We start from the raw sequence: 56,042 nt of genomic DNA, 5'->3' as shown, positions 1-56,042 counted from the left end.
AGGCCCTGGACGAGGCCACCGCGCTCGGGTACGCCGAGGCCGACCCGACCGCCGACGTCGAGGGCTTCGACGCCGCCGCCAAGGCCGCCATCCTCGCCGGCATCGCCTTCCACACGCGGGTGCGCCTGGACGACGTGCACCGCGAGGGGATGACCGAGGTCACCGCCGCCGACTTCCGCTCGGCCAGGCAGATGGGCTGCACCATCAAGCTGCTCGCCATCTGCGAGCGGGCGGCGGACGGCGCGTCCGTCACGGCGCGCGTGCACCCCGCCATGATTCCGCTGAGCCATCCCCTCGCCTCCGTGCGCGGCGCGTACAACGCCGTCTTCGTGGAGAGCGACGCGGCCGGCCAGCTGATGTTCTACGGCCCCGGCGCCGGCGGTTCCCCGACCGCCTCCGCCGTGCTCGGCGACCTCGTCGCCGTCTGCCGCAACAAGCTCAACGGCACCACGGGGCCCGGCGAGTCGGCGTACGCCGCGCTGCCGGTCTCCCCGATGGGCGATGTCGTCACGCGGTACCACATCAGCCTGGACGTGGCCGACAAACCGGGTGTCCTCGCCCAGGTCGCCACGGTCTTCGCCGAGCACGGGGTGTCCATCGACACCGTTCGGCAGTCGGGCAAGGACGGCGAGGCGTCCCTCGTCGTCGTCACCCACCGAGCCCTGGACGCGGCCCTGACCGGCACCGTCGAGGCGCTGCGCAAGCTCGACACCGTGCGGGGTGTCGCCAGCATCATGCGGGTTGAAGGAGAGTAACGAGCAATGACCCACCAGTGGCGCGGAATCATCGAGGAGTACCGGGACCGGCTGCCGGTTTCCGACACCACGCCGGTCGTGACGCTCCGAGAGGGCGGCACGCCCCTCGTGCCCGCGCAGGTGCTCTCCGAGCGCACCGGCTGCGAGGTCCACCTCAAGGTGGAGGGCGCGAACCCGACCGGGTCCTTCAAGGACCGCGGCATGACGATGGCCATCTCCAAGGCGAAGGAGGAGGGGGCCAAGGCCGTCATCTGCGCGTCCACCGGCAACACCTCCGCCTCCGCCGCGGCGTACGCCGTGCGCGCCGGCATGGTCTCGGCCGTGCTCGTGCCGCGGGGCAAGATCGCGCTCGGCAAGATGGGCCAGGCCCTGGTGCACGGCGCGAAGATCCTCCAGGTCGACGGGAACTTCGACGACTGCCTCACCCTCGCCCGCTCGCTGAGCGAGAACTACCCGGTGGCGCTGGTCAATTCGGTCAACCCGGTGCGGATCGAGGGCCAGAAGACGGCCGCCTTCGAGATCGTGGACATGCTCGGCGACGCGCCCGACATCCACGTCCTGCCGGTCGGCAACGCGGGCAACATCACGGCGTACTGGAAGGGCTACCAGGAGTACGCCGCCGACAGGCTCGCCACCCGCACGCCCCGCATGTGGGGGTTCCAGGCGTCCGGCAGCGCCCCGATCGTGCGCGGCGAGGTCGTCAAGGACCCCTCGACCATCGCCACCGCCATCCGCATCGGCAACCCGGCCTCCTGGCAGTACGCGCTGGCCGCCCGGGACGAGTCCGGCGGCGCCATCGACGAGGTGACGGACCGTGAAATCCTGCGCGCCTACCGGCTGTTGGCCGCGCAGGAGGGCGTCTTCGTGGAGCCCGCCTCCGCCGCCTCCGTGGCCGGTCTGCTCAAGGCCGCCGAGCAGGGCAAGGTCGACCCGGGCCAGCGCATCGTCTGCACCGTCACCGGCAACGGTCTGAAGGACCCCGACTGGGCCGTCGCCGGCGCGCCGCAGCCGGTCACCGTCCCGGTCGACGCGGCCACCGCGGCCGAGCGCCTCGGCCTCGCCTGAGGCGCTGTGGCACCGGGCCACTGAGGCACCGGAATGCCGGGCCACTGAGGCACCGGAACGCCGGGGCACTGAGCGCCGGAACGCCGGGGCACCGGTTGCGCCGAGGCACACCGGAGCCTTCCCCGACAGGGCGCCTGACAGGGTCTTTCCCATTCCTGTCAGGCCCTGTCAGGGTGCACAAGGGGCTTACGACACGCATCGTGCGCCTCCTGTGCGCCCTATGTCGCTACTGAACCTTCCTTCGATACGCTGTACCGAACCCGCTCGTTGCATATGCACTGCGCATAGGGGCAACGCCGCGCCGTCTGCGCGGCCGAGGGTCTCCACGTACGTATCGAATGTCTTTGACAGTCACGCAGCTCAAGGAGAGTCTTCGAGCGATGGCCGGTCCAGCCTTCCGTGCCGCCGCCGTCCGGGTGCGCACCCCTGCCACCAGCGCCAATCTCGGTCCGGGCTTCGACGCCCTGGGCCTCGCGCTGGGGCTCTACGACGACGTCGTCGTCCGGGTGGCCGACTCCGGGCTGCACATCGACATCGCGGGTGAGGGCAGCGAGAACCTGCCGCGCGACGAGCGCCACCTCCTCGTCCGCTCCCTGCGCACCGCCTTCGACCTGCTGGGCGGCCAGCCCCGCGGCCTGGAGATCGTCTGCGCCAACCGCATCCCCCACGGCCGGGGCCTCGGCTCCTCCTCCGCCGCCATCTGCGCCGGCATCGTGGCCGCCCGCGCCGTGACCATAGGCGGCGAGGCCCGTCTGGACGACGCGGCCCTGCTGGCGCTGGCCACCGAGATCGAGGGCCACCCCGACAATGTCGCCGCCTGTCTGCTCGGCGGATTCACCCTCTCCTGGATGGAATCCGGCGCCGCCCGCGCGATCAGAATGGACCCCGACGATTCCATCGTTCCGGTGGTTTTCGTGCCCGGAAAGCCGGTCCTGACGGAAACCGCCCGCGGACTGCTGCCGCGCACCGTGCCGCATGTCGACGCCGCGGCCAACGCGGGCCGCGCCGCCCTGCTCGTCGAGGCCCTCACCCGGCGCCCCGAACTGCTGCTGCCCGCCACCGAGGACCGCCTCCACCAGGAGTACCGCGCCCCGGCCATGCCGGAGAGCGCCGCGCTGGTGGAGCGGCTGCGGGCGGACGGGATCCCGGCCGTCATCTCCGGTGCCGGACCCACCGTCATGGCCCTGACCGACGCCGGCACCGCCGACAAGGTCTCCCACCTCGCGGGTGAGGGCTGGGCCGCCAACCGGCTGGACCTGGACATGCGGGGAGCGAGCGTGCTTCCGCTTGCGCCCTGACACACGGTTGCCGGATTTGGAGAGGGGGAATGTTTGTTGGATCCGGTAGTGTTAATCTCAAGTCTGCACCCGACCCCACCACGGCGAGGTGCCACGTGTCCCCGTCCGGGACAGACATTCTTCCGGGAGCCCCCCACGCCACTCCGTGTTCCGCGCGCCGTACCTGGGCAGTACGTCGTAGGCGAGCACTGAGCCGGCCGCAGGGCATGCTCCGGAGCAGGTGCTTCCACGCCACGTGACACCGGGTGTCACGGCTCGCGGAAGCGCCGTCACCGCACATTTCTCTTCCGCCGCGTTCGTTGGCGGACCACCGCCCCGGCACGGTTCACCGAAGACAGGACCGTAGCCGGACAGCACAACCGGTCGCCGAGCCAGACAGGCCGACGTCCGCTCCAGGGAAGGACCCTTCGTGAGCGACACCACCGATCTGATGGGCGCACGTGTCGAGGAGACCGCTGCCGCGCCCGCCACGGACGCCTCCGCGCCTGCCACCGGTGCCGGCTCCCGGCGGCGCCGGGGTACCGGCCTTGAGGGCATGGTGCTGGCCGAGCTGCAGCAGGTCGCCTCGGGCCTCGGCATCAGGGGCACCGCGCGGATGCGCAAGAGCCAGCTGATCGAGGTCATCAAGGAGGCGCAGGCCCAGGGCAGTGCCCCCAAGGCCGAGGCCGCCGCCGAGACCAAGCCGAAGCGCCGGGCCACCTCCAAGGCCCGCACCGGCGAGAGCGCGGACGGCGCGCAGAAGGCGGCCAAGTCCGAGGCGCCCGCCGAGAAGGCCCAGCAGCAGATCGAGATTCCCGGTCAGCCCGCCGCCGGGGACGAGGCGCCGACCGAGCGCCGTCGCCGTCGTGCCACCGCCGAGGCCGGCAGCCCCGCCGCGGGCGGCGCCGAGCCGGCCGCCGCCGAGGCGAAGACCGAGGCCCGCGTCGACGCGAAGAGCGACTCCAAGGCCGACGCCCAGCAGCCGCAGCAGCAGGGCGAGTCCGCGAAGAACGACGCCGGTGACGGCGAGGGCCGCGGCCGCCGCGACCGCCGTGAGCGCGGCCGTGACCGCGGTGAGCGTGGGGACCGCGGCGAGCGCGGTGACCGCGGTGACCGCCGCGGCAAGGGCGACGACCAGCAGGGCGGCCAGCGTCAGCAGCAGGGCCAGCAGGGCGGCCGCCAGGACCGGCAGCAGCAGGACGACGACGACTTCGAGGGCGGCCGCCGCGGCCGGCGCGGCCGCTACCGCGACCGCCGGGGCCGTCGTGGCCGCGACGAGATCGTCGAGCCGCAGGTCACCGAGGACGACGTCCTGATCCCCGTCGCGGGCATCCTGGACATCCTCGACAACTACGCCTTCATCCGGACCTCCGGCTACCTGCCGGGCCCGAACGACGTGTACGTCTCCCTCGCCCAGGTCCGCAAGAACGGTCTGCGCAAGGGTGACCACCTCACCGGCGCGGTCCGCCAGCCGAAGGACGGGGAGCGCCGCGAGAAGTTCAACGCGCTGGTCCGCCTCGACTCCGTCAACGGCATGGCGCCCGAACACGGCCGCGGCCGCCCGGAGTTCAACAAGCTGACGCCGCTGTACCCGCAGGACCGCCTCCGCCTGGAGACGGACCCGGGCGTGCTGACGACCCGGATCATCGACCTCGTGTCGCCGATCGGCAAGGGCCAGCGCGGTCTGATCGTGGCCCCGCCGAAGACCGGCAAGACCATGATCATGCAGGCGATCGCCAACGCGATCACGCACAACAACCCCGAGTGCCACCTGATGGTCGTCCTGGTCGACGAGCGTCCGGAAGAGGTCACCGACATGCAGCGGTCGGTCAAGGGCGAGGTCATCTCCTCGACCTTCGACCGCCCGGCCGAGGACCACACCACGGTCGCCGAACTGGCCATCGAGCGCGCCAAGCGCCTGGTGGAGCTGGGCCACGACGTGGTCGTGCTGCTGGACTCCATCACGCGTCTGGGCCGTGCCTACAACCTCGCGGCGCCCGCCTCCGGCCGCATCCTGTCCGGTGGTGTCGACTCGACCGCGCTGTACCCGCCGAAGCGCTTCTTCGGTGCCGCGCGCAACATCGAGGACGGCGGCTCGCTCACCATCCTGGCGACGGCGCTCGTGGACACCGGCTCCCGCATGGACGAGGTGATCTTCGAGGAGTTCAAGGGCACCGGCAACATGGAGCTCAAGCTCGACCGCAAGCTCGCCGACAAGCGCATCTTCCCGGCGGTGGACGTGGACGCGTCCGGCACCCGTAAGGAAGAGATCCTGCTGGGCTCCGAGGAGCTGGGCATCGTCTGGAAGCTGCGCCGGGTGCTCCACGCCCTGGACCAGCAGCAGGCGATCGAGCTGCTGCTGGACAAGATGAAGCAGACCAAGTCGAACGTCGAGTTCCTGATGCAGATCCAGAAGACGACGCCGACCCCCGGCAACGGCGACTAGCGGTCACCGGATCCGTTCGACAGAGGCCGTCCCCCAGGGGGCGGCCTCCGTCGTGTCCGAAGCGAGACCTTTGCCACAAGGGTCACGTTCCGCACCCGGTCGGAAACATACGACAACCAGCGACAAAGCCGCAGGTGAGCGCCGTACACCCGATGCCGCCGACTACACACAGTGCCCATCGCCCCACGCGGTGGGCACTCTGCGTCGTGCAACGCTGTCCCGAGTTTCTCCGTCCTACCGCACGGGGGGACGATGGAGCGGTGACGACCGCGCCCGACCCTGACCGCAGGGGGTAACCGATCGACGAGACCTAGGAGTGCCGTGTCCGCCGAGAGCATGCCGGAACCGATACCCCAGCCCGGCGCCCGGGAGCCCGGCCGAAAGGGCCGGGGACGACGCCGCAAGCCCCGCAGCACCGGCCGCAAGGCCCTGCTCGCGACGGCCTGGACGGCCGCGGGCGTGCTGGTGCTCGGCGGCGCCGGAGCCGGATACCTGTACTTCAAGCTCAACGGCAACCTGCACAGCGTCGACATCAACCAGGTCCTCGGCAAGGACCGGCCGACGAAGGTCGACAACGGCTCCGAGAACATCCTGGTCCTCGGCTCCGACACCCGCGCCGGCTCCAACAAGAAGCTCGGCGGCGGCACGGACGACGGCAGCGCCCGCTCCGACACCGCGATGATCGTGCACGTCTACGAGGGCCACAAGAAGGCCGGCGTGGTCTCCATACCCCGGGACACCCTGGTGGACCGCCCCGCGTGCACCGACACCAAGGGCACCACGCACCCCGCCGCGAGCGCCGTGATGTTCAACGAGGCGTACTCCACCGGGGGCGCGGCCTGCGCCGTGAAGTCCGTCGAGTCCCTCACCGGCATCCGCATGGACCACTACCTGGAGGTCGACTTCGCGGGCTTCCAGAAGCTCATCGACGACCTCGGCGGCGTCCCGGTGACCACGACCAAGGCCATCGCCGACCCGCAGAGCCACCTGGACCTCAAGGCCGGCACGCACACCCTCGACGGGCAGCAGGCCCTCGGCCTGGTCCGCACCCGGCACGGCGTCGGCGACGGCTCCGACCTCGGCCGCATCCAGCTCCAGCAGGCCTTCGTCAAGGCGCTGCTCGGCCAGGTCAGAAGCGTCGGCGTCTTCAGCGACCCCAAGAAGCTGTACGACCTCGCCGACACCGCCACCAAGGCCGTCACCACCGACTCCGACCTCGGCTCGGTCAACTCCCTGATCGACTTCGCCGACGGCCTCAAGGGCATCGACTCCCGGGACATGACGATGGTCACCATGCCCGTCCAGTACGACCCGGCGAACCCCAACCGCGTCCTGCTGGAGAAGTCGAAGGCCCGGCTGGTGTGGGACGCCCTGAAGAACGACCGCCCGATCCCGAAGGCGGCCACCGAGGGCACGGCCACGGGCGAGGCCAAGGGCGTGGTGAGCGGCTGACGTACGGCCGCCGGACCGCTGCCGGACCGCTGCCGGACGGCCCCGGACCGCCCTGGGAATAGAACAGGCGCACCCCCGGTTTTGGGGGATGGCCCCAGTCCTGGCAGACTGGTACGTCGGCCCCGGTTCACGTCCCCGCAGCCCGCGGCGGCGACCCGGCGCCCTCCCGAAACCTAGGAGAAACCTTGAAGCGCGACATCCACCCCGAGTACGTCGAGACGCAGGTCAGCTGCACCTGTGGCGCGTCGTTCACCACTCGCAGCACCATCGACTCCGGCACCATCCGTGCCGAGGTCTGCTCCGAGTGCCACCCGTTCTACACGGGCAAGCAGAAGATCCTCGACACCGGTGGCCGTGTGGCCCGCTTCGAGGCCCGCTTCGGCAAGGCCGCCGGCTCCAAGAAGTAGCGAGCCCCCATTCGCCGGTCCACGGCCGTACGCCCGAGCGGGCGTGCGTCCGGGACCGGCGTTTTTGGTCGCCCGCCCCTTCCCTTCACCGCAGTACAGGAGCCGAAAGATGTTCGAGGCAGTCGAGGAACTCGTCGCCGAGCACGCCGACCTCGAGACGAAGCTCGCCGACCCGTCGGTCCACGCCGACCAGGCGAACGCGCGCAAGCTGAACAAGCGCTATGCCGAGCTGACGCCCATCGTCGGCACGTACGGCTCCTGGAAGCAGGCCGGCGACGACATCGAGACCGCGCGCGAACTGGCCGCCGACGACCCCGACTTCGCCGCCGAGGTCAAGGACCTGGAGCGGCAGCGCGAGGAACTGACCGAGAAGCTGCGCCTCCTGCTGGTCCCGCGTGACCCGAGTGACGACAAGGACGTCATCCTGGAGATCAAGGCGGGCGCGGGCGGCGACGAGTCGGCGCTGTTCGCCGGCGACCTGCTGCGCATGTACCTGCGCTACGCGGAGCGCGTCGGCTGGAAGACCGAGATCATCGACGCCACCGAGTCCGAGCTGGGCGGCTACAAGGACGTCCAGGTCGCGGTGAAGACCCGCGGGCAGACCGAGCCCGGCCAGGGCGTGTGGGCGCGGCTGAAGTACGAGGGCGGCGTGCACCGCGTGCAGCGCGTGCCGGCCACCGAGTCCCAGGGCCGTATCCACACCTCCGCCGCCGGTGTCCTCGTCACCCCCGAGGCCGAGGAGGTGGACGTGGAGATCAACCCGAACGACCTCCGCATCGACGTCTACCGCTCCTCCGGTCCCGGCGGCCAGTCCGTCAACACCACGGACTCCGCGGTGCGCATCACCCACTTGCCCACGGGTGTCGTCGCCTCCTGCCAGAACGAGAAGAGCCAGCTCCAGAACAAGGAGCAGGCCCTGCGTATCCTGCGCTCCAGGCTGCTCGCCGCGGCCCAGGAAGAGGCGGAGCGGGAGGCCGCGGACGCCCGCCGCAGCCAGGTCCGCACCGTCGACCGCTCCGAGAAGATCCGTACGTACAACTTCCCGGAGAACCGCATCTCCGACCACCGTGTCGGCTTCAAGGCGTACAACCTGGACCAGGTCCTGGACGGCGAGCTCGACGCGGTCATCCAGGCCTGTGTCGACGCCGACTCCGCGGCGAAGCTCGCGGCCGCGTAAGGAACCACGAGGATTTGCTGACTTCCGGAGGACTCGCGTGAACCTGCTGCTATCGGAGGTGGCCCAGGCCACCCAGCGGCTGGCCGACGCCGGCGTGCCCTCGCCGCGTACCGACGCGGAGGAGCTCGCCGCGTTCGTGCACGGCGTCAAGCGCGGCGAACTGCACTCCGTGAAGGACGCGGACTTCGACGCCCGGTACTGGGAGGTCATCGCCCGGCGCGAGCAGCGCGAGCCGCTCCAGCACATCACCGGGCGGGCCTACTTCCGCTACCTGGAACTCCAGGTCGGGCCCGGCGTGTTCGTGCCCCGGCCGGAGACCGAGTCGGTGGTCGGCTGGGCCATAGACGCGGTGCGCGCCATGGACGTGGTCGAGCCGTGCATCGTCGATCTGTGCACCGGCTCCGGGGCCATCGCGCTCGCCCTCGCCCAGGAGGTGCCGCGCTCCCGGGTGCACGCCGTGGAGCTGTCCGAGGACGCGCTGCGCTGGACCCGCAAGAACGTCGAGGGCTCCAGGGTCGACCTGCGCCAGGGCGACGCCCTGACCGCGTTCCCCGACCTGGACGGCCAGGTCGACCTGGTCGTCTCCAACCCGCCGTACATCCCGCTCACCGAATGGGAGTACGTCGCCCCCGAAGCCCGCGACTACGATCCCGAACTCGCGTTGTTCTCGGGGGAGGACGGGCTCGACCTGATCCGCGGCATCGAGCGCACCGCGCACCGGCTGCTGCGGCCCGGCGGGGTCGTCGTCATCGAGCATGCCGACACCCAGGGCGGACAGGTGCCGTGGATCTTCACCGAGGAGCGGGGCTGGGCCGACGCGGCCGATCACCCGGACCTCAACAACCGGCCGCGGTTCGCCACCGCCCGCAAGGCGCTGCCGTGAGCAGCACCGAGACGTCAACCCCGCAGTTTGTGTACGAGGAGGCCCGTTAAATGGCACGGCGATACGACACCAACGACGCGACCGACCGCGCGACGGGTCTGCGCGAAGCCGCGTCCGCCGTCCGCCGGGGCGAGCTGGTGGTGCTGCCGACCGACACGGTCTACGGCATCGGCGCCGACGCGTTCTCCTCCGAGGCCGTCGCCGATCTGCTCGCCGCCAAGGGCCGGGGCCGCAACATGCCCACCCCCGTGCTCATCGGCTCCCCGAACACCCTGCACGGCCTCGTCACGAACTTCTCCGAGATGGCCTGGGAACTGGTCGACGCGTTCTGGCCGGGCGCCCTGACGCTGGTCGCCAAGCACCAGCCGTCCCTCCAGTGGGACCTCGGCGACACCCGGGGCACGGTCGCCGTGCGCATGCCGCTGCACCCGGTCGCCATCGAGCTGCTCACCGAGGTCGGCCCGATGGCCGTGTCCTCCGCCAACCTCACCGGGCACCTGTCGCCGGAGACCTGCGACGCCGCCCAGGACATGCTCGGCGACTCCGTCTCCGTCTACCTCGACGGCGGCCCGACCCCGGGCAACGTGCCCTCGTCCATCGTGGACGTCTCCCGCGACGTGCCGGTGCTGCTGCGCGAGGGCGCCATCTCGGCGGACGAGCTGCGCAAGGTCGTACCCGACCTCGAGGTGGCGAATTGACGGCCCCTGAAGCGGGGCGTGGCATAGGCATCGGGGAGCGCCTCGCGGAGGAGACGACGACGTTCGGGTTTCCGCGCGACAGCTTCCGCATCCTCCACGTCAGTACCGGCAACGTGTGCCGCTCGCCCATCACCGAGCGGCTGACCCGGCATTTCGTCGCCGAGCGCCTCGGTGTGCTCGGCGGCGGGCTGATCGTGGAGAGCGCGGGCACCTGGGGCCACGAGGGCGCGCCCATGGAGGCCAACGCGGAGACCGTGCTGGCCGAGTTCGGCGCGGACGCCTCCGGCTTCATGGGCCGGGAACTGCTCGACGAGCACGTCATCCGGGCCGACCTGGTCCTGACCGCGACCCGCGACCACCGCGCCCAGGTCATCTCCATGGGCCATTCGGCGGGCCTGCGCACCTTCACCCTCAAGGAGTTCACGCGGCTGGTCCGCGCGATCGACCCCGTGACGCTGCCGCCCCTGGAGGACGGCCTCGTCATGCGCGCCCGCGCCCTGGTCCGTGCCGCCGCCGCCCTGCGCGGCTGGCTCCTGGCCCCCACGGCCGAGGCCGACGAGGTCTACGACCCCTACGGCGCCCCCCTGCCGTTCTTCCGCTCCATCGGCGACGAGATACGGGACGCGCTGGACCCGGTGGTGACGGCGCTGACGGGTGTCCCGGCGCGGATGTAGTGCCGGGCGCCGGCCCGGCGCCGCACACCGCGCCGCCTGACGGACCCCGGCCTACATTGGGGATACGTCACCGTCGACCGCCCGGAGCCCGCCATGTCGGTCAGCACCCTGCACCAGGCCGATGTCCTGCGGGAACAGGACCCGGAGGTGGCCGAGATCCTGATGGGGGAGCTGCGCCGGCAGTCCACGTCGCTCCAGCTGATCGCGGCGGAGAACTTCACCTCCCGCGCCGTGCTCGCCACCCTCGGCTCGCCGCTGGCGAACAAGTACGCCGAGGGCTACCCCGGCGCCCGCCACCACGGCGGCTGCGAGATCGTGGACATGGCCGAGCGGCTCGCCGTGGAGCGGGCCTGCGCGCTCTTCGGGGCCCGGCACGCGAACGTACAGGCGCACTCCGGCTCCTCCGCCGTCCTCGCGGCGTACGCCGCCCTGCTGCGCCCCGGTGACACCGTCCTCGCCCTCGGCCTGCCCCACGGCGGACACCTCACCCATGGCTCCCCGGCCAACTTCTCCGGCCGCTGGTTCGACTTCGTCGGCTACGGCGTCGACGCGGAGACCGGGCTGATCGACCACGACCAGGTACGCCACCTGGCCCGCAACCACCGCCCCAAGGCGATCGTGTGCGGCTCCATCGCCTACCCCCGGCACATCGACCACGCCTTCTTCCGCGAGGTCGCCGACGAGGTCGGCGCCTATCTGATCGCGGACGCCGCCCACCCCATCGGCCTCGTCGCGGGCGGCGCCGCCCCGAACCCGGTGCCGTACGCCGACATCGTCTGCGCGACCACGCACAAGGTGCTGCGCGGCCCCCGCGGCGGCATGATCCTGTGCGGCGCCGAACTGGCCGAGCGGGTGGACCGGGCGGTGTTCCCGTTCACCCAGGGCGGGGCGCAGATGCACACCGTCGCCGCCAAGGCCGTCGCGTTCGGCGAGGCCGCGACCCCGCGGTTCGCCACGTACGCGCACCAGGTGGTCGCCAACGCCCGCACCCTGGCCGGCCACCTCGCCGAGGAGGGGCTCATCGTCACCACCGGCGGCACGGACACGCACCTGATCACCGCCGACGCGGCACCGCTCGGCGTGGACGGCCGTACCGCCCGCGGCCGGCTCGCCGCCGCCGGGATCGTCCTGGACTGCTGCGCGCTGCCGCACGGCGACGGCCGGGGCCTGCGGCTGGGAACGGCCGCGGTGACCACGCAGGGCATGGGCGAACCGGAGATGGAGCGGATCGCGAAGCTGCTCGCCGCGGTGGTGCGCGGGCACCCGGAACCGGCCGGGGCGCGGGCCGAGGTGCGCGAGCTGACCGGCGCGTTCCCGCCGTATCCGGACTGAACGGGGGCAGCCGCACCAACAGGGCACAGTCCGGACACAGCGAGGGTCACAGCGAGGTCTGCAACCATCCTGGCTACCCGTAAGTCCTCATCCGTATACGCCCGCCGCTAGGCTGTGGGGCTGTGATGGCCAGCGAGACCTGTGGGGAAGCCCGTGCGTGAATACCTGCTGACGCTCTGCATCACGGCCGCGGTGACGTACCTGCTGACAGGGCCGGTGCGGAAGTTCGCGATCGTGGCGGGGGCGATGCCGGAGATCCGGGCCCGGGACGTGCACCGGGAGCCCACTCCGCGCCTCGGCGGGATCGCGATGTTCTTCGGACTGTGCGCGGGCCTGCTGGTCGCCGACCACCTGAGCAGCCTCAACTGGGTGTTCGAGAAGTCCAACGAGCCGCGCGCCCTGCTCTCCGGCGCCGCCCTGATCTGGCTGATCGGCGTCCTGGACGACAAGTTCGAGATCGACGCCCTGATCAAGCTCGGCGGCCAGATGATCGCCGCCGGCGTCATGGTCATGCAGGGTCTGACGATCCTGTGGCTGCCCATCCCCGGCGTCGGCAATGTGGCGCTGACCCAGTGGCAGGGCACCCTGCTGACCGTGGCGCTCGTCGTCATCACCATCAACGCCGTGAACTTCGTGGACGGCCTCGACGGCCTCGCGGCCGGCATGGTGTGCATCGCGACGGTGGCGTTCTTCCTGTACGCGTATCGCGTCTGGGTGTCGTACGGCATCGAGGCCGCCGCCCCCGCCACCCTTTTCGCGTCGATCCTGATGGGCATGTGCCTGGGCTTCCTGCCGCACAACATGCACCCGGCGCGCATCTTCATGGGCGACTCCGGCTCCATGCTGATCGGCCTGGTGCTGGCCGCGGGCGCCATCTCGATCACGGGTCAGGTGGACCCGGACGTGATGAACCTGTTCTCCGGTTCCGAGCGCGCCACCGTGCACCAGATGGTGCCGGTCTACATCCCGCTGCTGATGCCGCTGACGATCATCGCGATCCCCGCCGCCGACCTGGTGCTGGCCATCGTGCGCCGCACCTGGCGCGGCCAGTCGCCGTTCGCCGCGGACCGCGGGCATCTGCACCACCGGCTGCTGGAGATCGGCCACTCGCACAGCCGCGCGGTGCTGATCATGTACTTCTGGTCGGCGCTGATCGCCTTCGGCGCGCTGGCCTACTCGGTCAACTCGGCGTCGATGTGGATCGTGCTCGGCGTCGTCTTCCTCAGCGCCGTGGGCCTCGTCCTGCTGCTCCTGCCGCGCTTCACGCCGCGGGTGCCCGTGTGGGCCCAGCGCTTCGTGCCGCCGCGCTACCGGCGCCGGCGCGCGGTGGCCGCGGAAGCGGAACCCGCCGTGGAGTCAGCCGCGGAGGACGGCGCGGACGAACCGGAGACCGAGGAGCGCGCGCCCGTCCCGGCCGGTGTGTCCGGCGTCAACGGGGCGACCGCAATCGGCACTCGTGGGCGTTTTCCTGACCGTTCCTGAAGCGGGCAAGGTAAGAATCTGACTAGAGCATTGCCAAGTCGTGGGGGAGCAAAGATCCCTAATACCAGACAAAGCGGCTTGGTTTCTGATCAGACGTGCAGAGTCACTCTCATGTGTGACAGCAAGCACACCTACCAGGTAAAGACCTCATCAAATAGTTTGTGATACTGTTCACGAGAACCCCGGATAGAGCCGACGGACCGTAGTGCGACGGTCCTTTGGTGTGAGATCTCGTTCACTCAGCCCGGGACTACGCTCGTCCATGACGACACCTGCCCCCTGTGAAAGCGGAGTTGCCGCCATGCCGTCTTCTGACGCCCGGATCCTTGCCCAGGCCGCCGTACCCACGGCTGTCGTCGGCGCGCTCGCCGCCGTCGTCAGTGGTGTGGTCGCGGGTGGCAAGGGAGCGATCGGGGCAGTCGTCGGGACGCTGGTCGTGATCGTGTTCATGGGGCTCGGTCTGTACGTGCTCCAGCGCACCGCCAAGTCTTTTCCGCAGCTGTTCCAGATGATGGGCCTGATGCTCTACGCGGCCCAGCTGCTGCTGATGGTCATCTTCGTCGCACTGTTCAAGAACACCACGCTCTTCAACCCGCGCGCCTTCGCCATCACGCTTGTGCTCGCCACCCTTACGTGGATCGGCGCACAGACGCGTGCGCACATGAAGGCCAAGACCCTCTACGTCGAACCGGACGCCTCGTCCTCGGGTGACAAGCCCGAAAAGACAGGGCGTTCGTCGTGAGAGGTAGGGCCGGGATAAAGGCGCAGCACGCATGCTGCTATCGTCCGGTGCCAACTGCGGCATCGCGGGCGCGGGCATCTGAGCTGACGCCTGTCCGATCGCGAGGCGAGATGCCCCCCAGCCGCCCCCACATCCGTCACACCAGTCCCGTGCCGACCCGCGGCCGCACGCCGCGCCGACACAACGAGGTTGCCGTACCTATGCGCCACGATGAAGGAGCCCGCGGTGAGTGCTGATCCGACGCAGACGCTCGCTTTCGACTCGAGCTGCCACCTGTTCAGCGGGTGCGGCTTCGGGACCGTCGCTCCGGGCCTGCATTCGTTCCTCTTCGAGCCGATCTGGGGGGACACGAACGGCCTGTACTTCAACAAGCCGATGCTCCTCGCCCTGCTCGGCTCCATCATCGTCGTGGGCTTCTTCTGGTCCGCCTTCGGCAAGGCCAAGGTCGTTCCGGGCAAGCTCCAGATGGTCGGCGAGGCCGGCTACGACTTCGTGCGCCGCGGTGTCGTCTACGAGACCATCGGCAAGAAGGAAGGAGAGAAGTACGTACCTCTGATCGTCTCTCTCTTCTTCTTCGTCTGGATGATGAACATCTGGTCGATCATCCCGGTCGCCCAGTTCCCGGTGACGGCGATCATCGCCTACCCGGCAGCGCTGGCCGCGATCGTCTACGTCCTCTGGGTCTCGCTCACCTTCAAGCGGCACGGTTTCGTCGGCGCCTTCAAGAACTTCACGGGCTACGACAAGTCGCTCGGCGCGGTGCTGCCGCTGGCCATGGTCATCGAGCTGTTCTCGAACCTGCTGGTCCGCCCCTTCACCCACGCCGTCCGACTCTTCGCGAACATGTTCGCCGGCCACACGCTGATCGTGCTCTTCACGATCGCGAGCTGGTACATGCTGAACGGCATCGGTATCGCCTACGCCGGCGTCTCGTTCGTGATGACGATCGTCATGACCGCCTTCGAGCTGTTCATCCAGGCCGTCCAGGCGTACGTCTTCGTCCTGCTGACCTGCTCCTACATCCAGGGCGCGCTCGCCGAGCACCACTGAGCCACTCCGCCCCGAAACCCCTGGTCGTCCGGTGGCCAACCCCCCACCGGTCCGTAAAGAAAAGGAAGAACTGGCATGTCCCAGACCCTTGCCGCTGTCACTGGTTCGCTCAGCTCCGTCGGTTACGGCCTTTCGGCCATCGGCCCCGGCGTCGGCGTCGGCATCATCTTCGGTAACGGCACGCAGGCTCTCGCGCGTCAGCCCGAGGCGGCGGGCCTGATCCGCTCCAACCAGATCCTCGGCTTCGCGTTCTGTGAGGCGCTGGCCCTCATCGGCCTCGTCATGCCGTTCGTCTACTCCTGAGTCGAACGACAGCGACAGCCCATTCGACGAAAGGCACTGAGATGACCCACTCATGGGTTCAGTTTGCGGCGGAGAAGGAGAACCCTCTCATTCCGCCGTGGCCGGAGCTCGTCATCGGCCTGATCGCCTTCGTCATCGTCTTCGGCTTCCTCGCCAAGAAGCTCCTCCCGAACATCAACAAGGTTCTGGAAGAGCGTCGCGAGGCCATCGAGGGCGGTATCGAAAAGGCCGAGGCCGCGCAGACCGAGGCCCAGAGCGTCCTTGAGCAGTACAAGGCCCAGCTCGCCGAGGCACGGCACGAGGCCGCGCGACTGCGTCAGGAGGCGCAGGAGCAGGGTGCCACGCTCATCGCCGAGATGCGGGCCGAGGGCCAGCGGCAGCGCGAGGAGATCGTCGCCGCCGGTCACGCCCAGATCGAGGCCGACCGCAAGGCCGCCGCGTCCACGCTGCGCCAGGACGTCGGCAAGCTCGCCACCGACCTGGCCGGCAAGCTCGTCGGCGAGTCCCTCGAGGACCACGCCCGGCAGAGCCGTGTGATCGACCGCTTCCTCGACGAACTCGAGGAGAAGGCCGAGGCCGCGCGATGAACGGAGCGAGCCGCGAGGCCCTGGCAGCCGCACGGGAGCGTCTCGACGCGCTGACGGACTCCACGTCCGTGGACGCGGCCACGCTCGCCGACGAGCTGGCGGCCGTCACCGCGCTGCTCGACCGCGAGGCCGGCCTGCGCCGGGTTCTCACCGACCCGGCGCAGTCCGGAGAGGCCAAGGCGGAACTGGTCCAGCGCCTGCTCGGCGCCCAGGTCAGCGGCGTGACCGTCGACCTGGTGGCTGGATTGGCCCGCGCCCGCTGGTCGCAGCCCCGCGACCTGGTGTACGCGACGGAGCAGCTGGCGGACATCGCCGACCTCACCGCCGCGGAGAAGCGTGGCAACCTCGACGAGGTCGAGGACGAGCTGTTCCGGTTCGGCCGGATCGTCTCCTCCAGCACCGAGCTGCGCGCCGCCCTGACCGACCGCACCGCGGGCGCCGGGGCCAAGACCGAGCTGCTCCACCGGCTGCTGGGCGGACGGGCCAAGCCCGCCACCGAGCGACTGGTCGTGCGCCTCGTGGCCGCGCCGCGTGGTCGTAGCCTGGAAGCGGGACTGGAGTCCCTGTCCAAGCTGGCCGCGGAGCGCCGGGACCGTCTGGTCGCCGTCGTCACCTCGGCGGTACCGCTGAGCGACACCCAGAAGCAGCGCCTCGGCGCCGCCCTCGGCAAGCTCTACGGCCGCCGGATCCACCTCAACCTGGACGTGGACCCCGACGTCGTCGGCGGTATGCGGGTACAGGTCGGTGACGAGGTCATCAACGGTTCGCTCGCGGACCGACTGGACGAGGCCGGCCGCCGCATGGCGGGCTAGCGGCGACGCGCCAGCGACGCAGCACCTCGACATACCGAGTAATAGCAGTACGTACATACGGCCCTGGTTGGGCCGTGCAGAGGATTCACCTCCTGTTGGGGGGAGTCCCCATCCCCCCAAAGTGAAACTTCGGGCCCAACAAGGAGAGCAGGGAACCCAGATGGCGGAGCTCACGATCCGGCCGGAGGAGATCCGGGACGCGCTGGAGAACTTCGTCCAGTCGTACAAGCCGGACGCGGCCTCGCGCGAGGAGGTCGGTACGGTCACCGTCGCCGGCGACGGCATCGCGAAGATCGAGGGTCTTCCCTCGGCCATGGCCAACGAACTGCTGAAGTTCGAGGACGGCACCCTCGGCCTCGCCCTCAACCTCGAGGAGCGCGAGATCGGTGCCGTCGTCCTCGGCGAGTTCAGCGGCGTCGAGGAGGGCCAGCCGGTCACGCGTACCGGTGAGGTGCTCTCCGTCGCGGTCGGCGAGGGCTACCTCGGCCGTGTTGTCGACCCGCTCGGCAACCCGATCGACGGCCTCGGCGAGATCGAGACGTCCGGCCGCCGCGCCCTTGAGCTGCAGGCCCCCACGGTCATGCAGCGCAAGTCGGTGCACGAGCCGATGGAGACCGGCTACAAGGCCGTCGACGCGATGACCCCGATCGGCCGTGGTCAGCGTCAGCTGATCATCGGTGACCGCCAGACCGGCAAGACCGCCCTGGCCGTCGACACCATCATCAACCAGCGCGACAACTGGCGCACCGGCGACCCGAAGAAGCAGGTCCGCTGCATCTACGTCGCCATCGGCCAGAAGGGCTCCACCATCGCGGGCGTTCGCCGCTCGCTGGAGGAGAACGGCGCGCTGGAGTACACGACCATCGTCGCCGCCCCGGCGTCCGACCCGGCCGGCTTCAAGTACCTTGCGCCGTACACCGGTTCGGCCATCGGTCAGCAGTGGATGTACGAGGGCAAGCACGTCCTCATCATCTTCGACGACCTCTCGAAGCAGGCCGACGCCTACCGCGCCGTGTCCCTGCTGCTGCGCCGCCCGCCGGGCCGTGAGGCCTACCCGGGTGACGTCTTCTACCTGCACTCGCGTCTGCTGGAGCGCTGCGCCAAGCTCTCCGACGAGATGGGTGCCGGTTCGATGACCGGTCTGCCGATCGTCGAGACCAAGGCCAACGACGTCTCGGCGTTCATCCCGACCAACGTCATCTCCATCACCGACGGCCAGTGCTTCCTGGAGTCGGACCTGTTCAACGCCGGTCAGCGTCCCGCGCTGAACGTCGGTATCTCGGTCTCCCGAGTCGGTGGCTCCGCCCAGCACAAGGCGATGCGCCAGGTCTCCGGCCGCCTTCGTGTGGACCTCGCCCAGTTCCGTGAGCTGGAGGCGTTCGCCGCCTTCGGTTCCGACCTGGACGCGGCCTCGAAGTCGCAGCTGGAGCGCGGTCAGCGCATGGTCGAGCTGCTGAAGCAGGACCAGTACCAGCCGATGGCCACCGAGGACCAGGTCGTCTCCGTGTGGGCCGGCACCAACGGCCGTATGGACGAGGTCCCGGTCGTCGACATCCGCCGCTTCGAGCGGGAGCTGCTGGACTTCCTGCACCGCAAGCACCAGGGCCTGATGACCTCCATCAAGGAGGGCGCCAAGATGTCGAACGACACGATCCAGGCGATCGACGACGCGGTGGCCGAGTTCAAGAAGCAGTTCGAGACCTCGGACGGCAAGCTGCTCGGCGAGGACACTCCTGCCGCTGCCGCCAAGTGACGTAAGGAAGGGACCTGACTCATGGGAGCCCAGCTCCGGGTCTACAAGCGTCGCATCCGATCCGTCAGCGCGACCAAGAAGATCACCAAGGCGATGGAGATGATCGCCGCCTCGCGCGTCGTCAAGGCGCAGCGCAAGGTGGCGGCCTCCACGCCGTACGCGACCGAGCTGACGCGCGCGGTCACGGCGGTCGGTACGGGGTCGAACACCAAGCACCCGCTCACCACGGAGGCGGAAACCCCGACCCGTGCCGCGATCCTGCTCCTCACGAGCGACCGCGGTCTGGCCGGCGCCTTCAACTCCAACGCCATCAAGGCGGCGGAGCAGCTGACCGAGCGCCTGGAGCGCGAGGGCAAGCAGGTCGACGCGTACATCGTCGGCCGGCGCGGTGTCGCCCACTACAACTTCCGCGAGCGCAAGGTCGCGGAGTCGTGGACGGGCTTCACCGACGAGCCGTCGTACGCCGACGCGAAGAAGGTCGCGGCACCCCTGATCGAGGCCATCGAGAAGGACACGGCCGAGGGCGGCGTGGATGAACTCCACATCGTCTACACCGAGTTCGTCTCGATGATGACGCAGACCGCGCTCGACGCGCGGCTGCTTCCGCTGCGCCTCGAAGAGGTCGCCGAGGAGACGAAGTCCGAGGGCGAGATCCTGCCGCTCTACGACTTCGAGCCCTCGGCGGAGGACGTCCTCGACGCCCTGCTGCCGCGCTACGTGGAGAGCCGTATCTACAACGCGCTGCTTCAGTCGGCCGCTTCCAAGCACGCCGCCACGCGGCGCGCGATGAAGTCGGCCACCGACAACGCGGGCGAGCTGATCAACACGCTGTCCCGTCTTGCCAACGCGGCCCGCCAGGCCGAAATCACCCAGGAAATCAGCGAGATCGTCGGTGGCGCCAGCGCCCTGGCCGACGCGACCGCGGGGAGTGACCGATAATGACCACCACTGTTGAGACCGCGACGGCTACGGGCCGCGTCGCCCGGGTCATCGGCCCGGTCGTCGACGTGGAGTTCCCCGTCGACGCGATGCCGGACATCTACCAGGCGCTGCACGTCGAGGTCTCCGACCCGGCCAACGCCGGCGAGAAGAAGACGCTGACCCTGGAGGTCGCCCAGCACCTGGGTGACGGTCTGGTCCGCACCATCTCCATGCAGCCGACCGACGGCCTGGTCCGCCAGGCCGCGGTCACCGACACCGGCGCGCCGATCTCGGTGCCGGTCGGCGACTTCACCAAGGGCAAGGTGTTCAACACCCTTGGCGAGGTGCTGAATGTCGACGAGCAGTACCAGGGCGAGCGCTGGCCGATCCACCGCAAGGCCCCGAACTTCGACGAGCTCGAGTCGAAGACCGAGATGTTCGAGACGGGCGTCAAGGTCATCGACCTGCTCACCCCGTACGTCAAGGGCGGCAAGATCGGCCTGTTCGGCGGCGCCGGCGTCGGCAAGACGGTGCTCATCCAGGAGATGATCTACCGTGTCGCCAACAACCACGACGGTGTCTCCGTGTTCGCCGGTGTCGGTGAGCGCACCCGTGAGGGCAACGACCTCATCGAGGAGATGACCGACTCGGGCGTCATCGACAAGACCGCCCTTGTCTTCGGTCAGATGGACGAGCCCCCGGGCACCCGTCTGCGCGTCGCGCTGGCCGGCCTCACCATGGCCGAGTACTTCCGTGACGTCCAGAAGCAGGACGTGCTGTTCTTCATCGACAACATCTTCCGCTTCACGCAGGCCGGTTCCGAGGTCTCCACGCTGCTCGGCCGTATGCCGTCCGCGGTGGGTTACCAGCCGAACCTGGCCGACGAGATGGGTCTCCTCCAGGAGCGCATCACGTCGACCCGCGGTCACTCGATCACCTCGATGCAGGCGATCTACGTCCCCGCGGACGACCTGACCGACCCGGCCCCGGCCACCACCTTCGCCCACCTCGACGCGACGACGGTTCTCTCCCGTCCGATCTCGGAGAAGGGCATCTACCCGGCCGTGGACCCGCTGGACTCGACGTCCCGGATCCTGGACCCGCGGTACATCGCCGCGGACCACTACAACGCGGCCATGCGCGTGAAGAACATCCTGCAGAAGTACAAGGACCTGCAGGACATCATCGCGATCCTCGGTATCGACGAGCTCGGCGAGGAGGACAAGCTCGTCGTCCACCGTGCCCGTCGCGTGGAGCGCTTCCTGTCCCAGAACACCCACGTCGCCAAGCAGTTCACCGGCGTGGACGGTTCGGACGTGCCGCTGGACGAGTCGATCACCGCGTTCAACGCGATCTGCGACGGCGAGTACGACCACTTCCCGGAGCAGGCGTTCTTCATGTGCGGTGGTCTTGAGGACCTCAAGGCCAACGCCAAGGAGCTGGGCGTCTCCTGAGCCTCGTGCTCATGTGAGGGGGCGGGCGCGTCCCGCCCCCTCCGCAACGCCCACTAGAATTGACCCCAACACCCGGCACCCCTGCCGGGTGGTGACCCGAGGAGCCACCCTTGGCTGCTGAGCTGCACGTCGAGCTGGTCGCCGCGGACCGCCAGGTCTGGTCCGGCGAGGCCACCCTGGTCGTCGCGCGCACCACGTCCGGCGACATCGGCGTCATGCCCGGTCACCAGCCGCTGCTCGGTGTGCTGGAGTCGGGCCCGGTGACCATCCGTACGAGTGATGGCGGAACGGTCGTCGCCGCGGTGCACGGCGGTTTCGTCTCGTTCGCGGACAACAAGCTGTCCCTGCTGGCCGAGATCGCCGAGCTGTCGGACGAGATCGATGTCCAGCGCACGGAGCGGGAGCTGGAGCGCGCGAAGGCGGAGGGCGACGCCGCCGCCGAGCGCCGCGCGGACGTCCGACTTCGTGCGGCGACCGCGCGCTGAACCAGCCGCGCGGTACGTTGACATCACTCAGCCGCGGCCGGCCCGGAGCAATCCGGTGCCGGTCGCGGCTGAGGCAGATGTAGGTGTTTTTTCCGTTTCATTACTCAGTAGTAGAAGCAGTTCCCTACCTAGGAGACGAGGAGGTCGGTGCCGATGGTCCTCGCTCTGACTGTGTGCGGGATCGTGGTCGCGCTCGTGGTGGTCGGGCTGTTTCTGTTCGGCCTGCGCCGCCGGCTGATCCAGCGCTCGGGCGGGACCTTCGACTGCTCCCTGCGCTGGGACGTGGCCGAGAAACCGGACACGGGCGGCAAGGGCTGGAGCTACGGCGTCGCCCGCTACAACGGCGACCGCATCGAGTGGTACCGGGTCTTCTCCTACGCCATCCGCCCGCGCCGCGTCCTGGAACGCGCCCAGATCGAGGTGGCCGGCCGTCGGCTGCCCGAGGGCGAGGAGGAACTGGCGCTGCTGTCCGACGCGGTGATCCTCGCCTGCGTCCACCGGGGCACGCGCCTCGAACTCGCCATGAGCGAAGACGCGCTGACCGGTTTTCTCGCGTGGCTGGAAGCAGCCCCGCCCGGTCAGCGCGTCAATGTGGCTTAGCGCGTCGTGCAGTTGACGAGAACTACAGGTTGCTGCTGATCGCGTTCACCAGCTCGCCGTCGCTGGTGTCGCCGCTGAACTCCCAGAAGAACGCGCCGCCCAGGCCCTGGGTCTTGGCCCAGCTCATCTTCCCGGCGATGGTCGACGGGGTGTCGTACGACCACCAGTTGCTGCCGCAGTGGGCGTACGCGGTGCCCGCGACGGTGCCGGTGACCGGGCAGGACGACTTGAGGACCTTGTAGTCCTCGATGCCCTGCTCATAGGTGCCGGCCGCCGGGCCCGTGGCGGTGCCGCCCGGGGCGTCCTGGGTGACACCGGTCCAGCCGCGGCCGTAGAAGCCGATACCGATGAGCAGCTTGGCCGCGGGGACACCGGCCGCCTTGTACTTGGCGATCGCGTCGGCGGTGGTGAAGCCCGCCTTCGGGATGCCGCTGTACGAGGTGAGCGGGGAGTGCGGGGCGGTGGGGCCCTTCGCGTCCCAGGCGCCGAAGAAGTCGTACGTCATCACGTTGTACCAGTCGACGTACTGCGAGGCGCCGGAGTAGTCGGCGGAGTCGATCTTGCCGCCGTTCGAGCCGTCGGCGGAGACCGCGGCGGTGACCAGCTTGCTGGAGCCGAACTTGGCGCGCAGCGCGGCCATCACGTTCTTGAACGCCTCCGGCCCGCTGGTGTCACAGGTCAGACCGCAGTTGTTCGGGTACTCCCAGTCGATGTCGATGCCGTCGAACACATCGGCCCAGCGCGGGTCGTTGACGAGGTCGTAACAGGACTGGGCGAAACCGGCCGGGTCCTTGGCCGCGTCGGCGAAGCCGCCGGACCAGGTCCAGCCGCCGAAGGACCAGATGACCTTCAGGTTCGGGTACTTGGCCTTCAGCTCGCGCAGCTGGTTGAAGTTGCCGCGCAGCGGCTGGTCCCAGGTGTCGGCGGTGCCGTTGACGGCCTGGTCGGCGGTGAACGCCTTGTCGTAGTCGGCGTAGGAATCGCCGATGGCGCACTTGCCGCCGGTGATGTTGCCGAAGGCGTAGTTGATGTGGGTGATCTTGGCGGCGGAGCCGGAGGTCACCAGGTTCTTCACGTTGTAGTTGCGGGCGTAGATGCCCCAGTCGGTGAAGTAGCCGAGCTTGACCTTGCCGCCGGCGGGCGGGGGAGTGGTGGAGCCGCCGCCGGTGGTGTGCACGGCGAGAGCGGCGCTGGCCGGACCGGTCTGGCCGGCGGTGTCGCGGGCCTGCACGGAGTAGGAGTAGTCGCTGCCCGCGGTGAGCCCGGTGTCGGTGTACGACGTGGTGGTCACGGTGGCCACGACCTTGCCGTCGCGCAGCACGTCGTAGTTCTTGATGCCCTTGTCATCGGTGGCCGCGCTCCAGGAGAGCTTCACCGAGGTGTCGCTGACGCCGGAGGCGGTCGGGGTGCCGGGGGCGCTCGGGGCGGAGTCGCCGGGGGCCGTCGTACCGTCGCAGCTGCTGCCGTTGAGCGTGCAGTTGCCGGGGTTTCCGGAGCCGGCGCCGTTGAAGCCGAAGCTGACGGAGGCACCGGGGGCGAGGGTGCCGTTGTAGGACTTGTTCTTCGCCGTCCAGTGGTTGCCGGAGTTGGTGACGTCGGCGTCCCAGGCGGAGGTGACGGACGTGCCGGAGGGGAAGTCCCATTCGACGGTCCAGGAACTGACGCCGGCGGTACCGGCGTTCTTGATGGTCCACTGGCCGCCGAAGCCGGTGCCCCAGTCGCTGGACTTGGTGAAGCTCGCGGTGACGCCGGCCGCCTGGGCGCTCGCGGCCGGTGCGGGGCTCGCGAGTCCGACCAGTCCGGCCAGGGGGAGTACCAGGGTCGCGAGCCCTGCCGCGACCTTGTGTCTGAAGCGCATCGAGCGCCTCCCTCGGTAGTGGGGGTGACAGGGGGCATGACTGAGCCTTCATGCCCACGGTGCTGCGAGGGTAGAAAGGTCTGGACCACGGGTCAATAGGTCTGGACCATTCCAACTCCTGTACACCCCCGCTGGATTGGGGGGTTTTCCCCAGCGAAGTGCAGGCGGCGGGCTGCGTACGATCGTCGTGACCGATCAACGATCCGATGCGCTGTATACGGGGGATTCTTCATGCGACGCGCGTGTTTCCTTGCTGCCGTGGCCCTGGCCGCACTCACCGTCGGCGGGCTGTCCGCGTGCTCGGCCCTCGACCAGAAGACCTTCGAGGACGACGCCAAGGTGTCCCAGAAGGTGACCTCGATCCACCTCGACAGCGGGAACGGCGGGGTGAAGGTGCGGACATCGCCGGACGCCGCCGCGATCTCCGTGCACCGCAAGGTCAACTACCGCGGCGACAAGCCGGCCGGCACCAGCTTCCGTGTCGACCAGGGCGTCCTGACCCTCGCCGGCTGCGGCCACAGCTGCGGTGTCGACTACGACGTGACGGTGCCCGCCGCCCTCCCGGTGACCGGCGGCACCAGCAACGGCGACCTCGTGCTGAGCGGCGTCGCGGCGGTCGACGTGCACACCGGCAACGGCGAGATCGCGGTGAACGGAGCGACGGGCGCGGTGAAGCTGCGCTCCTCCAACGGCGGGGTCACCGTGAAGAACGCCAGGAGCGGTGTGGACGCGCAGACGTCGAACGGCGGGGTGACGGTCCAGGCGGCCACCCCCCAGAACATCAAGGCGCACACCTCCAGCGGAGACCTCACGATCACGGTGCCGCCCGCCCCCTACCGGATATCGGCGGACAACACCAACGGCAACAAGAAGGTGGCGTTCAAGGACGACCCCTCGGGCCGGTACCGCCTGGACCTGTCGACGACGAACGGCGACCTGACGGTGAAGTCGGCGGGCTAGGGTCGCCCAGCGGCCTGCTGACGTGCGTCTTGGCGGTGCCCGAAGCGGGAGCGCCCGCGCTAGCGCTCGCCGCCCGGTACCCACAGCACGTCGCCGGTGGCCTTGTTGGCGATGCGGGCCAGGATGAACAGCAGGTCGGAGAGGCGGTTGAGGTAGGTGGCGGTGAGGGGGTTCATGACATCGCCGTGCGCCTCCAGGGCCGCCCAGGTGGAGCGCTCGGCGCGGCGGACGACCGTGCAGGCCTGGTGGAGGAGGGCCGCGCCCGGGGTGCCGCCGGGGAGGATGAAGGAGCGCAGCTTCTCCAGCTGCTCGTTGAAGCGGTCGCAGTCCGCCTCCAGGCGGTCGACGTAGAACTGCTCGACCCGCAGCGGGGGGTACTCGGGGTTCTCCGCCACCGGGGTCGACAGGTCCGCGCCCACGTCGAACAGGTCGTTCTGCACGCGGGTGAGGACCGCGACGACCTCCTCGTCCAGGCCTCCCAGGGCGATCGCGGTGCCGATGACCGCGTTGGCCTCGTTGGAGTCCGCGTACGCGGAGATCCTGAGGTCCGTCTTGGGCACCCGGCTCATGTCACCGAGGTGCGTGGTGCCCTTGTCGCCGGTGCGGGTGTAGATGCGCGTCAGATTGACCATGGGCCCAGCGTAGTTACGCCCCGGCCGTCCGGAACACCCGTGTGCCCGCCGTCACGGCCAGCGCGGCGAAGCCGACGGCCACGAGGACGCCGTAGAGCATGTGCGCGGTGGCGTAGTGGCCGACGTAGGCGTCGCGCATCGCGTCCACCAAGTAGCGGAACGGCACGAAGTGCGAGAGCACGTCCAGCCAGCCGGGCGCCAGGGACATCGGGAGCATCAGGCCGGACAGCAGCATCGAGGGCATCGACACCGCGTTGATCAGCGGGCCGAACTCCTGCGGGGTGCGGACCTTCATCCCCATCGCGTACGACAGGGAGGCCAGGGAGAGGGTGAGCAGGGCGACGAACCCGAAGCCGATGAGGATCCCCGCGAGGGGTGCGCGCAGGCCCATCGCCACGGCGGCCAGCACCAGGAGGACCGCCTGGAACACGAACACCGTGGCGTCGCGCAGCACCCGGCCGAGCAGCAGCGCGAGCCGGCTGACCGGGGTGACCCGCATTCGCTCCACCACTCCCTTGGCGCTCTCCATGATGATCGTGAACCCCGCGAACAGGGCGCCGAAAAGGCCGAGTTGCAGCAGCAGCCCCGGCACCAGCACCTGCCAGGAGCTGCCCGCCTGGCCCAGCGGCAGTCCGGTCAGCAGGGGACCGAAGAAGAGCAGATAGAGCAGCGGGGTGAGGGCGCCGAAGAGCAGGGCGAAGCGGGAGCGGAGGGACTGGCGGAGGTAGCGGCCGTAGACGAGGGCCGTGTCGTGCAGCAGCATGCCGGTGGGCTCCTGGGAGTTATACGGCGACGGGGGCGTCGTCGGTGGGGGCGGGGGCGCGGCCGGTGACGGCCAGGAAGGTGTCCTGGAGGGTGGCGTCCAGGGAGCCGCCGTACCGCAGCTTGAGCGCGCCCGGTGTGCCCTCGGCGGCGACCGTGCCGCCGTCCACGATCACCAGGCGGTCGGCGAGGGCGTCGGCCTCGTCCAGGTAGTGGGTGGTCAGGAAGACGGTGGTGCCGTGCTCGTCGCGCAGCCGGCGGACCAGGTCCCACAGGTCGGCGCGGCTGCCGGGGTCGAGTCCGGTGGTGGGCTCGTCCAGGAACAGCACCTTGGGGCGGTGGGTCAGGGCCATCGCGATGTCGAGTCGACGCCGCTGACCGCCGGAGAGGGCGGCCGTCCTGCGGTCGAGGAGGCCGGTGATGTCGAGATCGCGGGCGAGTTCCCCGGCGCGGGTGACGGCGTCGGACTTGGACAGCCGGTAGAACCGCGCCTGGGTGACCAGCTCCTCCCGGACGCTGATCTGAGGGTCGACGCCGCTGGACTGGGCCACGTACCCGGAGGCCCGGCGCACTCCGGCCGGGTCGGTGACCAGGTCGTGCCCGGCGACGGTCGCGGTGCCGCCGGTCGGCTTCAGCAGGGTGGTGAGCATGCGCAGGGTGGTCGTCTTGCCGGCGCCGTTGGGGCCCAGGAACCCGAGGATCTCGCCCTCGTGGACGGTGAGATCGACACCGCGTACGGCGTCGACGGGGCCGGCTTTCGTCTGGAAGGTGCGGGCGAGGCTCGCCGCGCTGATGACTGCTGCCATGCTCCCCAGAAAAACAGAGTCTCTGAAAAATTTCAATGAACCCAAGTTTTCAGGAAGTGCAGCGAAGTTAGGATGGCGGGCATGGCTGAGGGGCTCAGGGAGCGGAAGAAGCGGCAGACCCGGCAGTACATCTCCGATGTCGCCACGGGGCTGTTCGTCGAGCGCGGCTTCGACGCGGTGACGGTCGCGGAGATCGCCGACGCGGCGAACGTCTCCGTGAACACCGTCTACAACTACTTCCCGGCCAAGGAGGACCTGTTCCTCGACCGTTCCGCGGGCATGGTCGACCGGCTCGCCCGCTGGGTCCGGGGCCGCGCCGAGGGCGAGTCCGCGGCGGAGGCGGTGCTGCGCGAGCTGCGGGACGAGATCCGGGCGGTGTCCCCCCGCGTCGGCCTGCTCGCGGGCTACGCCGACTTCATGCGCGTGATCCAGGAGGCGCCGGCCCTGCGCTCCCGGCTCTGGGCACTCGCCCAGGAGGTGGAGGCCAACCTGGAGCAGGTGCTGCGCGAGGAGACCGGGGCGGCCGAGGACGACGAACTGCCGAGCCTGATGGCCGGTCAGATCAGCTGGATCCACGGCACGGCCATCCGGGTCATCGGCCGCGAGATGCTCAAGCGCCGCGAGCCGGGCGAGGTCTCGCGGGAGGTGCTGGCGCTGCTGGACGACATCGAGGAACTGCTGAGCGAGCGGGTGCTCGGGTACGCGGTGCGCGGGTAGGGCCAACAGGGTTGCGCCGGGGGGCTTTTCGCGCGGCCCGGACGTAGCGCCGCGAACACGCACCGTGTCCACCGCCGTTCGAGGGCCGTTCGGATCGCGGGGGAAGTCGTCCCGGTGTGACGTCCGTCAAATGAGACGTGACGCGCGTTACTTACTGGTCACACGGCCGCTTCGGAGCGCTATCGTCCGCCGAAGGCACACATGTCCACAGCGGGTAACAGCGGGAAGAGGAGTCGGACGTGGCAGGGAAGCTCGCCGTCATCGGGGCCGGTCTCATGGGGTCCGGTATCGCTCAGGTCGCCGCGCAGGCGGGCTGGGAGGTCGTCCTTCGCGATGTCACCGACGAGGCGCTGGCGCGCGGCACCGACGGCATCAAGGCGTCGTACGACAAGTTCGTGAGCAAGGGCAAGCTGGACGCGGCCGACGCCGAGGCCGCGCTGGGCCGCATCACCCCGACCACCGACCTGGACGCCGCCGCGGACGCGGACGTCGTCGTGGAGGCCGTGTTCGAGAAGCTGGAGGTCAAGCACGAGATCTTCCGCGCGCTCGACAAGATCGTGCGCCCGGACGCCGTGCTCGCCTCCAACACCTCCGCCATCCCGATCACCAAGATCGCGGCGGCCACCGAGCACCCCGAGCGGGTCGTCGGCGTCCACTTCTTCTCGCCGGTGCCGATGATGAAGCTGGTCGAGCTGGTGCGCGGCTACAAGACGAGCGACGAAGCGCTCGCCACCGCGCGGGAGTTCGCCGAGTCCGTCGGCAAGACCTGCATCGTCGTCAACCGCGACGTCGCCGGGTTCGTCACCACCCGCCTCATCTCCGCGCTCGTCGTGGAGGCCGTCAAGCTCTACGAGTCGGGCGTGGCGACCGCCGAGGACATCGACCTCGCCTGCAAGCTGGGCTTCGGACACGCCATGGGCCCGCTCGCCACCACCGACCTGACCGGCGTGGACATCCTGCTGCACGCCACCGGGAACATCTACACCGAGTCTCAGGACGAGAAGTTCGCCCCGCCGGAGCTGATGCGCCGGATGGTGGACGCCGGTGACATCGGCCGCAAGAGCGGGCAGGGCTTCTACACGTACTGATCGGCGTACGGACGCGTCCCGGCACCGAGTTCACTCCCGAAGCATCACCCTCAGGGGTGAATTCGGTATCGGTTCGCTTACAAGCAGCAACCGCACCGCCACGCATTCAGTCAGACGGTGCACACCATTGATACGGAGTTGGCCACAACCGCACTCGACGGGGAGCGCATATGTACATCAGGGGCGACCACGCCGAGCTGGTCGTCGGGGGGCGCCTCGACGTCCGCAGCGCGGCGGACGCCCGTACGGCCCTGCACTCGGCCGTCGACGACGGCGCCGGCGACCTGGTGCTCGACCTGTCCGAACTGGACTCCTGGGACGCCACCGGGCTCGGTGTGATCATGGGGGCCCACCGGCGGGCCGGCCGCTGCGGGCGCCGCCTGGTGCTGCGCGGCGTACCGCCGCAGATGCAGCGCCTGTTGGTGGCCACCCGGCTGCACCGCATCCTCGCGATCGAGGGCGGCATCGGGGTGGAGTCGCTGCCCCGGGTGTGAGCCGGCGCCCGAGGGGCGCAGGCGCAGCTCAAGGGGCGCAAGCGCACCGGATGGGCAATCCGCGCCGGACCATGACGTCTCGGACCACGGGGCACCCCGCTCTGTCGTGGATACTGATCGAAGGTTTAGTGTTCGGTCGCCCGCCGACTCGCAACCCTCGACCGAGCGGGCCCGGACCGGAGCGACAGTGCGGCGTGCGGCAGGCCGGGAGGGGCCGTAACACGAGCACACGACGCTTATGGGGGGCTTGAACCCATGGATCCGATCAGCCCTGGGCCTGAGGAGTACGGACACACGGGCGCCCGCCGCCCGCCCCGGGACCCCCTCACGGCCGACTTCGGCCCGAGCACGCCCGCGCCCGCCCGCACGGCGCACCTCGTCACCGGCGATCTGCTGCTGACCGTCAACCCCGTGGACGGCAGCGAGATCGAGCCCTGCCCGCCGTCCCGGCGCCCGGGCGGCCCCCGCAAGCGCCGCGCCGCCGAGCGCGCCGAGGCCGAACGCGCGGCCCGGCCCCCGGTGCCGCCGGGACCCGCCCAGCACCCGCTGCCCCTGCTGGAGCGTCAGGAAGTACGGGAGCGGCTGGTACGACTGCTCGCGCGCGGCCGCACCGTACGGCTCACCGGCCCCGGCGGGTCCGGCCGCAGTGCCCTGCTCGACCTGGTCGCCGACGACTGCCACGGCCTCGCGCCCGACGGCGTGGTGCGTCTGTGCGGTATCCACCGCACCGCCGAGGACCTGCTCCACGAGCTCTTCCACACCGTCTACGACGCCCCCGGGCACCATCCCGAGCGCCTCGAACTGCGGGCGCCGCTCGCGGAGATCGGCGCGGTCGTCGTGGTGGACGACATCGAGTTCGGCGGCGCCGAGCTGGACGAGCTGCTGGAGGCGACGCCCGAGTGCGCCTTCCTGGTCTCCGCCACCCCGGACGTGCCCGCGCCGACCGCCGAGGCCGATGTCGAGGAGGTCTTCCTCGGCGGGCTCGACCGGGCCGGCGGGGTGGACATCCTGGAGCGCGCGGCCGGGCGGGTGCTCACCGAGGAGGAGGCCAACTGGGCGGGCGACCTGTGGTTCGAGTCCGAGGGGCTGCCGCTGCGGTTCGTGCAGGCGGGCGCGTTGCTGCGGCAGCGCGACCAACTGCGCGCCGAGACCGGGGCGGTGGACGAGTACGGCGTCTTCGAGGACGTACGGCCCGTGGTCGACGCGGTGCGGGAGTTCACCGACGAGGGCGGTCCGCTGCCCTCGCTCGGCGAGGCCGCCGCGCCCGCGCCGCTGCTCGCCTCCCGGCTCAGCGCCTCCGCCCGCGCCACCCTGCGCTTCGCGGTCGCCCTCGGCGGCGAGGTCCCGCACCAGGCCCATCTGCCCGCGCTGGTCGGCGACACCCATGCCGACGCCGCGCTCGGGGAGTTGGCGGGCTGCGGCCTGGTCTCCCCGGCGGGCTCCCGGTACCGGCTCGCGGCGGGCGTGCGCACCCAGCTGGAGGCCGCCGGGTACGGCGACGACGCGCCGGAGCGGGCCCGTACCGCCGCCCAGCACTACGCCTGGTGGGCCGGGCATCCCTCGGTCACCCCGGAGCGGGTGAGCGCGGAGGCCGACGCGGTGCTCGCGGCGCTGGCGGCCGTGGTGCCGCCGGTCGAGGGCGACGGCGGCGAGGCGGTCCGGCTCGCCCGCACCGCCGCGCCCGCGTTCGCCGCCGCGCTGCGCTGGAGCGCCTGGGAACGGGCGCTGCGCAGCGGCGCGCAGGCCGCGCTGCACTCCGGCGAGGTACCCGAACAAGCCTATTTCCATCATGAGTTGGGGATCCTCGCGCTGTGCGGGGGGCGGCTGGACCGGGCCCGCGCCGAGCTGGAGGCGTCGATCGGGCTGCGCGGCGCGGTCGCCGACAAGCGGGGCGCGGTCGCGGGCCGCCGGGCGCTGGCGCTGGTCGCGGACCGGGCGGGGGAGCTGCCCGGGCTGCCGGTGCCGGTGGCCCCGGGGGAGCCCGCGACGGAGCCGGTGCCCGCGCTGCCGTCCCTGCCGTCGGTGCCCGCCGTGCCGGACACCCTGGTCACCCCGCGGATCGTCGCCGCGCCCTGGGCGAAGGGGCTCGGCATACGGCGTATCGCGCGCCGCAACCTGGTGGCGGCCGGATCCGGTGCGCTGCTCGCGGCGGTGCTGGGCACGGTGGTGACGCTCGGCATGACGTCCCACGACAGCGACGACAAGAACCCGGCGGGACGGGCCGACGTCAATCCCTCCACGAGCCAGGACGCGGGCGACCCGGCCTCCGACCCGGCCCCGGCACAGGCTCCGGACACGGACTCGCAGCCGTCCACGGGCCACCGCTCGGTCCCGGCCCCGGCGGGCACGTACGCCGAGACGAACGCTCCGGTGAAGCCGTCGACGAGCCCCACGGCGGACCCGACGGGCCCGACGGGTTCGGGCACGGGCAGCGGTCCCGGCGGGGGGAGCGGCAGCGGGAGTACGTCCCCGACGCCGACGAAGACCGAGCCGACGTCCCCGCCCCCGACCAAGCCGACGCCGCCGACCACGCCCCCGGCCTCGCCGACCGGTCCGACCGCTTCGCCGACCCCGACGGGCTCGCCCTCGGACTCCGCGAGCGACGTGACACCGTTCACCAAGTCGGCGTCCGAGCCGCCATCCCCGACGGACTCGGACCCGGCGGAGCAGGGGCAGCTGTGAGAAACGGCGGTGCCGACCCGGCATGAGACCGGACCGGCACCGCCGTTCACCGTCGTACGGGCCGAGCGCCGTCGTGGTGGAAGAAGTCGCCCCCCGGGCGGCCCCGGTCCCTCAGAACAGCCGCAGCTTGTCGTCCTCGATGCCGCGCAGGGCGTCGTAGTCCATGATGTGGCAGTCGATGCCCCGGTCGGTGGCGAGGACGCGGGCCTGGGGCTTGATCTCCTGGGCGGCGAAGATGCCGCGGACCGGAGCGAGGTGGGGGTCGCGGTTGAGCAGGTCGAGGTAGCGGGTCAGCTGCTCCACGCCGTCGATCTCACCGCGCCGCTTGATCTCGATCGCGACCGTCCGGCCCTCGGCGTCCCGGCACAGGATGTCCACCGGGCCGATGGCGGTCATGTACTCGCGCCGGATGAGCGTGTAGCCGTCGCCGAGCGTCTCGATGCGGTCGGCGAGCAGCTCCTGGAGGTGCGCTTCCACGCCGTCCTTGATCAGACCCGGGTCCACACCCAGTTCGTGCGAGGAGTCGTGGAGGATCTCCTCCATCGTGATGATCAGTTTCTCGCCCGCCTTGTTGACGACCGTCCACACCCCTTCGTCCTCGCCCGCGCCCTCCTTCAGCGTGCAGGGCGGCGACATCCAGTTGAGGGGCTTGTAGGCCCGGTCATCGGCGTGGATGGAGACGCTGCCGTCCGCCTTGACCAGGATCAGGCGGGGCGCCGAGGGCAGGTGGGCGGTGAGCCGGCCGGCGTAGTCGACCGAGCACCGGGCAATGACGAGACGCATGGTCGGCAACGCTACTCGACACCCGCCGCCGGGCGCGATTCGCCCGAGCCGCTCCCTGTGGATCGCCCCACTTGTCACTGCTTTGTCCCTGGAAACTCTTGTTCATCCTTGGCCGATTGTGGGTGCAACCCGACCGTTCCATATACGCATTCTGGTGGTGTGGTCACCGACCGTTGCCTACCGTAGAGAACGGGAGGTCGCGGTCCATGTACTCAGCGTGTTTTTCGGCGCCGAACTCCCTTTATCCGTCCGGCAACCCCTGTTCACCGGGGGTGCGAGAGGAGAACCCATGTCGCTCGACGTCTCACCGGCCCTACTCGACGCGGCCGAGCGAGGCGAGGTCGACGAAGCGGAATTCGTCGACTGCGTCCGGACTTCCCTGCCTTACGCATGGGAGATGATCAGCTCCCTGGTGGCCCAGCTGAAGGTGGACGGCGGTCCCTTCGCCGACAACCAGACGCCCCCGCCCAGCGAGCAGGCCCGCGGTCAGCTGCTGCGCGCCCTCGCGAGCGACGCCATCCGCGGCGCGCTGCAACGGCACTTCGGCGTGCGGCTGGCCTTCCAGAACTGCCACCGGGTCGCGGTGTTCCCGCTGGACGCCTCGGTGGACGAGACGCTGACCCGCTTCACCTCGGTGCGGGCCCAGCTGCTGAACCAGTCGCCGGAGTTTCGGGACTGCTGACCCGCGGCCCCGGGAACGTCCGGGGCGGTGCGTCGCCTGCTTGCCGCTCCGCCCGTGGGAGGTGCAATCGGCGCCGGGGCGGCAAGCCCCCCAGGTGGCTTGCCATTTGTACCTACTCTGTGCCTATTCGTCCGGGTTCGTCAGCGCAGCTGCGGGAGCACCTCGGCGCCCAGGCGCCGCACGGTGTCCTCCGTCGCCGCGAGGTCGCCCGAGCCCTCGACCAGCAGGGCGAAACGGGAGATGCCCGTGCGCTCGGCGGTGGCCGCGAGCCGGTCGCCGGCGAGTCGCGGGGTACCCACCGGGTGCAGCCCGCAGAGCAGTTCGGTGTAGGCGACCGGGTCGCGCATCGCGCGCTTGCGCCCGTCGACCGTCACATGCGCGTCGAGTCCCTGTTTCAGCCAACCCGGCATCGCCTTGAGCAGGGTCTCCGCCGCGTCCTGGCGGCGGTCGGCGAGCTGGCAGACCCCGGCGGCGACATGCGCGGCGCCCGCGATCTCCTCGGGCGTCCGCCCCGCCGCGCGGGCACTGCGCCGCCACAGCGCGACCATGTCGGCCTTCTCCTCGTCGCCCGCGTGCATCCCGAGCAGCATCGGAAGGCCGCGCTCCGCGGCCAGCCGCACGCTCCTGGGTGAGGTGCACGCGACGACGACCTCCGGGCCCGGGGTGTCCGTCAGGGCCTGGGAGGGACGCGGTACGACGGGCACCTCGCGGAAGGCGAAGCGCTCCCCGGAGGCACCCACCGCGGGCTCGCGCAGCCAGCGCAGCAGCAGATCGAGTGACTCGGGGAACCCGTTTTCGTACGCGTCGAGGCCGCTGCCGAAGACCTCAAGGTCAACCCAGGGGCCGCCGCGGCCCACCCCCAGGGTGAACCGGCCGCCGCTCGTCAGATGCAGCAGCGCGGCCTGCTCGCCCAGGGCGACCGGGTGGACGGTGGGCAGTACGCTGACCGCGGTGCCCACCCGGATCCGGCGGGTCCGGCCGAGCAGCAGCGCGGCCAGGGTGACGGCGGACGGACAGGTGCCGTACGGCACGAAGTGGTGCTCGGCCAGCCATACCGAGTCGAGCCCGGCCTCCTCGGCGACCTCCGCCGAGCGGACCGCCCGGTGCAGGGCCTCCCCCTGGCCCTGGCCCGGGAACTGGGCGCCCAGCACAAAGCTTCCTACGTACATCACTTTTCCCGCTTCCTCGGCTCCGACCCGAGCTCCCCCACCGGCATAACCGTCTGACACGTGCCAAGGACACGGCCTGGCAGGGTAATTTGCGGATTGTCTTCAGAATCAGCCGTTCCGGAACGGGACTTGCGCCGGTCGGCGGCCTTCGCGTACCCCGTCCGGCGGCGCGTACGCTGGACGCAGCCCTTGTTCGCCGCCGAGCCCCGAGAGGTGTCCCGTGTCCCCGCGCCGCAACCGACCGAAGGCCGCCGACCCGTCCGGCCGCAGCGCCGAGGACGATCGCACCGGGCGGTACGGCGGCTTCCAGGCGTCGGAGGACTGGCAGGGCGAGGAGTGGAACGTGCGTCATGTCGCGGGGGCGAGCGCCGAGGGCAAGACCTACCGCTGCCCCGGCTGCGACCAGATGATCCCCTCCGCGGTGCCCCATGTGGTGGCCTGGCCGGAGCACGCGGGCGTGGACGACCGCCGGCACTGGCACAAATCCTGCTGGAACGCGCGAGACCGCCGCACCACACGGGTGCAGCGGTCTCGTCACGCGCCGAAGTTCTGAGGGACCGGCGTTTCTAGACGTCCCGGCTGCGCAGCAGCGCGTACGCCCCCGCGCCGGCCGCCGCGGCGAGCCCCAGCATGATCCACAGCGGGTCCCAGCCCCGGGGCCCGGAGCCGCTGAGCGTGCTGTCGTAGAAGACGCCGAGCTGGCTCGGGAAGCTGTACTCGAACAGGAAGTCGCGCACCGAGTGCAGCGACTCCGTGGCCATGAACAGGGCCAGCACCAGCGGGGCGAGCACCAGGCCGATCATGATGGTGATGCCGCCCGCGGAGTGCCGGATCATGGAGCCGACGAACAGCGCGAGCAGGCCGAGCAGCGCCATGTAGAGGCTCACGCCGACGGTGGCCTTGAGCCAGTCCCCGCCGGAGGGCGACTCCGCGCCGGAGCCGGACAGCATCGACGACTGCACCATCGCCACGAAGGTGACCGACACCAGGGACACCACGAAGGCGACCACGAAGAACACGATCGCCTTGGCGGCCAGCACCCGGCCGCGGCTCGGGCACGCCGTCATCGTCGTACGGATCATGCCGGTGCCGTACTCCGAGGCCGTGGTCAGCACGCCGAGCGTGATGACGCACATGGTGCCCACGAGCAGGCCGAAGAAGCCGAAGGAGAGCGGGTTGGTGCCGGCCAGCGAGGACTCGTCGGCGTGCGCCGACACCAGCGCGCCGACCAGCAGGCCGATGCCCACGACGAGGAACACGAAGACGCTGAGCGTCCAGATCGTCGAGCGGACCGACTTGATCTTCGTCCACTCCGAGGCCACCGCGTGCCCGAGGTGGGTGGGCACGACGGGGATCGGCGAGGTGTAGCCGGGGTACGAGCCGCCGGGCGCCGCCTGCCAGTCGGGCGCGCCGGGGGCCTGTGGCATCGGGGGCTGGTGGGTGCTCATCGGGCGTCCTCGGGCTGGTTCGTGTCGGCGGTGGGGGAGGAGGCGTCGGGCGTGGCGGGGACGGCGGCCGGGGCCGGGGGAGCGGCCGGGGCCTGCGGGGCCGGGGGCGCCTGGGGTGCCGGCTGGGCGTACGGGTTCGCGGCCGGGGCTGTCTGGCCCGCCGGGGCGCCGGGAGCGCCGTGACCGCCCGCCGGGGCGCCCGCGTAGGGTCCCGCGGGCGCGCCGGGGCCGCCCGCCGGCATCGCGAAGGGCTGCCCGCCCTGCTGGGGCGGCGGCGGGGCGTACCAGCCGGGCTGGCCCTGGCCGGGCACCGGCATCGGCGGTTCGGCGCCGGGCGGCAGCGGCTGCTGGAGGCCCGCCTTCTGGTCGGTGGTGGAGCGGTAGTCCACCGCGCCCTGCGTCATCCGCATGTACGCCTCCTCCAGCGAGGCCTGGTGCGGCGACAGCTCCCACAGCCGTACGCCCGCCTCGTGCGCGAGGTCGCTGATGCGGGGCAGCGGCAGTCCCATCACGCGCAGCGCGCCGTCCTGCTCCGGCAGCACCTGGCCGCCCGCGCCGGAGAGCGCGGCGCCGAGCTTCTCGCGCAGCTGCGGCTCGGTGTCGGGGGTGCGCACCCGCGCGAAGTCGGCGGAGTTGGCCGAGATGAAGTCCTTCACGCTCATGTCGGCGAGCAGCTGGCCGCGCCCGATCACGATGAGGTGGTCGGCGGTCAGCGCCATCTCGCTCATCAGATGGGAGGACACGAAGACGGTCCGGCCCTCGGCGGCCAGCGCCTTCATCAGGTTGCGCACCCAGAGGATGCCCTCGGGGTCGAGGCCGTTGACCGGCTCGTCGAAGAGCAGCACCTGGGGGTCGCCGAGCAGCGCGGCGGCGATGCCGAGGCGCTGGCCCATGCCGAGCGAGAAGCCCTTGGAGCGCTTCCTGGCGACGTCCTGGAGGCCGACGACGCCGAGCACCTCGTCCACCCGGCGGGCCGGGATGCCCGACAGCTGGGCGAGGCTCAGCAGATGGTTGCGGGCGGAGCGGCCGCCGTGCACGGCCTTGGCGTCGAGCAGCGCGCCGACCTGGCGGGGCGCGTTGGGCAGCCTGCGGTACGGGTGGCCGCCGATGGTCACCTGGCCGGACGTGGGGTTGTCCAGGCCGAGGATCATCCGCATCGTCGTGGACTTGCCCGACCCGTTGGGCCCGAGGAAGCCGGTCACGGATCCCGGTCGCACCTGGAAGGAAAGGTTGTACACAGCGGTCTTGTCGCCGTACCGCTTCGTCAGGCCTACAGCCTCGATCATGCTCCGCACCCATCGGAAGGTTCAGGACAGCGGGGAACCGCCCCCGTAAGGATTAGGAGGATAACGGGGCGCTGACGGTTCCGCCCAAAGAAAAGTAAAGCTGAAGTAATACGCTGGGTGAAGGTGACCTCTACTGCGCGTCCCGGCGCCTGAGCAGCGCGTATCCGCCGGCGAGCGCGGCGATCACCCACAGCGCCATGATCCCGAGCCCGCCCCAGGGCCCGTACGGGGTGTCGTCGGGGTGCGGCACCGCCTGCATGATCCGGCTGCCGGCCTGGTCGGGCAGGTACTGGGCGATCTTCTTGGTGGCGTCGACGGCGGCCAGGATGTTGGAGATCAGGAAGAAGAACGGCATCAGGATGCCGAGCGAGAGCAGCGGTGAGCGCAGCATGGTGGCGACGCCCATGGAGAACACCGCGATCAGGGTCAGGTACAGCCCGCCGCCGGCCGCCGCGCGCAGCACCCCGGGATCGCCGAGCCCCGCGCGGTAGGGGCCGAGCATGGCCTGGCCGAGGAAGAACGTGGCGAAGCTCGTGACCATCCCGACGACCAGGGCGAGCGCGCCCGCCACCGCGAGCTTGCCGGACAGGAAGACGCCGCGGCGCGGTACGGCGGCCAGCGAGACCCGGATCATGCCGGTGCTGTACTCGTTGGTGACGACCAGCACGCCGAACACGATCATGGCGAGCTGGCCGAGGGTCATCCCGGCGAAGCTGACGAAGGTCGGGTCGAAGGTCAGCCGCTCCTGGATCGGCATCGAGTCGTACTGGTTCCGGGTCAGCGCGGAGATGAGCATGCCGATGCCGACGGTGACCACGACGGCGACGGAGAGGGTCCAGCCCGTGGACGACACCGACCGGATCTTCGTCCACTCGGAGCGGAGGGTCTGGGCGACCTGGGCGTTCGTCATGCCGTACCCCCTCGCCGGTCGCCGCCCCAGCCCTCCGGGACGGCCTCCGACTGCGCGTGGTACTCCACCGAGCCCGCCGTCAGCCGCATGAACGCCTCCTCCAGGGAAGCCTGCCGGGGGCTCAGCTCGTGCAGCACGATCCCGTGCCCCGCGGCCAGCTCCCCGATCCGCTCGGCCTTGTCGCCCTCCGCCTCCAGCGCCCCGTCCGCCGCCTCGGTCACGGTGACCCCGGCCTCGTGCAGCGCGTCCAGGAGCCGTTCGCGCTGGGGCGAGCGGACGCGGACGTAACTGCGCGCGTGCCGCCGGATGAAGTCCGCCATGGAGGTGTCCGCGAGCAGCCGGCCCTGCCCGATCACGATGAGGTGGTCGGCGGTCTGCGCCATCTCGCTCATCAGATGGGAGGACACGAAGACCGTCCGCCCCTGCGCGGCCAGTGATCTCATCAGATTGCGGATCCAGTGGATGCCCTCGGGGTCGAGCCCGTTCACCGGCTCGTCGAACATCAGGATCCGGGGGTCCCCGAGCAGCGCGGCCGCGATCCCCAGCCGCTGCGACATGCCGTACGAGAACCCCTTGGCCTTCTGCCGCGCGACGGCCATCAGACCGACCGTCTCCAGCACCTCGCCCACCCGGGCGTGCGGGATGCCGTTGCTCTGCGCGAGGCACAGCAGATGGTTGTAGGCGCTGCGGCCGCCGTGCACCGCCTTGGCGTCCAGCAGCGCGCCGACACAGGTGAGGGGATCCGTCAGCCGGTCGTACCGGCTGCCGTCGATCCGCACATCACCGGCGGTGGGACGGTCGAGCCCGAGGATCATCCGCATGGTCGTGGACTTCCCGGCGCCGTTGGGCCCGAGGAACCCGGTCACGATGCCGGGCCGCACGGTACATGTCAGACCGTCGACGGCCACCTTCTCGCCGTACCGCTTGGTCAGCCCGTCCAGCTCGATCATGCCGCCACGCTAGGACGGGACAAAGCCCCCTGCCACTTGAAGCAGGGGGCTCAGATGCGCGCGCTCCGAAGGGGCGCGGGGAACTGCGCGGCCGGCCACAACGGGCCCGCAGCCACCCCGCGACCGGCGATTACCGGGACTGCTGCGCCGGAACCCCACGAGAGACCGGCTCGTCCTCGCCCGTCGTGCCGGCGGCGGCCACCGCCGCGCCGGTCAGCGTCGCCAGCATCTCGCGGACGTTCGTCAGCTGGGCGTTGATGCTGTCGCGGCGGTTGGTGAGGGCCGCCAGCTCGCGCTCGGACTCGGAACGGATGCGGTCCGCCTTGGCGTTGGCGTCGGCCACGATGTCCTCGGCCTGGCGCTGCGCGGTCTCCACCGTCTGGCGGGCGCGGCGCTCGGCGTCGGTGCGCAGCTTCTCCGCCTCCAGGCGCAGCTGCTCGGCGCGGTGCTCGATCTCCGCGAGCCGCTTCTCCGCCTTCTGCTGACGCGAGGCCAGGTCGCGCTCGGACTGCTCGCGGCGCTTGGCCAGGTTCGTCTCGAAGTCGGCGGCGGCCTGCGCGGCCTTGGCGCGGGTCTCCTCGAAGAGGGCGTCCGCCTCCTCACGCTTGGACTGCGCGTCCTTCTGCGCGTCGGACCGCAGCTGAGAGGCCTCGCCCTTGGCCTTCTCGACGATCCGGGCGCCCTCGTCCTCCGCCTTCGCCTTGCGCTCGGTGGCGTAGGACTCGGCGTCGTTGCGCACCTGCTGGGCGGCCGACTCGGCCAGCTCGCGGTGCTGTTCGGCCGCGCGGCGGGCCTCCTCACGCAGCTCCTTGGCCTCTTCCTCGGCCAGGCGCAGGATCTTCTCGACCCGAGCGCCGAGACCCGCGTACGACGGCTCGGCGTCGCTGACCTGGGTCTGGGCGTTCTGCGTCTCGAGGTGCAGCTCCTCGATGCGCTTTTCCAGGGCGGTGATACGGGCGTTGGCCTGGTCACGTTGGGAGACGAGGTTGGAGATACGTTCGTCCACCTGAGCGCGGTCGTACCCACGCCGCACAAGCTCGAAGCCGTAGGGGGAAGTGTCGCTCATGGGGTTCCTGTCAAATGAGACCGGTGAGGTGATAGGGGGAATCCTAGGCGCCGAAGCGGTGTGTCATCGAGCGGATACGTGTTTGATCTGGAGAATGACACCTCTTTTGAGTGGCTGACCGTCAGAGGTCTTGCCAACGAGCAGGGCAAAGCCCTCAGTCGACACCGAAACACCCCTCAAACGCTAGTTGTCTGACGACTTGCCACCCGAACGGGGGGCGCCGACCGTCGCGCCTGCCTTGACCGAACCGTCCTTGCCCGCACCCGGCGTCTCGAAGGACTCCAGTGCGTCCAGCACATCCTGGACGCGGGAGATCTCGGCGTTGATGTCCTCACGCCTGCGCACCAGGACCTCCAGCTCACGCTTGCCCTCCTCGACCGAGCGCCGCGCCTCCTGGATCGCCTCCGCCTTGAGTTCCTCGGCCTCCTTGACCAGCCGCGCCTTCTTCTGCTCGGCCTCCTTCAGCAGGCCCTCCGCCTTCTTGACGGCCGCGATGCGCACCTTGCCCGCCTCGGAGTCGGCGTCCGAGAGGATCTCCTTCGCCTTCGTCTGGGCCTTCTCCAGCTGCTCCTCGGCGGCCTTGATGAGCGCGTCGCAGCGGTCCCCGGTGGACTTCATCGTCTCGGCGGCCTCGCGGCGCGCCCGGGTGTGCAGCTCCTCGATCTCGGCGGTGACCCGCTCGCGCAGCTCCTCCGCCCGCTCCCGGATCGCGGTCGCGTCCCGGCGCGCGCCCACCAGCAGCTCGTCCGCGTCCGTCCGGGCCTTCTCCACCAGGGAGTTGCCCTCGATGGTCGACTCGGAGACGATCCGCTCGGCCTCGCTGCGGGCCGCGCCCACCATGGTGTCGGCCTGCGCCTCGGCGTCCGCCGTGGTCTGCTGCGCCTGCTGCTGCGCCTCGGTGAGCAGCTTGTCGGTCTCGGCCGTGGTCTCGCCGATGAGCTTGTCGACCTGCTCGGCCGCCTCCGAACGCCGCTTGTTGGCGTCCTTGCGGGCCTCGTCCAGCGTCCGCTCGGCCTCCTCGCGCGCCGTACCGAGCAGCCGCTCCGCCGCCGCCCGGGCGTCCGCCTCGACCCGCTCGGCCTCGGCCCGCGTCCGCTCGGCGTGCGCCTGCGCGGAACCCACCGTCTCGGCGGCCTCGGCCCGCAGCCGCTCCGCCTCCGTGGTGGCCTCGCCGACCAGCTGCTCGGCCGCGGCCCGCGCCTCGGCGCGCACCCGCTCGGCCTCGGCGACGGATTCCGCGCGCACCCGCTCGGCCTCGGTCACGGACTCCGTGCGGACCCGCTCGGCCTCCGCCACCGACTCCGTGCGGACCCGCTCGGCCTCGGCGGCGGTCTCCGTCTGGAGCCGCTCCGCCTCCGCGACCGTCTCCGTCTGGAGGAGCTCGGCCTCCTTGCGGGCCTCCGTGATGAGCGTGTCGGCCTGCGTCGCCGCGTCCGAACGGATGCGGTTGGCGTCCTCGCGGGCGTCCGCCCGGGTCCGCGCCGCCGCCTGGTCGGCCTCCGCCAGCGCGTCGGACGCCTCGGTGCGCACCCGCTGGGCGTACTCGCCCGCGTCCGAACGCAGCCGCTCGGCCTCCGCCGTCGCCTCCGCGAGGGTGCGCTCGGCCAGCTCCCGGGCCGCCTCGGACTCCTCCCGCGCCTCCTGCCGCATCCGCCCGGCATCCTCGCCGGCCCGCTCCCGCTCGGCGTGCGCGTCGGCCCGCAGCCGCTCGGCCTCCTCCTCGGCCTCCCGCTTCGTACGCTCCGCCGCGTGCTCCGCGGCCGAGCGCAGCCCGGCGATCTCCTCCTGCGCCTGCTCGTGCAGACCGGCCACGGAGTCCCGCACCTGCTGCGCGTGCTGCTCGGCGGCGGACACCATCTCACCGGACCGCCGCTCGGCCTCCTCGACCAGGCGGACCGCCTCGGCCTGCGCGTCCTCCACCCGCTTGCGCGCCGAGGCCAGCAGCTCCTCGCTCTGCTCACGGGCCCGCCGGCGCTCCTCGTCGGCCTCCTCGCGGGCCGCGCCCAGCAGCTCCTCGGCCTCGCGGCGGCGCCGGGCGGCCTCCTCCTGCGCGGCGGCCAGCGTCTCGGACGCCTCGGCGGCCAGCCGCTCGGCGGCGGACTGCGCCTCCGCGCGCACCCGGTCGGCGCTCTCCTGCGCCTCCGTCCTCAGCCGCTCCGCCTCGGCCGCGGCCTCGCCCCGCAGCCGTACGGCGACGGCCTCGCCCTCGGCGCGGGACGCGGACGCGTCGGCCGCCGCCTCGTCGCGCAGCCGCTCCGCCTCGGTCTCGGCCTGCTCCTGGAGCACCCGGATCCGCTCGGCGGCCTCGGTACGCAGCCGCTCGGCCTCCTCGGCGGCCTCCTTGCGGATCCGCCCGGCCTCCTCGCGGGCCTCGGTGAGCGCCTGCTCGGCCGAGGTGAGCCGTTCCTGCGCCTCGGTCCCGAGCCGGGTCAGCTCCTCGGCGGCCTCCGCGCGCCGCGCCTCGACCGCCTTGTCGGTCTCCTCGCGCAGCTCCAGGGCCGCCTTCTCGGCGTCCGCCTTGACGGACTCGGCCTGCTCGTCGGCCTCGGCGCGCAGCCGCTCGGCCTCCGCGCGGGCGCGCTCCAGGGTCTCCTCGGCCTGCCGGCGCAGCGCCGTGGCCCGCTCGATGGCCTCGGTGCGGACCTTCTCGCTGTCGGCGGTCGCCTTCTGCCGCAGCTCGTCGGCGTCCGCCTTGGCCTTGGCCAGCAGCTCCTCGGCGGACTTGGCCGCCTCCTCGATCTTGGTGACGGACTCCCGGCGGGCCTCCGCGCGGATCGACTCGCCCTCGGCCGCCGCGTCGGAGCGCAGCTGCTCGGCCTCGCCGCGCAGCCGGCGGGCCTCCTCCTGCAGCTCGACCGTCTTGGCCCGGTACTCCTCGGTGTCGTCCTTCGCCGCGCCCTTGAGCTGCTCGGCGATGTCGTGCGCCTCGGCGCGCAGCCGGTCCGCCTCGGCCTCGGCCTCCTTGCGGATCCGCTCGGCCTTCTCGGCGGCCGCCCTGGTGGTCTTCTGGGCGTCCTCCGACGCCTTGTTCAGGACCTCCTCGGCGGTCCTGGCCGCCTTGGACAGCTGGGTAGCGGTCTCCTCGGCGGTGGCCGCGCGGGCCTTCTCGGCGGCCTCGGCGAGGATCTTCTCCGCCTCCGCGCGCGCGTCCGCCACCAGCTGCTCGGCGTCCGAACGGGTGGCCTCGGCCTCCTTCGTCGCCTCCCCGACCAGCCGGGCCACCTGCTCCTTGGCGGTGCGGGTGCGCGTCTCGTTGGCGGCCTCGGCGCTCGCCAGCGTCTTGGCGGCGGCCTCCTCGGCCTCGGTGACCAGCTTCTCGGCCTCGGACTGCGCCTTGCGCAGCGCCTCCTCCGCCTCGGCCATCTGCTTCTCGGCGGCCCGGCTCAGCTCGCTCGCCTGCCGGCGGGCGGTGTCCGACTCGGTGGCCGTGGTGGTGCGCAGCCGCTCGGCGTGCTCGGTGGCCTCCTGCGCCTGCGTGGACGCCGCGTTCAGCAGCCGCTCCGCGTCGGTGCGGGCCCGGCGCAGGATCTGCTCGGCCTCCGCGCGGGCCTCCTCGGCCTCGCCGCGCAGCCGGTCCCGGGCCTCCCGCGTCAGCCGCTCGGCCTCCGCGCGGGCCGCGGCCATCGCCTGCTCGGCCTCCGCGCGCGACTCGTCGAGGAGCCGGCGGGCCTGCTGCTCGGTACGGGCCCGCAGCTGCTCCGCCCACGCCACGTTCTCGTTGACGTGCGACTCGACGGTCGCCCGGCGCTCGGCCAGCTCCTGGTCGAGCTGCTGGCGCCGGGTCACCGCCTCCTGGTGCAGCTCGGCCTGGAGCCGCGCGGCCTGCTCGGCGTGCTCCTGGAGGATCCGCTGGGTCTGCGCGCGGACCTGGCTCAGCTCGCGCTCGGCGTCCTGCCGCAGCTGCTCCGCCTGCATCTGGGCGTTGCGGAGCAACTGTTCGGCCTGGTAGCCGATGTCGCCGCCGTCGAAGGCGGGACGGGTCATCAGGGTGCGGCGCGCCTCGTGCAGCTTGGCGCGCAGCACCTCGACCTGGTAGCCGAGGTCCTCGGCGTGCTGGATCGCCTTCTCCCGCTCGGTCCTCAGCCGCTTCATATCGGCCTCGAACCGAGAGAGGTGGTCGACGTCGTCAGCCGCCGGCTCTCGCTCCTGGCTCTCGTAGCCCCGCACTGCGCGGTCCCATCCGTCCCCTGGTCAGCTTCTCCAACGAGCCACGTCCAACCGCCGAACGGGGCCCCCGGGGAAATGGTGTCAGATCAACGGCGGAGCACGGCCTGCTGCCCCGACGCACGTCCCCCGAAACCCGGACCCCGGCATGCGGCCGCCCCGGTTCGCGGGACGACCGCCCCCAACCCTACCGGCCCTTATGTACGGCGGTCAGTGCTCGGGAGACTCAACAGGCGCCGAAGTCACCAGTTCTGTGAGGACACCATGGCAGTCCTTGGGGTGCAGGAAGGTGATCCTGGAGCCCATGGAACCGCGTCGCGGCTCGTCGTAGAGCACCCGTACGCCCTTGCCCCGGATGTCCTCGGAGTCGGCGTCGACGTCCGCCGTGCCGAAGGCGATGTGATGCACGCCCTCGCCGTTCTTGGCCAGCCACTTGCCGACCGCGGAGTCCTCGCGGGTCGGCTCCAGGAGCTGGAGGTAGGAGGCGCCGCCGTCCGAGGTCTCGTTGATCTTGAGCATGGCCTCGCGCACGCCCTGTTCCTCGTTGACCTCGGTGTGGAACACCTCGAAGCCGTAGGTGGCCCGGTAGAACTCGACGGTGGCGTCGAGGTCGTGGCAGGCGATCCCGATGTGGTCGATTCGCGTCAGCATGGAATCAGTGCAGCGCCACCGCGGTGGTTACGCAACGTGCGCGCGATCACACCGACAGGGCGATGACGGCACTGAGTGACTCTCAGTACATTCGATGTAAACCCTCGTTCACTCCTCGGCTCTGCGTAGCTGGAAGGGGATCGCACCTCATGTCTTCTGGAACGAACAGCTCGGTGATCGTCGCGGGCGCCCGTACGCCCATGGGACGACTGCTGGGCTCCCTGAAGTCCTTCTCCGCGGCCGACCTCGGCGGTCTCGCGATCAAGGCCGCCCTGGACCGCGCGGGCATCGGCGGCGACCAGGTGCAGTACGTGATCATGGGCCAGGTGCTCCAGGCCGGCGCCGGCCAGATCCCGGCCCGCCAGGCCGCCGTCAAGGGCGGCATCCCGATGAGCGTCCCGGCCCTCACCGTCAACAAGGTGTGCCTCTCCGGGCTCGACGCGATCGCCCTGGCCGACCAGCTGATCCGCGCCGGCGAGTTCGACATCGTCGTGGCGGGCGGCATGGAGTCCATGACCAACGCGCCGCACCTGCTGCCCAAGTCCCGTGAGGGCTACAAGTACGGCTCGATCGAGATGATCGACTCGATGGCGCACGACGGTCTGACCGACTCGTTCGAGGCCATCGCCATGGGCGAGTCCACCGAGCACCACAACACCCGGCTCGGCATCGGCCGCCTCGCGCAGGACGAGATCGGCGCCCTGTCCCACCAGCGGGCCGCCGCCGCGCAGAAGAACGGCGTGTTCGAGGCGGAGATCACCCCCGTGGAGATCCCGCAGCGCAAGGGCGACCCGATCCTGTTCAGCAAGGACGAGGGCATCCGCGCCGACACCACCGTGGAGACCCTGGGCAAGCTGCGCCCGTCCTTCACCAAGGACGGCACCATCACCGCCGGCACCTCCTCGCAGATCTCCGACGGCGCCGCCGCCGTGGTCGTGATGAGCAAGGCCAAGGCGGAGGAGCTGGGCCTGCAGTGGCTCGCCGAGATCGGCGCGCACGGCAATGTGGCGGGCCCGGACAACTCGCTGCACTCCCAGCCGTCCAACGCGATCCGCAACGCCCTCAAGAAGGAGGGCAAGGAGGTCGCCGACCTCGATCTGATCGAGATCAACGAGGCGTTCGCCTCCGTCACCGTGCAGTCAATGAAGGACCTCGGTGTGTCCACGGAAAAGGTGAACGTCAACGGCGGCGCGATCGCGCTCGGCCACCCGATCGGCATGTCCGGCGCCCGCCTCGTGCTCCACTTGGCGCTGGAGCTCAAGCGCCGGGGCGGCGGCCTCGGCGCGGCCGCGCTGTGCGGTGGCGGCGGTCAGGGTGACGCGCTGATCGTGCGGGTACCGAAGGCCTGAGCCCTTCCGTCGGGTCGGTGAAGTGAACGGAGCTGTGCGATGCAGGACGTCTCCTCTCTGGTGGACCGGGCCAGGGAAGGCGGGCCCCGGGCGGTGGCCCGGCTGATCTCCCTGGTGGAGGGGGCGTCCCCGCAGCTCAGGGAGGTCATGGCGGCGCTGGCCCCGCTGACCGGCAACGCGTATGTGGTGGGCCTGACCGGCTCACCGGGCGTCGGCAAGTCGACCTCCACCTCCGCGCTCGTCACGGCGTACCGCAAGCAGGGCAAGCGGGTCGGCGTCCTGGCCGTCGACCCGTCCTCGCCCTTCTCCGGCGGCGCCCTGCTCGGCGATCGCGTACGCATGTCGGACCACGCCTCCGACCCCGGCGTCTACATCCGCTCCATGGCGACCCGGGGCCACCTCGGCGGCCTCGCCTGGTCCGCCCCGCAGGCGATCCGCGTCCTGGACGCGGCGGGCTGCGACGTGGTCCTGGTCGAGACGGTGGGCGTGGGCCAGTCCGAGGTGGAGATCGCCGCCCAGGCGGACACCAGCGTGGTGCTGCTGGCCCCGGGCATGGGCGACGGCATCCAGGCCGCCAAGGCGGGCATCCTGGAGATCGGCGACGTCTACGTCGTCAACAAGGCGGACCGGGACGGCGCGGACGCCACCGCCCGCGAGCTGAACCACATGCTGGGCCTCGGCGCGGCCCGGGGACCGGGCGACTGGCGGCCCCCGATCGTGAAGACGGTCGCCTCCCGCGCCGAGGGCGTGGACGAGGTGGTCGAGGCGCTGGAGAAGCACCGCGCCTGGATGGAGGAGCACGGGGTGCTCACCGAACGCCGGCGCGCCCGCGCGGCCCGCGAGGTGGAGACCATCGCGGTCACGGCCCTGCGTGAGCGCATCGGGGACCTGCACGGCGACCGGCGCCTCAGCGCCCTCGCGGAGCGGATCGTCGCGGGCGAACTCGATCCGTACCGCGCGGCCGACGAGCTGGTGGCGGAGATCACGAAGGGCTGAGCCTGGCCGGCTCCGGTCGCCTGCGGCTAACTTGTCGCCATGTTCCTCCTCCTGGCATAGGGCCGGCCCCGCACGCGGCGCCGTGACCGTTCCGGCGCCCGCGTGCCTCGCCATGCCCTTTTCCCGCCTCCGCCGGAGGAACTTCCCGCATGTCCACGCATGCTCCCGCGCGGCCTTCGTACGCCGCCGTGCTGCGCCTTCCGGGCGCCCGCCGCGCCTTCGCCGCGGCCCTGACCGCCCGCCTCTCCTACGGCATCGTGTCCCTCGCGGTGCTGTTGTCCGTCAGCCGCGCCACCGGCTCCTACGCCGTCTCCGGGACGGTGATGTCCCTGTTCGGCGCCGCGTCGGTCTTCCTGATGCCGGTGCGCGGCGCCCTGATCGACCGGCACGGGCCGCGCCGCGCCCTCGCCCCCATGGCGCTCGTGTACGGCGCCCTGCTGACCCTGCTCGCCGCCCTGACCTGGCGCCCCGGTGCGCCGGTGGCCCCGCTCGCGCTCGTCGCGGCGCTCGCCGGCGCGTGCACGCCCCCGCTGGGGCCGACGATGCGCGCGCTGTGGGCCGAACTCGTCCCCGACCGGCACCTGTTGCAGCGTGCCTACAGCCTCGACGGCGTCGCCGAGGAACTGCTCTACGTCTCCGGGCCCGTCCTGGTCGGCGTCCTGACCGGGTTTGCCCCGCCGGCCGCCGGGATCCTGCTCAGCGCGCTGCTGATCGTGGGCGGTACGGCGGTGTTCGCGGCGTCACCGGTGATGCCGGGTCCACGGCCCGCCGTCCGGGGCGCGCGGCGGGGGAGCGGGTCCGGTCCGCTCGCCCCCGCCGTCGTCGCCCTCGGCGTCGGGCTGACCCTCAGCGGGGTGGACCTGCTGACCATGGCCTACGCCTCCGCGTACGCGTACGACACCGCTCTCGTGCCGTGGGTCCTGGGGGCGCTGTCGGCGGGCAGCGCGCTGGGGGGTCTCGTGAACGGGGCGGTGCGGTGGACGGCCCCCGCCCGGACACGGCTGCTCCGCTTCTCGGTGGCGCTGGGCCTGGTCGTCGCGGTGGCGGGTCTCGCGCCCGATCTGTGGGTGCTCACCGCCGCGCTGGCCCTCGCCGGGGTCTTCTTCGCGCCGACCCTGACGACGGCGTACCTCGCGGCCGACGAGTCCGTGCCCGCCGAGGCCCGTACGCGGGCCGGGGCGTGGGTCAACACGGGGGTGAACGCGGGCAGTTCGTCGGGAGCGCTGGCGACCGGGTTGCTGATCGGCCGGCTGCCGCTGGGCGTCTGCTTCCTGGTGGCGGGATCGATGGCCCTGGCATCCGCCGCGGCGGCCGGGGCCGGTGGTGCCCTGCGGGCCCGTCGCGGCTGATCGCACGGTTCCCCGCGCCCCTTTCGGGGCCGCGGGGAACCGCGTAACCGCTCTAGGGGCGCCCCCGCTGGCCCCGCAGGTGTTCCGCGATCGGCTTCAGGGCCTTGTCCAGCTCCACCAGGGCCTCCGGTGAGAGCAGGTCGATGAAGTGCCGCCGCACCGAGGACACATGGTGCGGCGCCACCTTCTTCATCGTCTCCATGCCGTGCTCCGTGAGCACCGCGTACAGCCCCCGCCGATCCGATTCACAGTTCTCGCGGCGCACCAGGTCCGCGTTCTCCATCCGCGTGATCTGGTGCGAGAGTCGGCTCTTGGACTGCAGCGTCGCGGAGGCGAGGTCGCTCATCCGCATCCGCACGTCCTCCGACTCGGACAGGTTCACGAGGATCTCGTAATCGTTCATCGTCAGGCCGAACGGCTGCAGATCCTTCTCCAGCTGGTACGTCAACAGCCTGTTGACCTCCAGGTGGGTGCGCCAGGCGCACTGCTCCGCATCGGTCAGCCAGCGCGTGGCCGTCTCGGTCTCCATGAATGAAGTCTACCTAAGAAGTTGAATGGCGAACTACTTCGGGTGGTGTGACTGTGCGCACGCGTTCGACGTCACACTCCGCAGACTACCGCTCACAGCCCGAAGCGACGCTGGAGGTCCCCCAGCTGTCCGGGAAGGCGCGGTGCACCGGGCGGTTGCGGACCGTGTCCGGGCCGCCCCGGTGCGCCACCGCCCGGAGTCCCCGGATCGGACGGTACGACCCCCGTGTCGGCCTCCGCCATCAGAGTCTCCGAGGACTGGAGCAGCACCGTCCCGGCACCCACGAACTCGAACTGGTGCTCCTCCCCGGAAACCCCGCCCAGGCCCGTCATTGCACGGAGTCCGCCCAGTACACCGGTCAGGTACCCGTGGTCGTAGTGATGGCACGGGGAGGGGCAGTCGGCCCAGCCGACGAGTGCCTGGGGATCCACCCTGAGGGGAGGCTCCATGAACACCACCGGACCGTTGGACGCGGCCACGAATCTTCCGGTTCCGAGGAGGGTCAGAAAACCCGGCACGATCGATTGTTTGAGCGCAAGACTTGGCTGAAAAGCGAGCAGATTGCCCGCGCGAATGGTCAAGTTCCCGTCGTCCAGGTCGTACGAGTTGACGTCGAAGGCCCGGTCGGCGAGCAGCATCTTGCCCGAGCCGCTCGCCACGACCCAGTCGCTCGCGTGCAGTGGCGAATGGAACGAGGTGCGCACCAGATGGTCGAGCCGGCCGTGCCCGATGCCGTTGAACTCGATCGCCCCGTAGTAGGCGATCATCTTCCCCTTCTGGAGGAACCACTGGCCGTCCTTGAGTTCGACGCAGAACGTGTAGCTGTTCACGTTGTCGTCGACGGGCAGGGTCATCGGGTCGTACACCACCGGGCCGCCGGGACCGCCGGTGCCGTCGGTGCCTGAGTACGCGCTCACAGCTTCTCCTCCGAGGCCTGGACGTACACCGTGCCGCTGCCGCTCAGCTCCAGCTGGAACGCCTCGCCGGAGCCGCGGCCCACCATCTCGCGCCAGCCGAGCGCCGCGGACAGCCTGTTGCGGACGTCGCCGTGGTGGGCGACATAGGCCTGCGGGTCCACATGCACCGGGCGGCCGGGGGCGATCGGCAGCTCGAAGACGCCGCCGTGCGCCATCACGGCGACCGCGCCCTGGCCCTGGAGGGTGGTGGTGAACAGGCCCTGGCCGGTGACCTGGCCGCGCACCAGGCCCATCACCCCGCCCTGCGAGCCCATGAACATCGTGCCCTGGCGCAGCGTGCCCTCGAAGGCGAGCAGGCGGTCGGCCTCCACGTACAGGGTGTCGCCGGTGAGGTGGATGACATGGACGTGATGGCCGCCGTGCCCGAAGAACACCGTGCCGCTGCCCTCGACGGTCATCAGCGGGGTCGCCTCGCCACTCACCCGGCGCCCCAGCATGGACATCACCCCGCCCTGGCCGCCCTGGATGTCGGGCGTGAAGGACACGTCCCCCCGGTAGGCCAGCATCGCCCCGCGCTGGCTGAACAGCCGCTGCCCGGGGACCACCGTGGCCTCGACCATCTTGGAGTTGATCTCTCGGAAGGTCATCTCACAGGTCCCCCGCGATCGTGTTCCGCTCGCTCGGCTGCACATAGACCAGGCCGTCCCCCTCGAAGCGGATCTGGAAGGCCTCGCCGCCGCCCTCCCCGAGGAAGGTGCGGAACGTCACACCGGACTGGAAGGACTGCCGGACATCGCCCTGATGGGCGATGTAGGCGCCCGGGTCGACGGTCAGCGGGTACGGGGGACTGACCCGCAGCGCGATCGCCGGACCGTCGGACATGATCGCCGCCTGGCCGTGCCCCTCCACCGTCGTGGTGAACAGACCATTGCCCTGGGAGGCGCCGCGCAGCCCGGTGAACGTCGTGCCCGTACGCAGCGCCGCGTCCGTCACCAGCAGGTTGCTGGACTCCACGTACAGCTTCTCGCCCCGCAGGCGCACCAGGTTGATCTCGGTCGCCCGGTCGGCGAACCAGCAGGTCCCATGCCCCTTCACCTCCATCACCGCCATCTGCTCACCGGTGAGCCGGCGGGTCACCATCCCGCGCAGCCCGTCCCCACCCCCGGTGAGTTTCTTGAACGACATCTGCCCGTCGTACGCGACCATCGAGCCGTTCTTCGCCTTCACGGCGTCCCCGGTCAACTCGACGGCGAGCACCTTGCTGCCCTGCAATCGCAACATCGCCACGCTGGGAACGTAGCGGCAGCGCGGGTGGACCGAACAGCACCCGGGGGTGGAGCCACACCCTGAGCGGACCCCCAGGGGCGCGGTTTGCCACAATGGCGGAACGCTTGTGCGTGCGTTCACAAACCGGTAGCCCCCGACGGCGCTCCGTAACCGCCGGACCGGCGGCCGCCACTCCTCGCAACTCCCACCGAAGGTGACCCGTGGACATCAAGACCGCCACCGCCATCCGCCGCCTGCGCCTCGTCTCCGCACCCGAGGCCGTGTCCTTCATCGTCCTGCTCGTCTGCTCGGTGCTGAAGCGGACCACGGACTTCAACGCGGTGCCCGTGATGGGCGCGATCCACGGTGTCCTGTTCGTCCTGTACGTGCTCTTCTGGGCCGACGCCTGGAACCGCGCCAAGTGGAGCCTCGGCACCGCCGCCCTCTACTTCGTCCTCTCCGTGCTGCCCACCGGAGGCTTCTTCGCCGAGCGCAAGCTGCGCCGCGAGGCCGAGGACGCCGTGATCGCCGCCCGTGCCCGCAAGGAAGAGGCCGTGAACGCATGATCGTCGCCTTCTCCGTGACGCCCCTCGGTGTCGGCGAGGACGTCGGGGAGTACGTCGCCGACGCCGTCCGCGTGGTCCGCGAGTCCGGCCTGCCGAACCGCACCGACGCCATGTTCACCTCGATCGAGGGCGAGAGCTGGGACGAGGTCATGGACGTCGTCCGGCGCGCCGTCGCCGCCGTCGAAGCGCGCGCCCCGCGCGTCTCCCTCGTCCTCAAGGCCGACATCCGGCCCGGTGTCACCGACGGCCTCACCTCCAAGGTGGAGACGGTCGAACGCCACCTGGCCGACCAGTAGTTTTGAGCGACCGCTCAAAGGGAAGTACCTTCTCCTCGAAGATCCTTTGAGCGGTCGCTCAAACGGCGGCCTGACGTGGGGGAACACCATGGGTCTCTATACGGAGACACACATACGCGCCGACCTCGACCGGGTGTGGGCGCACACCCAGGACCCCGTCCTGCACCGGCGCTGGTACCTGCTCGTCACCGAGCTCCACCACCTCCCGAGCGCCCCCGGCGAGCCGCGCCCCTTCCGCTTCACCGCGCGCCTGCCCCCCTTCCTCACCCTCTCCGGCACCGGCGTCTCGGCCGGCGAGAAGGAACGCCCCGACGGCACCCGCGCCTCCGCCCTGTGCTTCTCCTCCACGCACCCCCTCGGCCTGATCGCCGAGGGCAGCGGCTACTGGCGCTACGTCCCCGACGACCGGGGCGTGCGCTTCCTCACCGGCTACGACTACCGCCCCCGCGGCGGAGCCCTCGGCGCCGCCGCCGACCGCCTGCTGGTGCGCCCGCTGCTCGACTGGGCCACCGCCTGGTCCTTCGACCGGCTGCGGCTCTGGCTGGAGCGTGGCATCACCCCCGAGCGCGCCCTGCGCAACTGGCTCGCCGAGATCGTCGTACGCGTCCTGCTGCTCGCCGCGTGCCTCGGCGGGCTGCGCCTGGAGCGGCTGACGCGCCTGTTCGGATCGTTCGCCGCCGCCATGGCCTACCTGTGCCCGGTGCTGCTGCTCGCCGCGGTCTGCCTCGCCCTGTTCAAGTCGCCGCTCGGCTGCACCCCGGCCGCCCGCCGCTGCCTGCGCGCCCCCGCCACCCGGATCCGGGCGCCGCGGCTGCTGCGCACCCTCCAGAAGCGCCTGGAGGCACCCGCGTGAGCCCCGAGACGCCGAAGGCCCGGGAGACCAAGACCAGGCTGCTGGAGGGCGCCCTGCGCACGCTCACCGAGCAGGGCATCGCCAAGACCTCGGCCCGTACGGTGGCCGCGGCGGCCGGCGTCAACCAGGCGCTGGTCTTCTACCACTTCGGCACGGTGGACGAGCTGCTCGCGGCGGCCTGCCGGTACGGCGCGGAGCAGGCGGTCGCCCGCTACCGCGAACGGCTCGCCGCGGTCGCCTCCCTGTCCGAACTGCTCGCCGTCGCCCGGGAGATCCATCAGCGCGAGCGGGACGGCGGCCATGTCGCCCTCCTCGGCCAGCTGCTCGCCGGCGCCCCCACGCACGCGGCGCTCGGGCCCGCGACGGCGGCGGGACTGCGGCTGTGGATCGTCGAGATCGAACAGGTGCTCGGCCGGCTGCTCGCCGCGACCCCGGTCGCCGAGTTCGTCGACCCGGCGGGGCTTGCGCGGGCGGTGGCCGCGTCGTTCGTGGGGATCGAGCTGTACGAGGGGGTCGACGCGCAGGGCGCGGAGGCGGCGCTGGGCGCGCTGGACCAGCTGGCCGCGCTGGTGGCCGCGCTGGAGGAGCTGGGGCCGGTGGCGCAGCGGGCCGTACGGCATCGCCTGCGGCGGGCCGGGCGGTGACGGCGGCGGCCCGGTGCCGGTGCGGGAGCGGGAGTGGGTGCGATTGCGGTTGCGGTGCGGGAGCCGGGAGGAAATGGCCCTCGGTGGCCGAAAGGTGAGACGGAGCTGACCGGCATATGACCGGCCGGTAGGGTCTGATGACGTGCCGAAGCCTCTCAGCCTCCCGTTCGACCCCATCGCCCGCGCCGACGAGCTGTGGCAGCAGCGCTGGGGCAACGTGCCGTCCATGGCCGCGATCACCTCGATCATGCGCGCCCAGCAGATCCTGCTCGCCGAGGTGGACGCGGTGGTCAAGCCGTACGGGCTGACGTTCGCCCGCTACGAGGCGCTGGTGCTGCTCACCTTCTCCAAGGCCGGCGAGCTGCCGATGTCCAAGATCGGCGAGCGGCTCATGGTGCATCCCACGTCCGTGACGAACACCGTCGACCGGCTGGTGAAGTCGGGCCTGGTCGCCAAGCGGCCCAACCCCGACGACGGGCGCGGCACCCTCGCCGTGATCACCGACAAGGGCCGCGAGGTGGTCGACGCGGCCTCCCGCGATCTCATGGCGATGGACTTCGGTCTCGGCGCGTACGACGCGGAGGAGTGCCGGGAGATCTTCGCGATGTTCCGCCCGCTGCGGGTCGCGGCGCTGGACTTCGACGAGGGGTGACCCCCGCCAAGATCTCCCGGAACGGGTGGTTACGCTCGACTCCATGAAGAAAAGCGTGCTGACCCGCTACCGCGTCATGGCCTACACCACCGGTGTCCTGCTGGTGCTCCTGTGCCTGAGCATGATCGCGAAGTACGGGCTGGACATCAGCGGCGCGGCCGACGTGACCCGTGCCGTCGCCATCGCCCACGGCTGGCTGTACGTGGTCTACCTGGTCTTCGCCTTCGACCTGGGCTCCAAGGCGAAGTGGCCGGTCGGCAAGCAGCTGTGGGTGCTGCTCGCGGGCACCATCCCGACCGCCGCGTTCTTCGTGGAGCGGAAGATCAGCCGGGAGCTGGACGGCAAGATCGCCGGCCGTACCCCGGCCGTCGCCGAGGCGTAGGCTCCGCCGCGCTCTTCGGGTCGCAGCCGCCGTACCCCCCCGTACGGCGGCTTTGCCGTCGACATTTACTAGGACGTCCAAGTAAATTCGATGGTATGGACGCTCACGCCATCGAGGAGGGCCGCCGGCGCTGGCAGGCCCGATACGACGCCGCGCGCAAGCGTGACGCCGACTTCTCCACGCTCTCCGGGGACCCGGTGGAGCCGGTGTACGGGCCGCGGCCCGGGGACACGTACGAGGGATTCGAGCGGATCGGCTGGCCGGGGGAGTACCCGTTCACCCGGGGCCTGTACGCGACCGGCTACCGGGGGCGCGCCTGGACCATCCGGCAGTTCGCCGGGTTCGGCAGCGCCGAGCAGACCAACGAGCGCTACAAGATGATCCTCGCGGCGGGCGGCGGCGGGCTGTCCGTGGCGTTCGACATGCCCACGCTGATGGGCCGGGACTCGGACGATCCTTGCTCGCTCGGCGAGGTCGGGCACTGCGGGGTCGCGATCGACTCGGCCGCCGACATGGAGGTCCTGTTCCGGGACATCCCGCTCGGCGAGGTCACCACCTCGATGACGATCAGCGGGCCCGCCGTGCCCGTGTTCTGCATGTACCTGGTCGCGGCCGAGCGGCAGGGCGTGGATCCCTCGGTCCTCAACGGCACGCTCCAGACGGACATCTTCAAGGAGTACATCGCCCAGAAGGAGTGGCTCTTCCGGCCGGAGCCGCATCTGCGGCTGATCGGCGACCTCATGGAGTACTGCGCGGCCGGCATCCCCGCCTACAAGCCGC

At 71.0% G+C, this 56,042-nt stretch carries 56 protein-coding genes (2 of these 56 cut by a window edge); 39 read left to right on the top strand and 17 right to left on the bottom strand.

The window, feature by feature from the left end; translation table 11 throughout:
• The 22 genes from QHG49_RS11860 to QHG49_RS11755 form a co-directional block, all read left to right on the top strand.
• Positions 1-755 carry the 3' portion of a homoserine dehydrogenase gene (locus tag QHG49_RS11860; protein ID WP_159708571.1) on the top strand. Its footprint begins 535 nt before the window's first position, so 755 of the gene's 1,290 nt are visible here — the last part of the coding sequence; the start codon falls outside the window, past its left edge; its stop codon occupies positions 753-755.
• Positions 756-761: 6 nt separating this feature from the next.
• Positions 762-1,820, top strand: coding sequence for a threonine synthase (gene thrC / locus QHG49_RS11855; protein WP_145491212.1), 1,059 nt, complete (start codon positions 762-764; stop codon positions 1,818-1,820).
• Positions 1,821-2,200: 380 nt separating this feature from the next.
• Positions 2,201-3,118 (top strand): homoserine kinase, encoded by a 918-nt coding sequence (gene thrB, locus QHG49_RS11850; RefSeq protein WP_159705024.1) that lies wholly within the window; start codon positions 2,201-2,203, stop codon positions 3,116-3,118.
• Positions 3,119-3,527: 409 nt separating this feature from the next.
• Positions 3,528-5,543, top strand: coding sequence for a transcription termination factor Rho (gene rho / locus QHG49_RS11845; protein ID WP_301489348.1), 2,016 nt, complete (start codon positions 3,528-3,530; stop codon positions 5,541-5,543).
• A 321-nt stretch (positions 5,544-5,864) separates the two neighbouring features.
• A complete protein-coding gene (locus tag QHG49_RS11840; RefSeq protein ID WP_145491203.1) occupies positions 5,865-6,995 on the top strand; it encodes an LCP family protein in 1,131 nt (376 codons plus the stop codon).
• A gap of 185 nt (positions 6,996-7,180) precedes the next feature.
• On the top strand, positions 7,181-7,402 hold the full coding sequence (gene rpmE / locus QHG49_RS11835; protein WP_030042685.1) for a 50S ribosomal protein L31: 222 nt from the start codon (positions 7,181-7,183) through the stop codon (positions 7,400-7,402).
• 109 nt (positions 7,403-7,511) lie between these two features.
• On the top strand, positions 7,512-8,579 hold the full coding sequence (prfA, locus tag QHG49_RS11830; protein WP_145491200.1) for a peptide chain release factor 1: 1,068 nt from the start codon (positions 7,512-7,514) through the stop codon (positions 8,577-8,579).
• 37 nt (positions 8,580-8,616) lie between these two features.
• Positions 8,617-9,462 (top strand): peptide chain release factor N(5)-glutamine methyltransferase, encoded by an 846-nt coding sequence (gene prmC / locus QHG49_RS11825; RefSeq protein WP_145491196.1) that lies wholly within the window; start codon positions 8,617-8,619, stop codon positions 9,460-9,462.
• Positions 9,463-9,512: 50 nt separating this feature from the next.
• A complete protein-coding gene (locus tag QHG49_RS11820) occupies positions 9,513-10,160 on the top strand; it encodes an L-threonylcarbamoyladenylate synthase (RefSeq protein WP_145491193.1) in 648 nt (215 codons plus the stop codon).
• Complete coding sequence (locus tag QHG49_RS11815) at positions 10,157-10,834, top strand: protein-tyrosine-phosphatase (RefSeq protein WP_159705030.1); 678 nt, start codon at positions 10,157-10,159, stop codon at positions 10,832-10,834. Before QHG49_RS11820 ends, QHG49_RS11815 begins: the two co-directional genes overlap by 4 nt.
• Positions 10,835-10,927: 93 nt before the next feature.
• Positions 10,928-12,166, top strand: coding sequence for a serine hydroxymethyltransferase (gene glyA / locus QHG49_RS11810; RefSeq protein WP_159705033.1), 1,239 nt, complete (start codon positions 10,928-10,930; stop codon positions 12,164-12,166).
• Positions 12,167-12,319: 153 nt separating this feature from the next.
• Positions 12,320-13,648 (top strand): MraY family glycosyltransferase, encoded by a 1,329-nt coding sequence (locus QHG49_RS11805; protein WP_301489337.1) that lies wholly within the window; start codon positions 12,320-12,322, stop codon positions 13,646-13,648.
• 301 nt (positions 13,649-13,949) lie between these two features.
• Positions 13,950-14,390 (top strand): hypothetical protein, encoded by a 441-nt coding sequence (locus tag QHG49_RS11800; RefSeq protein WP_301489335.1) that lies wholly within the window; start codon positions 13,950-13,952, stop codon positions 14,388-14,390.
• A 210-nt stretch (positions 14,391-14,600) separates the two neighbouring features.
• Entirely contained in the window at positions 14,601-15,440 is an 840-nt protein-coding gene (atpB, locus tag QHG49_RS11795) for a F0F1 ATP synthase subunit A (protein ID WP_159705042.1), read from the top strand.
• A gap of 75 nt (positions 15,441-15,515) precedes the next feature.
• Positions 15,516-15,743: an ATP synthase F0 subunit C gene (gene atpE, locus QHG49_RS11790; RefSeq protein WP_037656501.1), complete on the top strand. Its 228-nt coding sequence runs from the start codon at positions 15,516-15,518 to the stop codon at positions 15,741-15,743.
• Positions 15,744-15,784: 41 nt separating this feature from the next.
• A complete protein-coding gene (locus QHG49_RS11785; RefSeq protein WP_145491174.1) occupies positions 15,785-16,330 on the top strand; it encodes a F0F1 ATP synthase subunit B in 546 nt (181 codons plus the stop codon).
• The gene (locus QHG49_RS11780; protein WP_145491171.1) at positions 16,327-17,142 is read left to right on the top strand and encodes a F0F1 ATP synthase subunit delta; all 816 of its coding nucleotides are present in this window, start codon (positions 16,327-16,329) and stop codon (positions 17,140-17,142) included. The genes QHG49_RS11785 and QHG49_RS11780 overlap by 4 nt, the downstream gene beginning before the upstream one ends.
• A 160-nt stretch (positions 17,143-17,302) precedes the next feature.
• Positions 17,303-18,895: a F0F1 ATP synthase subunit alpha gene (gene atpA, locus QHG49_RS11775; RefSeq protein ID WP_145491167.1), complete on the top strand. Its 1,593-nt coding sequence runs from the start codon at positions 17,303-17,305 to the stop codon at positions 18,893-18,895.
• 21 nt (positions 18,896-18,916) lie between these two features.
• Positions 18,917-19,834 carry a F0F1 ATP synthase subunit gamma gene (locus QHG49_RS11770; protein WP_145491164.1) on the top strand — a complete coding sequence of 306 codons (918 nt, stop codon included), beginning with the start codon at positions 18,917-18,919 and terminating at the stop codon, positions 19,832-19,834.
• On the top strand, positions 19,834-21,270 hold the full coding sequence (gene atpD / locus QHG49_RS11765) for a F0F1 ATP synthase subunit beta (protein ID WP_145491160.1): 1,437 nt from the start codon (positions 19,834-19,836) through the stop codon (positions 21,268-21,270). Before QHG49_RS11770 ends, atpD begins: the two co-directional genes overlap by 1 nt.
• Positions 21,271-21,380: 110 nt before the next feature.
• Positions 21,381-21,755, top strand: coding sequence for a F0F1 ATP synthase subunit epsilon (locus QHG49_RS11760; RefSeq protein WP_037656493.1), 375 nt, complete (start codon positions 21,381-21,383; stop codon positions 21,753-21,755).
• 153 nt (positions 21,756-21,908) lie between these two features.
• Positions 21,909-22,355: a DUF2550 domain-containing protein gene (locus tag QHG49_RS11755; RefSeq protein ID WP_145491157.1), complete on the top strand. Its 447-nt coding sequence runs from the start codon at positions 21,909-21,911 to the stop codon at positions 22,353-22,355.
• A gap of 22 nt (positions 22,356-22,377) precedes the next feature.
• Here QHG49_RS11755 and QHG49_RS11750 read toward each other — a convergent pair whose 3' ends face one another.
• Positions 22,378-24,213 (bottom strand): glycoside hydrolase family 18 chitinase, encoded by a 1,836-nt coding sequence (locus QHG49_RS11750; RefSeq protein ID WP_159705045.1) that lies wholly within the window; start codon positions 24,211-24,213, stop codon positions 22,378-22,380.
• A 258-nt stretch (positions 24,214-24,471) separates the two neighbouring features.
• Here QHG49_RS11750 and QHG49_RS11745 point away from each other — a divergent pair, with 258 nt between their 5' ends.
• Positions 24,472-25,173 (top strand): DUF4097 family beta strand repeat-containing protein, encoded by a 702-nt coding sequence (locus tag QHG49_RS11745; RefSeq protein ID WP_301489325.1) that lies wholly within the window; start codon positions 24,472-24,474, stop codon positions 25,171-25,173.
• Between the two features lie 59 nt (positions 25,174-25,232).
• On the opposite strand, the gene QHG49_RS11740 is transcribed toward QHG49_RS11745, so the two are convergent.
• From QHG49_RS11740 to QHG49_RS11730, 3 genes are read right to left on the bottom strand one after another with little or no spacing between them, the layout of a single operon-like run.
• The gene (locus QHG49_RS11740) at positions 25,233-25,805 is read right to left on the bottom strand and encodes a cob(I)yrinic acid a,c-diamide adenosyltransferase (protein WP_301489323.1); all 573 of its coding nucleotides are present in this window, start codon (positions 25,803-25,805) and stop codon (positions 25,233-25,235) included.
• A 13-nt stretch (positions 25,806-25,818) separates the two neighbouring features.
• Entirely contained in the window at positions 25,819-26,568 is a 750-nt protein-coding gene (locus QHG49_RS11735) for an ABC transporter permease (RefSeq protein WP_159705053.1), read from the bottom strand.
• A gap of 19 nt (positions 26,569-26,587) precedes the next feature.
• Positions 26,588-27,373, bottom strand: a complete 786-nt coding sequence (locus tag QHG49_RS11730; RefSeq protein WP_159705056.1) for an ABC transporter ATP-binding protein — start codon at positions 27,371-27,373, stop codon at positions 26,588-26,590.
• An 81-nt stretch (positions 27,374-27,454) separates the two neighbouring features.
• On the opposite strand from QHG49_RS11730, the gene QHG49_RS11725 reads away from it, so the two are divergent.
• From QHG49_RS11725 to QHG49_RS11710, 4 genes are all read left to right on the top strand, one after another.
• Positions 27,455-28,090: a TetR/AcrR family transcriptional regulator gene (locus QHG49_RS11725; RefSeq protein ID WP_159705059.1), complete on the top strand. Its 636-nt coding sequence runs from the start codon at positions 27,455-27,457 to the stop codon at positions 28,088-28,090.
• 239 nt (positions 28,091-28,329) lie between these two features.
• A complete protein-coding gene (locus tag QHG49_RS11720) occupies positions 28,330-29,178 on the top strand; it encodes a 3-hydroxyacyl-CoA dehydrogenase family protein (protein WP_093678828.1) in 849 nt (282 codons plus the stop codon).
• A gap of 170 nt (positions 29,179-29,348) precedes the next feature.
• Positions 29,349-29,672, top strand: a complete 324-nt coding sequence (locus tag QHG49_RS11715) for an STAS domain-containing protein (RefSeq protein ID WP_037656479.1) — start codon at positions 29,349-29,351, stop codon at positions 29,670-29,672.
• A 255-nt stretch (positions 29,673-29,927) separates the two neighbouring features.
• A complete protein-coding gene (locus QHG49_RS11710; RefSeq protein ID WP_159705062.1) occupies positions 29,928-32,354 on the top strand; it encodes an ATP-binding protein in 2,427 nt (808 codons plus the stop codon).
• A 111-nt stretch (positions 32,355-32,465) separates the two neighbouring features.
• Here the strand turns inward: QHG49_RS11710 and nucS are convergent, their stop codons facing one another.
• Positions 32,466-33,137 (bottom strand): endonuclease NucS, encoded by a 672-nt coding sequence (nucS, locus tag QHG49_RS11705; RefSeq protein WP_046424337.1) that lies wholly within the window; start codon positions 33,135-33,137, stop codon positions 32,466-32,468.
• A gap of 289 nt (positions 33,138-33,426) precedes the next feature.
• On the opposite strand from nucS, the gene QHG49_RS11700 reads away from it, so the two are divergent.
• A complete protein-coding gene (locus QHG49_RS11700) occupies positions 33,427-33,819 on the top strand; it encodes an SCO5389 family protein (protein ID WP_145491139.1) in 393 nt (130 codons plus the stop codon).
• Positions 33,820-33,959: 140 nt separating this feature from the next.
• Here the strand turns inward: QHG49_RS11700 and QHG49_RS11695 are convergent, their stop codons facing one another.
• Positions 33,960-34,988 carry an LLM class flavin-dependent oxidoreductase gene (locus QHG49_RS11695; protein ID WP_301489314.1) on the bottom strand — a complete coding sequence of 343 codons (1,029 nt, stop codon included), beginning with the start codon at positions 34,986-34,988 and terminating at the stop codon, positions 33,960-33,962.
• A gap of 220 nt (positions 34,989-35,208) precedes the next feature.
• Here QHG49_RS11695 and QHG49_RS11690 point away from each other — a divergent pair, with 220 nt between their 5' ends.
• On the top strand, positions 35,209-35,541 hold the full coding sequence (locus QHG49_RS11690) for an ATP/GTP-binding protein (protein ID WP_159705068.1): 333 nt from the start codon (positions 35,209-35,211) through the stop codon (positions 35,539-35,541).
• A gap of 13 nt (positions 35,542-35,554) precedes the next feature.
• On the opposite strand, the gene QHG49_RS11685 is transcribed toward QHG49_RS11690, so the two are convergent.
• The 7 genes from QHG49_RS11685 to mce all read right to left on the bottom strand — a co-directional run bounded on the left by QHG49_RS11685 (position 35,555) and on the right by mce (position 45,463).
• Complete coding sequence (locus QHG49_RS11685) at positions 35,555-36,436, bottom strand: ABC transporter permease (protein WP_145491129.1); 882 nt, start codon at positions 36,434-36,436, stop codon at positions 35,555-35,557.
• Positions 36,433-37,722 (bottom strand): ABC transporter ATP-binding protein, encoded by a 1,290-nt coding sequence (locus tag QHG49_RS11680; RefSeq protein ID WP_145491127.1) that lies wholly within the window; start codon positions 37,720-37,722, stop codon positions 36,433-36,435. Before QHG49_RS11680 ends, QHG49_RS11685 begins: the two co-directional genes overlap by 4 nt.
• 130 nt (positions 37,723-37,852) lie before the next feature.
• Positions 37,853-38,632 (bottom strand): ABC transporter permease subunit, encoded by a 780-nt coding sequence (locus tag QHG49_RS11675; protein ID WP_301489309.1) that lies wholly within the window; start codon positions 38,630-38,632, stop codon positions 37,853-37,855.
• Positions 38,629-39,582 (bottom strand): ATP-binding cassette domain-containing protein, encoded by a 954-nt coding sequence (locus tag QHG49_RS11670; RefSeq protein WP_301489307.1) that lies wholly within the window; start codon positions 39,580-39,582, stop codon positions 38,629-38,631. Before QHG49_RS11670 ends, QHG49_RS11675 begins: the two co-directional genes overlap by 4 nt.
• Positions 39,583-39,712: 130 nt before the next feature.
• Positions 39,713-40,648 (bottom strand): cellulose-binding protein, encoded by a 936-nt coding sequence (locus QHG49_RS11665; protein WP_145491105.1) that lies wholly within the window; start codon positions 40,646-40,648, stop codon positions 39,713-39,715.
• Between the two features lie 183 nt (positions 40,649-40,831).
• Positions 40,832-44,815, bottom strand: a complete 3,984-nt coding sequence (scy, locus tag QHG49_RS11660; RefSeq protein WP_301489305.1) for a polarized growth protein Scy — start codon at positions 44,813-44,815, stop codon at positions 40,832-40,834.
• Between the two features lie 207 nt (positions 44,816-45,022).
• The gene (gene mce / locus QHG49_RS11655; protein ID WP_037656464.1) at positions 45,023-45,463 is read right to left on the bottom strand and encodes a methylmalonyl-CoA epimerase; all 441 of its coding nucleotides are present in this window, start codon (positions 45,461-45,463) and stop codon (positions 45,023-45,025) included.
• A gap of 149 nt (positions 45,464-45,612) precedes the next feature.
• On the opposite strand from mce, the gene QHG49_RS11650 reads away from it, so the two are divergent.
• The 3 genes from QHG49_RS11650 to QHG49_RS11640 all read left to right on the top strand — a co-directional run bounded on the left by QHG49_RS11650 (position 45,613) and on the right by QHG49_RS11640 (position 49,157).
• A complete protein-coding gene (locus QHG49_RS11650; RefSeq protein ID WP_301489300.1) occupies positions 45,613-46,812 on the top strand; it encodes an acetyl-CoA C-acetyltransferase in 1,200 nt (399 codons plus the stop codon).
• 39 nt (positions 46,813-46,851) lie between these two features.
• Positions 46,852-47,808, top strand: coding sequence for a methylmalonyl Co-A mutase-associated GTPase MeaB (gene meaB / locus QHG49_RS11645; protein WP_145491098.1), 957 nt, complete (start codon positions 46,852-46,854; stop codon positions 47,806-47,808).
• A gap of 149 nt (positions 47,809-47,957) precedes the next feature.
• Positions 47,958-49,157 carry an MFS transporter gene (locus tag QHG49_RS11640; RefSeq protein WP_301489298.1) on the top strand — a complete coding sequence of 400 codons (1,200 nt, stop codon included), beginning with the start codon at positions 47,958-47,960 and terminating at the stop codon, positions 49,155-49,157.
• Between the two features lie 52 nt (positions 49,158-49,209).
• Here QHG49_RS11640 and QHG49_RS11635 read toward each other — a convergent pair whose 3' ends face one another.
• From QHG49_RS11635 to QHG49_RS11620, 4 genes are all read right to left on the bottom strand, one after another.
• Positions 49,210-49,686, bottom strand: a complete 477-nt coding sequence (locus QHG49_RS11635) for a MarR family winged helix-turn-helix transcriptional regulator (RefSeq protein WP_046424311.1) — start codon at positions 49,684-49,686, stop codon at positions 49,210-49,212.
• A gap of 92 nt (positions 49,687-49,778) precedes the next feature.
• Positions 49,779-50,540 carry an AIM24 family protein gene (locus tag QHG49_RS11630; RefSeq protein ID WP_301492755.1) on the bottom strand — a complete coding sequence of 254 codons (762 nt, stop codon included), beginning with the start codon at positions 50,538-50,540 and terminating at the stop codon, positions 49,779-49,781.
• 59 nt (positions 50,541-50,599) lie between these two features.
• Positions 50,600-51,250: an AIM24 family protein gene (locus QHG49_RS11625; RefSeq protein ID WP_145491093.1), complete on the bottom strand. Its 651-nt coding sequence runs from the start codon at positions 51,248-51,250 to the stop codon at positions 50,600-50,602.
• A 1-nt stretch (position 51,251) separates the two neighbouring features.
• Positions 51,252-51,884: an AIM24 family protein gene (locus tag QHG49_RS11620; RefSeq protein ID WP_159708575.1), complete on the bottom strand. Its 633-nt coding sequence runs from the start codon at positions 51,882-51,884 to the stop codon at positions 51,252-51,254.
• Between the two features lie 206 nt (positions 51,885-52,090).
• Between QHG49_RS11620 and QHG49_RS11615 the strand changes: the two genes are divergently transcribed.
• The 7 genes from QHG49_RS11615 to QHG49_RS11585 all read left to right on the top strand — a co-directional run.
• A complete protein-coding gene (locus QHG49_RS11615) occupies positions 52,091-52,435 on the top strand; it encodes a DUF3817 domain-containing protein (RefSeq protein ID WP_159705080.1) in 345 nt (114 codons plus the stop codon).
• Positions 52,432-52,731 carry an MTH1187 family thiamine-binding protein gene (locus QHG49_RS11610; RefSeq protein WP_301489290.1) on the top strand — a complete coding sequence of 100 codons (300 nt, stop codon included), beginning with the start codon at positions 52,432-52,434 and terminating at the stop codon, positions 52,729-52,731. The genes QHG49_RS11615 and QHG49_RS11610 overlap by 4 nt, the downstream gene beginning before the upstream one ends.
• Before the next feature lie 88 nt (positions 52,732-52,819).
• A complete protein-coding gene (locus QHG49_RS11605; protein WP_301489288.1) occupies positions 52,820-53,584 on the top strand; it encodes a hypothetical protein in 765 nt (254 codons plus the stop codon).
• Positions 53,581-54,228 carry a TetR/AcrR family transcriptional regulator gene (locus QHG49_RS11600; RefSeq protein WP_301489286.1) on the top strand — a complete coding sequence of 216 codons (648 nt, stop codon included), beginning with the start codon at positions 53,581-53,583 and terminating at the stop codon, positions 54,226-54,228. The genes QHG49_RS11605 and QHG49_RS11600 overlap by 4 nt, the downstream gene beginning before the upstream one ends.
• 142 nt (positions 54,229-54,370) lie before the next feature.
• Positions 54,371-54,880: a MarR family winged helix-turn-helix transcriptional regulator gene (locus tag QHG49_RS11595; RefSeq protein ID WP_145491079.1), complete on the top strand. Its 510-nt coding sequence runs from the start codon at positions 54,371-54,373 to the stop codon at positions 54,878-54,880.
• Between the two features lie 43 nt (positions 54,881-54,923).
• Complete coding sequence (locus tag QHG49_RS11590) at positions 54,924-55,262, top strand: DUF3817 domain-containing protein (protein ID WP_159705086.1); 339 nt, start codon at positions 54,924-54,926, stop codon at positions 55,260-55,262.
• Positions 55,263-55,357: 95 nt separating this feature from the next.
• Positions 55,358-56,042 carry the beginning of a methylmalonyl-CoA mutase gene (locus QHG49_RS11585; RefSeq protein WP_301489283.1) on the top strand. It continues 1,016 nt past the right edge of the window, so only the first 685 of its 1,701 coding nucleotides appear in the window; it begins with the start codon at positions 55,358-55,360; the stop codon falls past the right edge of the window.

Origin of the sequence: Streptomyces sp. WP-1 (assembly GCF_030450125.1) — a bacterium.
Classification (GTDB): Bacteria; Actinomycetota; Actinomycetes; order Streptomycetales; family Streptomycetaceae; genus Streptomyces; species Streptomyces incarnatus.
Note: the sequence above shows the minus strand (reverse complement) of the source record. Positions and strands in the feature narration are given on the sequence as shown.

Coding starts and splice junctions, on each gene's coding strand:
- QHG49_RS11685 (WP_145491129.1), bottom strand. CDS start 36,436: ATGAGCACCCACCAGCCCCCGATGCCACAGGCCCCCGGCGCGCCCGAC.
- QHG49_RS11785 (WP_145491174.1), top strand. CDS start 15,785: ATGACCCACTCATGGGTTCAGTTTGCGGCGGAGAAGGAGAACCCTCTC.
- QHG49_RS11665 (WP_145491105.1), bottom strand. CDS start 40,648: ATGAGCGACACTTCCCCCTACGGCTTCGAGCTTGTGCGGCGTGGGTAC.
- thrB (WP_159705024.1), top strand. CDS start 2,201: ATGGCCGGTCCAGCCTTCCGTGCCGCCGCCGTCCGGGTGCGCACCCCT.
- prfA (WP_145491200.1), top strand. CDS start 7,512: ATGTTCGAGGCAGTCGAGGAACTCGTCGCCGAGCACGCCGACCTCGAG.
- thrC (WP_145491212.1), top strand. CDS start 762: ATGACCCACCAGTGGCGCGGAATCATCGAGGAGTACCGGGACCGGCTG.
- QHG49_RS11630 (WP_301492755.1), bottom strand. CDS start 50,540: ATGACCCTGCCCGTCGACGACAACGTGAACAGCTACACGTTCTGCGTC.
- QHG49_RS11620 (WP_159708575.1), bottom strand. CDS start 51,884: ATGTTGCGATTGCAGGGCAGCAAGGTGCTCGCCGTCGAGTTGACCGGG.
- QHG49_RS11715 (WP_037656479.1), top strand. CDS start 29,349: ATGTACATCAGGGGCGACCACGCCGAGCTGGTCGTCGGGGGGCGCCTC.
- QHG49_RS11605 (WP_301489288.1), top strand. CDS start 52,820: ATGGGTCTCTATACGGAGACACACATACGCGCCGACCTCGACCGGGTG.
- atpA (WP_145491167.1), top strand. CDS start 17,303: ATGGCGGAGCTCACGATCCGGCCGGAGGAGATCCGGGACGCGCTGGAG.
- QHG49_RS11590 (WP_159705086.1), top strand. CDS start 54,924: ATGAAGAAAAGCGTGCTGACCCGCTACCGCGTCATGGCCTACACCACC.
- QHG49_RS11695 (WP_301489314.1), bottom strand. CDS start 34,988: ATGTACGTAGGAAGCTTTGTGCTGGGCGCCCAGTTCCCGGGCCAGGGC.
- meaB (WP_145491098.1), top strand. CDS start 46,852: ATGCAGGACGTCTCCTCTCTGGTGGACCGGGCCAGGGAAGGCGGGCCC.
- QHG49_RS11675 (WP_301489309.1), bottom strand. CDS start 38,632: ATGACGAACGCCCAGGTCGCCCAGACCCTCCGCTCCGAGTGGACGAAG.
- QHG49_RS11625 (WP_145491093.1), bottom strand. CDS start 51,250: ATGACCTTCCGAGAGATCAACTCCAAGATGGTCGAGGCCACGGTGGTC.
- mce (WP_037656464.1), bottom strand. CDS start 45,463: ATGCTGACGCGAATCGACCACATCGGGATCGCCTGCCACGACCTCGAC.
- atpB (WP_159705042.1), top strand. CDS start 14,601: ATGAAGGAGCCCGCGGTGAGTGCTGATCCGACGCAGACGCTCGCTTTC.
- QHG49_RS11820 (WP_145491193.1), top strand. CDS start 9,513: ATGGCACGGCGATACGACACCAACGACGCGACCGACCGCGCGACGGGT.
- QHG49_RS11610 (WP_301489290.1), top strand. CDS start 52,432: ATGATCGTCGCCTTCTCCGTGACGCCCCTCGGTGTCGGCGAGGACGTC.
- QHG49_RS11780 (WP_145491171.1), top strand. CDS start 16,327: ATGAACGGAGCGAGCCGCGAGGCCCTGGCAGCCGCACGGGAGCGTCTC.
- nucS (WP_046424337.1), bottom strand. CDS start 33,137: ATGCGTCTCGTCATTGCCCGGTGCTCGGTCGACTACGCCGGCCGGCTC.
- QHG49_RS11735 (WP_159705053.1), bottom strand. CDS start 26,568: ATGCTGCTGCACGACACGGCCCTCGTCTACGGCCGCTACCTCCGCCAG.
- QHG49_RS11635 (WP_046424311.1), bottom strand. CDS start 49,686: ATGGAGACCGAGACGGCCACGCGCTGGCTGACCGATGCGGAGCAGTGC.
- QHG49_RS11755 (WP_145491157.1), top strand. CDS start 21,909: ATGGTCCTCGCTCTGACTGTGTGCGGGATCGTGGTCGCGCTCGTGGTG.
- atpE (WP_037656501.1), top strand. CDS start 15,516: ATGTCCCAGACCCTTGCCGCTGTCACTGGTTCGCTCAGCTCCGTCGGT.
- QHG49_RS11740 (WP_301489323.1), bottom strand. CDS start 25,805: ATGGTCAATCTGACGCGCATCTACACCCGCACCGGCGACAAGGGCACC.
- QHG49_RS11800 (WP_301489335.1), top strand. CDS start 13,950: ATGCCGTCTTCTGACGCCCGGATCCTTGCCCAGGCCGCCGTACCCACG.
- QHG49_RS11730 (WP_159705056.1), bottom strand. CDS start 27,373: ATGGCAGCAGTCATCAGCGCGGCGAGCCTCGCCCGCACCTTCCAGACG.
- QHG49_RS11750 (WP_159705045.1), bottom strand. CDS start 24,213: ATGCGCTTCAGACACAAGGTCGCGGCAGGGCTCGCGACCCTGGTACTC.
- QHG49_RS11680 (WP_145491127.1), bottom strand. CDS start 37,722: ATGATCGAGGCTGTAGGCCTGACGAAGCGGTACGGCGACAAGACCGCT.
- glyA (WP_159705033.1), top strand. CDS start 10,928: ATGTCGGTCAGCACCCTGCACCAGGCCGATGTCCTGCGGGAACAGGAC.
- QHG49_RS11710 (WP_159705062.1), top strand. CDS start 29,928: ATGGATCCGATCAGCCCTGGGCCTGAGGAGTACGGACACACGGGCGCC.
- QHG49_RS11640 (WP_301489298.1), top strand. CDS start 47,958: ATGTCCACGCATGCTCCCGCGCGGCCTTCGTACGCCGCCGTGCTGCGC.
- QHG49_RS11650 (WP_301489300.1), top strand. CDS start 45,613: ATGTCTTCTGGAACGAACAGCTCGGTGATCGTCGCGGGCGCCCGTACG.
- QHG49_RS11670 (WP_301489307.1), bottom strand. CDS start 39,582: ATGATCGAGCTGGACGGGCTGACCAAGCGGTACGGCGAGAAGGTGGCC.
- atpD (WP_145491160.1), top strand. CDS start 19,834: ATGACCACCACTGTTGAGACCGCGACGGCTACGGGCCGCGTCGCCCGG.
- QHG49_RS11700 (WP_145491139.1), top strand. CDS start 33,427: ATGTCGCTCGACGTCTCACCGGCCCTACTCGACGCGGCCGAGCGAGGC.
- QHG49_RS11725 (WP_159705059.1), top strand. CDS start 27,455: ATGGCTGAGGGGCTCAGGGAGCGGAAGAAGCGGCAGACCCGGCAGTAC.
- QHG49_RS11770 (WP_145491164.1), top strand. CDS start 18,917: ATGGGAGCCCAGCTCCGGGTCTACAAGCGTCGCATCCGATCCGTCAGC.